Source organism: Iodidimonas sp. SYSU 1G8 (assembly GCF_039655775.1).
Taxonomy (GTDB): Bacteria; Pseudomonadota; Alphaproteobacteria; order SMXS01; family SMXS01; genus RI-34.
On the sequence record NZ_JBBYXJ010000001.1, the window covers coordinates 392854 to 448739 of the forward strand.

56 protein-coding genes (2 of these 56 only partly in view) are annotated in these 55886 nt (G+C 63.5%); 27 read left to right on the plus strand and 29 right to left on the minus strand.

The genetic code is table 11. From position 1 onward, the window contains the following. From WJU17_RS01885 to WJU17_RS01910, 6 genes are all read right to left on the minus strand, one after another. Positions 1-121, minus strand: partial view of a nucleotide sugar dehydrogenase gene (locus tag WJU17_RS01885; RefSeq protein ID WP_346325652.1) — the beginning only. 1187 nt of this gene lie to the left of the window's left edge; the window shows 121 of its 1308 coding nt (coding positions 1-121); it begins with the start codon at positions 119-121; its stop codon lies beyond the left edge, outside the window. Positions 122-131: 10 nt separating this feature from the next. Then, positions 132-887: a glycosyltransferase family A protein gene (locus WJU17_RS01890; RefSeq protein ID WP_346325653.1), complete on the minus strand. Its 756-nt coding sequence runs from the start codon at positions 885-887 to the stop codon at positions 132-134. Positions 888-922: 35 nt separating this feature from the next. Then, positions 923-2026, minus strand: a complete 1104-nt coding sequence (locus WJU17_RS01895; RefSeq protein ID WP_346325654.1) for a hypothetical protein — start codon at positions 2024-2026, stop codon at positions 923-925. A 99-nt stretch (positions 2027-2125) separates the two neighbouring features. Then, the gene (locus WJU17_RS01900; RefSeq protein WP_346325655.1) at positions 2126-3214 is read right to left on the minus strand and encodes an AI-2E family transporter; all 1089 of its coding nucleotides are present in this window, start codon (positions 3212-3214) and stop codon (positions 2126-2128) included. A 126-nt stretch (positions 3215-3340) separates the two neighbouring features. Beyond that, positions 3341-4987, minus strand: a complete 1647-nt coding sequence (locus WJU17_RS01905) for an AMP-binding protein (RefSeq protein WP_346325656.1) — start codon at positions 4985-4987, stop codon at positions 3341-3343. Between the two features lie 87 nt (positions 4988-5074). Further along, on the minus strand, positions 5075-6448 hold the full coding sequence (locus WJU17_RS01910) for an aromatic ring-hydroxylating dioxygenase subunit alpha (RefSeq protein ID WP_346325657.1): 1374 nt from the start codon (positions 6446-6448) through the stop codon (positions 5075-5077). Between the two features lie 487 nt (positions 6449-6935). On the opposite strand from WJU17_RS01910, the gene WJU17_RS01915 reads away from it, so the two are divergent. From WJU17_RS01915 to WJU17_RS01945, 7 genes are all read left to right on the plus strand, one after another. After that, complete coding sequence (locus WJU17_RS01915) at positions 6936-7685, plus strand: SDR family oxidoreductase (protein ID WP_346325658.1); 750 nt, start codon at positions 6936-6938, stop codon at positions 7683-7685. Between the two features lie 11 nt (positions 7686-7696). Next, positions 7697-8467, plus strand: a complete 771-nt coding sequence (locus WJU17_RS01920; protein WP_346325659.1) for an SDR family oxidoreductase — start codon at positions 7697-7699, stop codon at positions 8465-8467. Positions 8468-8834: 367 nt separating this feature from the next. Beyond that, positions 8835-9095 carry a hypothetical protein gene (locus WJU17_RS01925; RefSeq protein WP_346325660.1) on the plus strand — a complete coding sequence of 87 codons (261 nt, stop codon included), beginning with the start codon at positions 8835-8837 and terminating at the stop codon, positions 9093-9095. A gap of 58 nt (positions 9096-9153) precedes the next feature. Further along, positions 9154-9885 (plus strand): transferrin-binding protein-like solute binding protein, encoded by a 732-nt coding sequence (locus tag WJU17_RS01930; RefSeq protein WP_346325661.1) that lies wholly within the window; start codon positions 9154-9156, stop codon positions 9883-9885. A gap of 8 nt (positions 9886-9893) precedes the next feature. Beyond that, a complete protein-coding gene (locus WJU17_RS01935) occupies positions 9894-12014 on the plus strand; it encodes a hypothetical protein (RefSeq protein ID WP_346325662.1) in 2121 nt (706 codons plus the stop codon). A gap of 34 nt (positions 12015-12048) precedes the next feature. Next, a complete protein-coding gene (locus WJU17_RS01940; RefSeq protein ID WP_346325663.1) occupies positions 12049-13410 on the plus strand; it encodes a surface lipoprotein assembly modifier in 1362 nt (453 codons plus the stop codon). Positions 13411-13748: 338 nt separating this feature from the next. Beyond that, complete coding sequence (locus tag WJU17_RS01945; RefSeq protein ID WP_346325664.1) at positions 13749-14468, plus strand: transferrin-binding protein-like solute binding protein; 720 nt, start codon at positions 13749-13751, stop codon at positions 14466-14468. Between the two features lie 62 nt (positions 14469-14530). Here the strand turns inward: WJU17_RS01945 and WJU17_RS01950 are convergent, their stop codons facing one another. The 3 genes from WJU17_RS01950 to WJU17_RS01960 are packed head-to-tail and all read right to left on the minus strand — an operon-like array spanning position 14531 to position 18135. Further along, positions 14531-15427, minus strand: a complete 897-nt coding sequence (locus tag WJU17_RS01950; protein ID WP_346325665.1) for an SDR family oxidoreductase — start codon at positions 15425-15427, stop codon at positions 14531-14533. Between the two features lie 11 nt (positions 15428-15438). Next, positions 15439-16638 (minus strand): acetyl-CoA acetyltransferase, encoded by a 1200-nt coding sequence (locus WJU17_RS01955; protein WP_346325666.1) that lies wholly within the window; start codon positions 16636-16638, stop codon positions 15439-15441. A gap of 57 nt (positions 16639-16695) precedes the next feature. Then, positions 16696-18135 (minus strand): 3-oxoacyl-[acyl-carrier-protein] synthase III C-terminal domain-containing protein, encoded by a 1440-nt coding sequence (locus WJU17_RS01960; protein WP_346325667.1) that lies wholly within the window; start codon positions 18133-18135, stop codon positions 16696-16698. Positions 18136-18333: 198 nt separating this feature from the next. On the opposite strand from WJU17_RS01960, the gene vsr reads away from it, so the two are divergent. Further along, the gene (vsr, locus tag WJU17_RS01965) at positions 18334-18747 is read left to right on the plus strand and encodes a DNA mismatch endonuclease Vsr (protein WP_346325668.1); all 414 of its coding nucleotides are present in this window, start codon (positions 18334-18336) and stop codon (positions 18745-18747) included. A gap of 82 nt (positions 18748-18829) precedes the next feature. Beyond that, entirely contained in the window at positions 18830-19804 is a 975-nt protein-coding gene (locus tag WJU17_RS01970) for a DNA cytosine methyltransferase (RefSeq protein ID WP_346325669.1), read from the plus strand. Positions 19805-19853: 49 nt separating this feature from the next. Here WJU17_RS01970 and WJU17_RS01975 read toward each other — a convergent pair whose 3' ends face one another. The 3 genes from WJU17_RS01975 to WJU17_RS01985 all read right to left on the minus strand — a co-directional run bounded on the left by WJU17_RS01975 (position 19854) and on the right by WJU17_RS01985 (position 23908). Then, positions 19854-21191: a hypothetical protein gene (locus tag WJU17_RS01975; protein WP_346325670.1), complete on the minus strand. Its 1338-nt coding sequence runs from the start codon at positions 21189-21191 to the stop codon at positions 19854-19856. Beyond that, on the minus strand, positions 21188-23335 hold the full coding sequence (locus WJU17_RS01980) for an ATP-binding protein (RefSeq protein WP_346327371.1): 2148 nt from the start codon (positions 23333-23335) through the stop codon (positions 21188-21190). Before WJU17_RS01980 ends, WJU17_RS01975 begins: the two co-directional genes overlap by 4 nt. Before the next feature lie 108 nt (positions 23336-23443). After that, complete coding sequence (locus WJU17_RS01985; protein WP_346325671.1) at positions 23444-23908, minus strand: nuclear transport factor 2 family protein; 465 nt, start codon at positions 23906-23908, stop codon at positions 23444-23446. 160 nt (positions 23909-24068) lie between these two features. Here WJU17_RS01985 and WJU17_RS01990 point away from each other — a divergent pair, with 160 nt between their 5' ends. Both WJU17_RS01990 and WJU17_RS01995 read left to right on the plus strand, forming a co-directional pair. After that, the gene (locus WJU17_RS01990) at positions 24069-24497 is read left to right on the plus strand and encodes a nuclear transport factor 2 family protein (protein ID WP_346325672.1); all 429 of its coding nucleotides are present in this window, start codon (positions 24069-24071) and stop codon (positions 24495-24497) included. A gap of 117 nt (positions 24498-24614) precedes the next feature. Then, positions 24615-25829, plus strand: a complete 1215-nt coding sequence (locus WJU17_RS01995; protein ID WP_346325673.1) for an amidohydrolase family protein — start codon at positions 24615-24617, stop codon at positions 25827-25829. A gap of 2 nt (positions 25830-25831) precedes the next feature. Here WJU17_RS01995 and WJU17_RS02000 read toward each other — a convergent pair whose 3' ends face one another. From WJU17_RS02000 to WJU17_RS02010, 3 genes are all read right to left on the minus strand, one after another. After that, positions 25832-27094 (minus strand): aromatic ring-hydroxylating dioxygenase subunit alpha, encoded by a 1263-nt coding sequence (locus tag WJU17_RS02000; protein ID WP_346325674.1) that lies wholly within the window; start codon positions 27092-27094, stop codon positions 25832-25834. 99 nt (positions 27095-27193) lie between these two features. After that, positions 27194-27562 (minus strand): VOC family protein, encoded by a 369-nt coding sequence (locus WJU17_RS02005; RefSeq protein ID WP_346325675.1) that lies wholly within the window; start codon positions 27560-27562, stop codon positions 27194-27196. Between the two features lie 62 nt (positions 27563-27624). Next, on the minus strand, positions 27625-28827 hold the full coding sequence (locus WJU17_RS02010; RefSeq protein ID WP_346325676.1) for a CoA transferase: 1203 nt from the start codon (positions 28825-28827) through the stop codon (positions 27625-27627). Positions 28828-28872: 45 nt separating this feature from the next. Here WJU17_RS02010 and WJU17_RS02015 point away from each other — a divergent pair, with 45 nt between their 5' ends. The 3 genes from WJU17_RS02015 to WJU17_RS02025 all read left to right on the plus strand — a co-directional run bounded on the left by WJU17_RS02015 (position 28873) and on the right by WJU17_RS02025 (position 31728). Continuing rightward, positions 28873-29988, plus strand: a complete 1116-nt coding sequence (locus tag WJU17_RS02015) for a dienelactone hydrolase family protein (RefSeq protein WP_346325677.1) — start codon at positions 28873-28875, stop codon at positions 29986-29988. Positions 29989-30064: 76 nt separating this feature from the next. Further along, complete coding sequence (locus tag WJU17_RS02020) at positions 30065-31123, plus strand: hypothetical protein (RefSeq protein ID WP_346325678.1); 1059 nt, start codon at positions 30065-30067, stop codon at positions 31121-31123. Between the two features lie 77 nt (positions 31124-31200). Next, positions 31201-31728 (plus strand): gamma carbonic anhydrase family protein, encoded by a 528-nt coding sequence (locus tag WJU17_RS02025; protein ID WP_346325679.1) that lies wholly within the window; start codon positions 31201-31203, stop codon positions 31726-31728. A gap of 2 nt (positions 31729-31730) precedes the next feature. On the opposite strand, the gene WJU17_RS02030 is transcribed toward WJU17_RS02025, so the two are convergent. The 3 genes from WJU17_RS02030 to WJU17_RS02040 are packed head-to-tail and all read right to left on the minus strand — an operon-like array spanning position 31731 to position 34950. Then, positions 31731-32912, minus strand: coding sequence for an epoxide hydrolase family protein (locus tag WJU17_RS02030; protein WP_346325680.1), 1182 nt, complete (start codon positions 32910-32912; stop codon positions 31731-31733). A gap of 28 nt (positions 32913-32940) precedes the next feature. Beyond that, positions 32941-34146, minus strand: coding sequence for an epoxide hydrolase family protein (locus tag WJU17_RS02035; protein WP_346325681.1), 1206 nt, complete (start codon positions 34144-34146; stop codon positions 32941-32943). Positions 34147-34200: 54 nt separating this feature from the next. Then, positions 34201-34950 (minus strand): glucose 1-dehydrogenase, encoded by a 750-nt coding sequence (locus tag WJU17_RS02040; protein WP_346325682.1) that lies wholly within the window; start codon positions 34948-34950, stop codon positions 34201-34203. 230 nt (positions 34951-35180) lie between these two features. Between WJU17_RS02040 and WJU17_RS02045 the strand changes: the two genes are divergently transcribed. Next, on the plus strand, positions 35181-36386 hold the full coding sequence (locus tag WJU17_RS02045) for a multidrug effflux MFS transporter (protein WP_346325683.1): 1206 nt from the start codon (positions 35181-35183) through the stop codon (positions 36384-36386). Positions 36387-36464: 78 nt separating this feature from the next. Continuing rightward, the gene (locus tag WJU17_RS02050; RefSeq protein WP_346325684.1) at positions 36465-36827 is read left to right on the plus strand and encodes a Rieske (2Fe-2S) protein; all 363 of its coding nucleotides are present in this window, start codon (positions 36465-36467) and stop codon (positions 36825-36827) included. Between the two features lie 9 nt (positions 36828-36836). Here the strand turns inward: WJU17_RS02050 and WJU17_RS02055 are convergent, their stop codons facing one another. Beyond that, positions 36837-37556 (minus strand): SDR family oxidoreductase, encoded by a 720-nt coding sequence (locus tag WJU17_RS02055; RefSeq protein ID WP_346325685.1) that lies wholly within the window; start codon positions 37554-37556, stop codon positions 36837-36839. Positions 37557-37732: 176 nt separating this feature from the next. On the opposite strand from WJU17_RS02055, the gene WJU17_RS02060 reads away from it, so the two are divergent. From WJU17_RS02060 to WJU17_RS02070, 3 genes are read left to right on the plus strand one after another with little or no spacing between them, the layout of a single operon-like run. After that, entirely contained in the window at positions 37733-38935 is a 1203-nt protein-coding gene (locus WJU17_RS02060) for an acyl-CoA dehydrogenase family protein (protein WP_346325686.1), read from the plus strand. A 39-nt stretch (positions 38936-38974) separates the two neighbouring features. Further along, the gene (locus tag WJU17_RS02065) at positions 38975-39397 is read left to right on the plus strand and encodes a nuclear transport factor 2 family protein (RefSeq protein ID WP_346325687.1); all 423 of its coding nucleotides are present in this window, start codon (positions 38975-38977) and stop codon (positions 39395-39397) included. Continuing rightward, complete coding sequence (locus WJU17_RS02070; RefSeq protein WP_346325688.1) at positions 39394-40095, plus strand: class I SAM-dependent methyltransferase; 702 nt, start codon at positions 39394-39396, stop codon at positions 40093-40095. The genes WJU17_RS02065 and WJU17_RS02070 overlap by 4 nt, the downstream gene beginning before the upstream one ends. Before the next feature lie 6 nt (positions 40096-40101). On the opposite strand, the gene WJU17_RS02075 is transcribed toward WJU17_RS02070, so the two are convergent. Then, positions 40102-41487 (minus strand): aromatic ring-hydroxylating dioxygenase subunit alpha, encoded by a 1386-nt coding sequence (locus WJU17_RS02075; RefSeq protein WP_346325689.1) that lies wholly within the window; start codon positions 41485-41487, stop codon positions 40102-40104. 113 nt (positions 41488-41600) lie between these two features. Here WJU17_RS02075 and WJU17_RS02080 point away from each other — a divergent pair, with 113 nt between their 5' ends. Then, the gene (locus WJU17_RS02080) at positions 41601-43127 is read left to right on the plus strand and encodes a carboxyl transferase domain-containing protein (RefSeq protein ID WP_346325690.1); all 1527 of its coding nucleotides are present in this window, start codon (positions 41601-41603) and stop codon (positions 43125-43127) included. A 100-nt stretch (positions 43128-43227) separates the two neighbouring features. On the opposite strand, the gene WJU17_RS02085 is transcribed toward WJU17_RS02080, so the two are convergent. After that, the gene (locus WJU17_RS02085; RefSeq protein WP_346325691.1) at positions 43228-43626 is read right to left on the minus strand and encodes a GFA family protein; all 399 of its coding nucleotides are present in this window, start codon (positions 43624-43626) and stop codon (positions 43228-43230) included. Positions 43627-43666: 40 nt separating this feature from the next. On the opposite strand from WJU17_RS02085, the gene WJU17_RS02090 reads away from it, so the two are divergent. The 4 genes from WJU17_RS02090 (at position 43667) to WJU17_RS02105 (ending at position 48860) form a co-directional block, all read left to right on the plus strand. Next, positions 43667-45151 carry an FAD-linked oxidase C-terminal domain-containing protein gene (locus tag WJU17_RS02090; protein ID WP_346325692.1) on the plus strand — a complete coding sequence of 495 codons (1485 nt, stop codon included), beginning with the start codon at positions 43667-43669 and terminating at the stop codon, positions 45149-45151. Between the two features lie 143 nt (positions 45152-45294). Continuing rightward, positions 45295-46533, plus strand: a complete 1239-nt coding sequence (locus tag WJU17_RS02095) for an FAD-binding protein (protein WP_346325693.1) — start codon at positions 45295-45297, stop codon at positions 46531-46533. Beyond that, a complete protein-coding gene (gene glcF / locus WJU17_RS02100) occupies positions 46534-47814 on the plus strand; it encodes a glycolate oxidase subunit GlcF (protein ID WP_346325694.1) in 1281 nt (426 codons plus the stop codon). A gap of 17 nt (positions 47815-47831) precedes the next feature. Continuing rightward, positions 47832-48860 carry a glutathione S-transferase gene (locus WJU17_RS02105; RefSeq protein WP_346325695.1) on the plus strand — a complete coding sequence of 343 codons (1029 nt, stop codon included), beginning with the start codon at positions 47832-47834 and terminating at the stop codon, positions 48858-48860. 10 nt (positions 48861-48870) lie between these two features. Here WJU17_RS02105 and WJU17_RS02110 read toward each other — a convergent pair whose 3' ends face one another. The 4 genes from WJU17_RS02110 to WJU17_RS02125 are packed head-to-tail and all read right to left on the minus strand — an operon-like array spanning position 48871 to position 51805. Continuing rightward, positions 48871-49290, minus strand: a complete 420-nt coding sequence (locus tag WJU17_RS02110) for a YeeE/YedE family protein (RefSeq protein WP_346325696.1) — start codon at positions 49288-49290, stop codon at positions 48871-48873. 2 nt (positions 49291-49292) lie between these two features. Continuing rightward, positions 49293-49715: a YeeE/YedE family protein gene (locus WJU17_RS02115; RefSeq protein WP_346327372.1), complete on the minus strand. Its 423-nt coding sequence runs from the start codon at positions 49713-49715 to the stop codon at positions 49293-49295. Positions 49716-49733: 18 nt separating this feature from the next. Continuing rightward, a complete protein-coding gene (gene sulP, locus WJU17_RS02120) occupies positions 49734-51482 on the minus strand; it encodes a sulfate permease (RefSeq protein ID WP_346325697.1) in 1749 nt (582 codons plus the stop codon). Beyond that, a complete protein-coding gene (locus tag WJU17_RS02125) occupies positions 51479-51805 on the minus strand; it encodes a metalloregulator ArsR/SmtB family transcription factor (protein WP_346325698.1) in 327 nt (108 codons plus the stop codon). The genes sulP and WJU17_RS02125 overlap by 4 nt, the downstream gene beginning before the upstream one ends. Before the next feature lie 119 nt (positions 51806-51924). Here WJU17_RS02125 and dapA point away from each other — a divergent pair, with 119 nt between their 5' ends. Continuing rightward, positions 51925-52797 (plus strand): 4-hydroxy-tetrahydrodipicolinate synthase, encoded by an 873-nt coding sequence (dapA, locus tag WJU17_RS02130; protein WP_346325699.1) that lies wholly within the window; start codon positions 51925-51927, stop codon positions 52795-52797. Then, positions 52797-53276: an SsrA-binding protein SmpB gene (smpB, locus tag WJU17_RS02135; RefSeq protein WP_346325700.1), complete on the plus strand. Its 480-nt coding sequence runs from the start codon at positions 52797-52799 to the stop codon at positions 53274-53276. Before dapA ends, smpB begins: the two co-directional genes overlap by 1 nt. 58 nt (positions 53277-53334) lie before the next feature. Here smpB and WJU17_RS02140 read toward each other — a convergent pair whose 3' ends face one another. After that, positions 53335-53748 (minus strand): glycine zipper 2TM domain-containing protein, encoded by a 414-nt coding sequence (locus tag WJU17_RS02140; protein WP_346325701.1) that lies wholly within the window; start codon positions 53746-53748, stop codon positions 53335-53337. Between the two features lie 83 nt (positions 53749-53831). Next, positions 53832-54332, minus strand: a complete 501-nt coding sequence (locus WJU17_RS02145; RefSeq protein ID WP_346325702.1) for a GNAT family N-acetyltransferase — start codon at positions 54330-54332, stop codon at positions 53832-53834. A 127-nt stretch (positions 54333-54459) separates the two neighbouring features. Between WJU17_RS02145 and WJU17_RS02150 the strand changes: the two genes are divergently transcribed. After that, positions 54460-55134, plus strand: coding sequence for a sulfite oxidase-like oxidoreductase (locus tag WJU17_RS02150; RefSeq protein WP_346325703.1), 675 nt, complete (start codon positions 54460-54462; stop codon positions 55132-55134). A gap of 6 nt (positions 55135-55140) precedes the next feature. On the opposite strand, the gene WJU17_RS02155 is transcribed toward WJU17_RS02150, so the two are convergent. Next, entirely contained in the window at positions 55141-55803 is a 663-nt protein-coding gene (locus WJU17_RS02155; RefSeq protein WP_346325704.1) for a uracil-DNA glycosylase, read from the minus strand. A gap of 3 nt (positions 55804-55806) precedes the next feature. Further along, positions 55807-55886: the 3' portion of an NYN domain-containing protein gene (locus tag WJU17_RS02160; protein ID WP_346325705.1), read on the minus strand. It continues 535 nt past the right edge of the window; 80 of the gene's 615 nt are visible here — the last part of the coding sequence; its start codon lies off the right edge, out of view — the gene reads right to left on this strand; its stop codon occupies positions 55807-55809.

Sequence of the window (55886 nt, forward strand, 5' to 3'; positions counted from 1 at the left end):
TCGGAAACTGATCGGCGAAAGCCACCGCGACCGGCAGCCCCACATAGCCCAGGCCAACGACGCCGATGCGCACGTCGTCGAGTTTGAGCGGCAACGGATGGATCACGGAGGGGCGGTTCATGCGCGCTGCCTTATCGCTGCGTGGTCTGGGTCGGCCAATAGCCGGACAGGATGCGGTGGCCGCGCTGTCCGTTCTCGACCTCGGCGATCACGCGCTTGCCGATGCCCGACAGGTTCTTGTCGTGCATCCGATAGTAGAAAAGCGGCTCGGCGAGATGCTGGCCGTTCCAGCCATTGGCGACCATGCGGCGCCATTTGTGGTGCTTGGTGCCCTTGCGGATCGCCTCATCGAAAGGCCCGGCCTCGACGACGGCGCGCGCCAGGCACAGCGCCGGTTCGGGGACGAAGCTGAATTCCTCGAGCAGCTTGGCATCGAACGCGGTCGACTTACCCCGGTCGAGCAGTTCGCCGGCCTGCGACACCAGAGTGCAATCCGTGTAGATGAAGCCGATGCTGGGGTCGGCCTTGCGCGCTTCGGTCAGTTCGGCGATGCAGCGGGCGGCATATTCCGGCGTCAGCAGGTCATCGGAATCCAGGATGATGAAATACTCGCCGCGGACTTTCGGCAGGGCCCGGTTCAGCGCGCCCAGCTTGCCCACGTTCTGCTCCAGCGCCAGCAGTTCGGTACTGAACAGATTGGTCATCTTGGGCAGTGTATCGCGTACCACCGCCACGGAGTCGTCGGTGCTGGCGTCATCGACGACGATCAGCTCGATCGGGCTGTGGGTCTGCGCCGCGACGCTGCCGATCGCCTCGGCGATGAACCGCCCATAATTGAAATTGGGCATGACGACGGTCAGCAGGTTCGCCGGGATTTCGGATGTCATCAACGTCTCCAGGGGCGAGGCCAGATAGGGTAGGCCTAGCCGGCAATCTGTGCAAAGAGGTTATCGGGCGAACGGTCGAGCTTTTCCATCAGCGCGGCGCATTCCTGTTCGATCACGCGGCGGTCGCTCTCGGGCATGGCGGCGCGCTTTTCCGCGCTGTCCGACTGGAATTCCACCTTGTCGGAGTCGTCCTTGGAATGAAAGCGGAACTGCTCGACCATCAACTCGAACTCGCCATCGCCGGGCTCGAAGCGTAGGCCCTGGCGCAGGATCACCGGGAAGGTCTCGGGATTGATGTTCGTGTAGTTGATATGGGTGACGCGGCCATTGGCGTTCAGGGCCAGGCGGAAATATTCCGCGAAGCAGATCGCCAGATAGCGCACATCGTCCATCTCGATGGTCTCGCGCCAGTCCATCCCGGTCAGGAAACCGGCTTGCGGCCGGCCTTTCGCCCACAGGATCGCCGTCGTCTCGCGCAGGACCGAGGCGATGACCTCGACGGCCTCGCGATAAAGGAACACAGCCGGCACATCGGGAAACGCCCTGGAGACGAAATCCAGATAGAGCGTGTTCCAGCTGATGAACTTGACGAAGGAATAGCGCTGTTCAGGCCGGCGCCGGCGCGCCATGGCCAGAACCAGATTGCGGAAGGCCTTGAGATTATCCGGTGTCGGTTCCGCCTCGTGCGCCCAGTCCTGGGTGATGGTCGCCCAGAAACCACGCTGCAGCGGTCCGCCCTGGTTGATGACCACATGGCGCGGCGACCGGGCCAGCGCCTTGGCGGTCAGCGTCGATCCGCAGCGCGAGACGTGGAAGATGAAGCCGCTCGGACTGATCGGGTCCGCCAGGATACGGTCGTCCAGCAGGATGGAGAAGTTTGTGGTGAACGCCTCGCCGATGTCGCCTTTCTGCGCCAGCGACTGCACCGTGTACATGAACTGCCATTCCTGGAAGGGATGGTCGCCGATGTCGGCCCACAGCACCTTGCCGCCATCCGCCGGATCGATCGCGACCGGCACGAGGCCATTGGTTGCCCTGATCCGCGCCACGGCGTCGTCGGCCGAAAGATGGGTGTCCACGATCCCTGGGATCAGTTCCATGACCACTTCGTGGTCAGGCAATGCGTAGAGTGCTTTCATCCGACTCCGTCACGGCATGCCGCTTCGCCCACTGGCGAAGGATGCGGGTGTATAGCCCCGCTAGGGGGCGGGCGTCAATAAAAGGGCGCGCTGCGCGCGTCAGAGCCCGTCGGCGGGCGGCAGGCCCGTCTCGTCCGGCTCCGTCGGGCGGTGGCGCAGTTCGGTCAGGATATGCCAGACGGCGATGAACATGGCGGCGATCATGGGGCCGACGATGATCCCGTTCATGCCAAACAGATGCAGACCGCCCAAGGTCGAGATCAGAACGATGTAGTCCGGCATCTTCGTGTCCTTGCCGACCAGGATCGGGCGCAGGACGTTATCGACCAGGCCGATCACGAAGATGCCCACCAGGACCAGCACGATGCCCTGCCAGATGGCGCCGGTCGCCAGCAGATAGATCGCCACGGGCACCCACACGAACCCGGTGCCGATGGCGGGCAACAGCGACAGGAAGGCCATCAGGACAGCCCAGAGCAGGGGGGCGTGAATGCCGAGGATCCAGAAGGTGATGCCGCCCAGCGCGCCCTGCACGACCGCGACGACGACGCTGCCTTTCAGGGTGGCGCGGATGACCGTCGTGAATTTCTCGAAAAGCATGGCGCGCATGTCGGGCGGCAGCGGCACGGATTCGCCGATCTTGCGGGTCAGGGCGTAGCCATCGCGCAGCAGGAAGAACGTCATGTACAGCATCACGCCCAGCGAGATGAGAAAGCCGAAGGCGCTCTGGCCGATATTCAGTGCCTTGCCGGCGATCATTTGCATGCTGTTGGCGAGGCCGGTGGTGATCTCGCGGGTGATGGCGTCCACATCGCCCAGGCCAAATCGGTCCAGCAAGCCCATCGCCCAGGGCGGAAGCGCGGCATGGGCCTGTCGCAGCATGGCGCCCGGGTTGATCTCGCCCGACTGGAACTTGGCGTAGCTGCTCGATGCTTCCTGGATCAGCGAAATTCCGATCAAGGTCGCGGGCATGATCACCATGACGAGGATGATCAGAAGGGTAATGCCGGCGGCGAGGTTCCTGCGCCCCGGGGTGCTTCTCAGCAAACGGTGATAGACCGGGTTGAAAACGACCGAGACGGCCACCGCCCAGAGGATCGCGCCAAAATATGGCCACAGCACCAGCGCGAAGGCCAGCGACGTGCCGATCAGAAGAAACAGGAAGGTGGATTTTTCCAGACCCCGCACGGCAACCCCTTGAATAATCTTGTGAACGGCGTCCCCACAGGCAGGCGGGCTCGCTCCGGCCCTTCCGCTCGGTTGAATTTAGGCGCAGTTCGCCGTGGCTCCAAGGGAAGTTAGCGGCCGGTACCGCTATTCCGCCGCGCCGCGCCTGGCATCCAGTTCGGCTTCCAGTTTCTGGCGCATCTTGAACTTCTGGATCTTGCTGGTCGACATGGGCCAGGCCGTCACGAAGCGCACATGCCGGGGCACCTTGAAGCTCGCGACCTTGCCCTTGCAGAAAGCGATCAGATCGGCCTCGCTGAGTTGCTCGCCCGGCTTCAGTTCGACAAAGGCGGCGGGCACCTCGACCAGGCGGGCGTCGGGCAGGCCGACGACCTGCGCCAGCTTCACCGCCGGATGCTCCTGCAGCAGGCTCTCGATCTCGGCGGCGGCCACGTTTTCGCCGCCCACCTTCAGCATGTCCTTGAACCGGCCGTGGAACATGATCGTCCCATGCTCGTCCAGCGAGCCGATATCGCCGGTGTGCAGCCAGCCGCCGCGCAGGGTCTGCGCGGTCTTCTCCGGATCCTTGTAGTATCCCTGCAGGATGTTGACGCCGCGCACGCAGATCTCGCCGCGCTGGCCCACCGGCACGGGCGCGCCGGTATCGGGATCGCGGATTTCCACCTCCTGGCCCGGCATGGGCGAACCCAGGCGCGTGTGACGCAGATGCTCCGGGCTGTCGAGCGGCGAGGTGCAGACCGTGCCCGAGGCTTCGCTGAGGCCATAGGTGCCGACCTGGATGCACTGCGGCATCGCCTCGCGCAGCCGTTGGGCGAAGCCGGGCGGCTGGACCGCCAGGCTGCTGTTCATCAGCCGGACCGCGCTGAGATCGGTGCTCGCGAAATCCGGGTGATTGATGAGGTCCGAGATGATGGTGACGAAGCAGGCGTAGTTGATGGTGGCGCGCGAGCTTTCCAGCAGCTTCAGCGCCACGCCGGCGTCGAAATAGCCCATGGTCACATAGGCGCTGCCCATGTCGAAGCAGGCGCAGATCGGGAAGGTGGCGGCGATGTGGAACATGGGCAGGGGCGACCAGAAGCTGTCCGCCTCGGTCATGCCGTAGGCCTTGGCCATGGCGCGTCCGTTGCCGATGATCGAGCGGCCGGTGATCATGCAGCCCTTGGGATTGGAGGTCGTGCCCGAGGTGTAGAGGATCATCGCCAGATCGTCGTCGCCGACGGCGGCGACCCGGGCGTCGATGTCGCCGTCCGGCACGGCGGCGGCCTGGTCGTGCAGCTCGGCTTCGGCGACGAATCCCGCCGCGCGCTCGCCGCCCAGCAGCAGGATGTTGCGCAGCATGGGAGCCGAGGGCAGCGACAGCGCGCCCGCGTCGGCCGCGCCCGACAGGCCGGGCAGCCCTTCGCCGAGCCGCTCGATGAAATCGACGCCGTCGGCGACCTTGCCGGTGGTGACGATGGTCACCAGATCCGCGTTCTCCGTCACATAGGCGATCTCGCTGCCCCGGTATCGCGCGTTGATCGGCACCATCACCGCGCCGGCCAGGGCGATGCCGAACATCACCTCGAGGAACTCGAAACTCGTCGGCAGGAGCAGTCCCACATGCTCGCCGGGCCGGACGCCGAGCGCGACGAGCTGCTTTGCCCGCAGGACCGAACGGCGATGCAGTTCGGCGAAGCTCTGCTTGCGTTCGGGAAAGATGACCGCGTCGCGGTCGGGCCAGGTCGCGGCGGCGCGAACGAGAAGGCGCCCGAAGGCGTTGATCGGCTGTGTCATCGTGATCCCCGTTTTTCGTGCCGATGAGTTTAGAACATCGGTTGGCGCGGCCCTAGAAATGATGGCGGCGTCTCCGCCTTTTCCCTGCTATTTCTCGCCCTCGATATATCGGTCGAGCTCGTTGTGAAAATGGCGAAGGCGCTGTTCCTGCTCCGACCACAGCGGTCCCTTGAACGCCTTGCTGCGCAGGCCCTTCTGGACCACCGGCAGCAGTTCGGAATCCTGGTCCAGCACGAGGCCGAGCTCCGGCGGCTCGCCGGTCGCCTTGCGCTCGATATCCGGGCGTTCGCGCCCCGAACAATCGGTGCCTTCCGGCAGGCCCATCCAGTCCGGTACCTTGAACAGCGGATTGTCCACATGGCGCACCAGGGTCATGGTGTCGTACCAGAAGCGCTGCGGATCGTCCGGATGCGGCATGAAGCGCATCAGGAACGCGCCTTCCGGATGCATGCCGAACTGGACGTTCGGGAAGATGCCGGTCGCGAAGCTGTCGGTCAGCTGGACGTCCGAAAGCCCCTCCCATTCCAGCCCGAACTGGCGGGACCAGTCCCGCTTGACCGAGGCGAGGGCAGGGCGCACGTCACGCGGACCCCCTTTGAAGGCCTCGGGCTCCAGTCCGACCGAGTTCAGCATGTATTGCAGGCCCTCGTTCACCGTCTCCTGATCGGGGAAGTGCGGACTGGGCTGGCCGATCGGCACGATCATGCGGCTCATGCCATTGGGATAACAGTCGAACTGGCAGTTGATGTCGCCCATGATCGGCTGCGTCTGCGGATGGACGGACCCGAGATGATAGGTCTCGTAGAACGCGTCGATCCCGGTCTTCCAGTTGGCCGCCCACTCGCTGCGCACATGGCGCACCACGTTCATCTTGTCCACATGGAAGGACTCCATGTGATCCGCGACCGGCCCCAGGAAATCGCGCAGCGGCCGTGGATTCTCATCCATGGTGATGAAGATCACCCCGGCCACGATGCCGAGGGACACCGGCACCAGATCCGGCGCCTGCGCCAGCACCTCGGGGCGGAAGGTCTCGGCGTCGGTCACATGGGCGAGGGCGCCGTCGATGGTCCACTGCCAGGAATGAAACGGACAGGTGAAGGCGCCGCTGACTCGGCCGAAATCGGCCTGCACGAGGCGGTTTCCCCGGTGGCCGCAGACATTGTAGTAGGCGGCGATGTCGGCCGCGCCCGGTCCGGTGCGGACGATGATGAAGGATTCGTGCAGCAGGTCGTAGGTCAGGAAATCGCCGGTTTCGGGAATGTCCGAGGCCACGCCCGCGATGGTCCAGACCCGGCTCCAGAGGCGCTCCCATTCCCGCGCCTTGTAGGCGGCGCTGTAATAGCGCGACGGGTCCTTGGTATCGGTCCCGTTGTCCACGTAAGCGGCCTTGTGATCGGCTGCGCTGTCCGGTGCCTCCGGATTGAGGGCCGGTCCGCCCTGGTCGAGATTGTAATCCATGAACGCGTCTCCCCGGTCGCCTGAGATCGGACCCTATCATAGGCCGCCAGACGCCTGAAGGGACGAAAAGAAACAATACTTCCTGCATCGTGCGTCGACAGGTGCAGGCGGCACTTTAGTTGCGATGAAAAAATCGATTTTAGATCATATGGTTATAGACCATACCTTCAGTGGCTGGGAAACCATGGATTTGAATTCTTAAAAACAGACGACATTGATTTTTATTTTGTCCAACGGTAGTATTCCCGGCACAGGTAACCGGCAATGGTCGGAGAGACCTCATTGATTTGCCCGTCGTTGCGACCGGCCTTGGGCCAAACCGCGGCGATGCGGCGTTAGCATTATCCGAGCCCCTTCGGATATCCTTGGGGTCCGGTGCTTCGGTGCCGGACCCCTTTTTTTATCCCGGAAGTCTGGTGAGTACCGACAGTTGACGCGCACGGTACCGCACGCCACTCTGACGGCCTGCATCGGTTGGGGAGGCGTGATGACGGGACTTCTGGAAGGCAAGGCCGCGATCGTGACCGGCGCGGCCAGCGGCATCGGCGAGGCGAGCGCCAGGCTCATGGCGTCCGAAGGCGCGCGCGTGCTCGCGGTCGACCTTCCGGGCAAGCCGCTGGCGCAGGTTCACGCCGGCAGCCCGTCCATCATCTGCATGGATATGGATGTGACGGCGCTCGGCGCCGCCGATGCCATCGTGGCGGCGGCCATCGACGCGTTCGGCAGGCTCGACATCCTGTTCAACAATGCGGGCACCGTCGGCAAGGGCGGCGTTGTCGAAACCCATGACGAGGCCGACTGGAACTTCGTCATCGGCCTGAACCTGACCTCCGTCTACCGCCTGTCCAAGGCGGCCATCCCGTTCCTGAAACAGAGCGGCGCGGCCCGGATCATCAATGTGGGATCGGTGCGCTCCGATTTCGCCGATTCCGGCGCGGTCGCCTATACCTCGACCAAGCATGCCGTCGCCGGCCTGACCAAGGTCCTGGCCTGCGAACTGGGCCCTTACGGGACCGCCAATTACATCCAGCCCGGCGCCATCCTCACCGGCATCACCTCGCCCGCGTTCGAGCGCATGCCCGACTATGCAAAGTACTGGAAGGAGCGGGCGCCGGTCGGCCGTTTCGGCGAGTCCGAGGACATCGCCAACGCCGTGCTCTATCTGGCGTCGGACGAGGCGGATTTCGTCAGCGGCATCGGCCTCTGGGTCGATGGCGGCGCGGTTTCGCATTACTGAGGGGAACGGACATGCCACGGGAAAACAGGCTTCTCGGACGGGTCGCTCTCGTCACCGGCGCGGCCAGCGGCATCGGGCTGGCGACCGCCACCCTGTTCGCCGAACAGGGCGCGAAGGTTCTCGCCAGTGACGTACCGGGATCGCCTCTGGCCGAACGCTTCGCCGGCAATCCCAACGTCGCGTGCGTCTACAAGGACGTCAGCGACGAGGACGCGCCCGAGGTACTGGTCGGCGCCGCGATCGAGGCGTTCGGCCGGCTGGACATCCTGTTCAACAATGCGGGCATCTGTCCCACCGAGCCGTATCTGGAGCAGTCGCAGGCGACCTGGAACCGGACATTGGCCATCAACGTGACGGCGGTGAACCGCCTGACCATCGCCGCCGCGCCCCATCTCAAGCAGAGCGGCAGCGGCCGTATCATCAATACAGGCTCGGTCCAGTCGCAGGTTGCCGGGCCGACCCTGACCGCCTACACCGTCTCCAAGCACGCGCTCGCCGGCCTCACCAAGCAGCAGGCGCTTGAGCTGGGGCCGTTCGGGATCACAGCCAACTACATCCAGCCCGGCTTCATCCTCACCGGCATCACCGAAACCTTCCTGGCGACGGCGCCCAAGGCCGAGGCGGACGCGTTCGCCCAGTACTGGAAGACCAAGGCGCCGGTCGGCCGCCTGGGCCAGCCCATCGACATCGCCCGCGGCGCCCTGTTTCTGGCGCTGGAAAGCTCCAGTTTCATCAGCGGCATCGGGCTGCGCATCGACGGCGGGGCCATGGCCCGGCTGTGAAGGTGAGGTGAGGCCGCCACCGGCGCCGCGGCCGCCCGCGATCAGTCCGCCGTGGCGGGCCGAGCGGTGGCCGACGAGCGTCTAAAGGGAATACTGCCCGAAGCCGGAGGAGGGGTGACTTTCGTCGTCTCCGCGCTAGAACCACCGGGGCTCACGATTCGTGATTGCTGCAACGCAACGACTGGGGCTGTCCTACCTAAGTACCGTGCCGTGAAGCAGCTTGCTATCTCGCGTGAAAAATAATCCTGCGAGACTGCCGGGAATCCGGGCTCTCGCTGTCCGGTTCCGCATTCGGCGCTGTCCCTCGCCATAATGGCGGTTGACGCTAAAGGAAACAGTCTCCAAGAATTTTATATCGCTGTCGGATATGTCGGCTTCGGCCAAAATCCATTTGGGGGAAATTCATGCTGAAGCACGTAGTGAACGGCGTCATTTTTGCGTCCTTGTTGGCTCTGCCAGCCTGCGGCGGCGGATCAGGCGTCTCGCCGACACCGACGCCTACGCCTGTACCGATGCCTACGCCTACGCCTACGCCTGTACCGACGCCTACGCCCGTACCGACGCCAACCCCCACTCCGACACCAACACCGACGCCCACTCCGACGCCTACGCCCACGCCGACAAATGACTCCTTATCTAACCTGACAATAGATCAGAAATTCTCGGTCCTTTCGGTTGAATTGAACATGGGCATTACAGCCCAGGGGAGAGCGTTTTCACCGGTTAGAAACATCGAAGGCTTCAACGAAAATAATTCAGTTACCTACGACGTCGAAACGGACAGTTTCAGGCTTCGTATTGCGAATGCCTTGACCAGCTTAGACGAAACCTTCCTGCCCACGGATATCGATCCGCGAAGCGACGCAAGCTTGACCGTTTATGAAGGCGCCGGCGGGGATCGAATGTATGTGATGCTCAACGCTCAAGAGGCGATCCTGAACCTAAACTATGTGACCTTCGGGAACTGGATCGACACAACCGGCGATAACAACGATCTCGCCACAGGCTACGTGGTGTTCGGTGTGCGGACGCCGGTGTCCGCGATGCCTGGCAGCGGGACGGCGAGTTACGCGGGACAGACGGCCGGAACCATGGTCGATGCCAAGGGCAACGTCTACACGGTAAGCGGCTTTGGCACTTTAACAGCGAATTTCACCGCCGGCACAGTGAATGGCGATTTCAACAGAATGGGGGCATTGGCAGTTCAGACAGCTACCGTTGTTCCTTGGCGCGATTTCACTACCACCGCGGACATTAGCGGAAGCAGCTTCACCGGTTCGGCGGCTACGAAGGACGGCAAACTGACGGGAACCACGCGAGGCGGCTTCTTCGGGCCGGTCGCGGAGGAGATTGGCGCCGTCTGGACTCTCAGCGGGCCAGGCGAGAACGCAACTGGCGCATTCGTAGGCAAGAAGTGAGGCCGAAAATGAAATTGATCATCACTAAGGCTGTTGGCTTTTCCTTAGTCGCATTGACTGCGGCTCTCACCACGATTTCAGCGAATGCGGCTTGCACGCCCGATCCGGCAGCCTCCGGCGGGACGGTTACTTGCTCCACTTCCGACACAGACGGTTTTCATGCGACGAGCGATGGCATTCGCATCGACGTCTTGGACGGCGCGAGCGTATCGAATGGCGCCAATAATGCGATCGATTTGCTGGACGACAATGGCCTGCTGAACAAAGGCACGATCACGGCTTTGTCCGGCACGGGCATTGCCGGGGGCAACAGCAACCAGATGTATCTCGATTTCGACACGGGCTATTCTGGCATCACTAACATCGGTGAAATAAATGCTTCCGTGGGCATTTCTGTCGGGATTAATAACTCGGTCGAAAACGTTGGCGAGATTAATGCATCCCAAGTTGGTATCATTGCTGGGGAACTCAATTCTGTTACCAATGCCGGAGCCATTACTGTTGGCGAGGGGGGGGAAGGCATCCTCGTGACGGGAGTCGGCACCAGCATACGAAACAGCGGCGTAATAGACTCCGAGGGTGATGGTGTCGTGCTGGCAGCAGGCAGCAGCCTTAATAATTCGGGACGTATCAATGCCATAGATAGCGCTGTTCGAGTATCTGAAGGTTTGGAGCAGTTTGGACGTCAGGTCAGCATATCCAATAGCGGCGTCATTGTGGGTAATATCCTGGGCAGTGACACATCGGACTCGGTGACGAATGTTGGATTGATCGAGGGTGATATTTTCCTCGGCGCCGGAAACGACGATATCACACTCGCTCAACCATCGGTCACGAAGGGGCATATCGACGGTGGCGCAGACGGGGACGCGATCACGAGTTCTCAGTCAGTAGCCTTTGAGGGGCGCATTACTAATATAGAGGTTCTTCTGGTCTCTCCGGATAGCAACCTCATCATGAACCTCACTGAAGCGTCCGTGATCGATAGATCGACGGTTTCGGGTACTCTTCTCCTGGATGGCACGCTGACCGGCGACATGATCGTAAACGATATTGGTGCCCTAAGCGGTGCAGCAACGCTCAACGGCAACTTGACGAATGACGGGCTGGTTGCAATGGGTAATTCGATAGGCATCCTCTCCGTTTCAGGCACATATACTCAAAGTGAAACAGGCAGCTTGTTCGTGAAGCTGGGAAGTAACTCTGCCGACACGCTGGCTGTGGGCGCGGCAGCGAACCTCAATGGTAATTTGCGGACAGGTCTGCAGGGCGATGATTTTGCTGGTGTCGTAGGCAAGAGCTATACGGTTCTTACGGCGTCCAGCGTCAACGGTACGCTGGCGACTACGGGACAACAGCAGCACGGCTTCTGGACTGTCAATGTCGAGCAGACCGGCAACGCCGTCAACGTTACCGTCACCGACGTTACCGTGCCACTTGGCGCCATGAACACATCGAGGGATGTCCTTGCTGCCGCGTTGGCCGCCGCGACGCCTTTCCCGCCGGGTGGAGGCATTGTCGTCGAAGGCGGCAGCAGCACCCTTCCGATTTTCGGGGGTATTCACGCCACTAACGAAACGCTCCCGGTCGATCCTGGCAGCATCAGCGGTCTAGGAGACGACGAAGGGCAGGAGGCCATGTCGTTGCGTTACGACAGCATGGGCGACTGGGAGAGTGCGGCGGCGGCTCATGTGGGTAGCCTGAATACGCTTGGTCCGCGCACCCCTGCCGGCGCCATGCCGAAGACCGGCTCCGGCACTTTCGAGGGCACGACCCGGGGCGAGCTGACCGAGACGGCGTCGCCCGAGGCGTTCGTGGTCGAGGGCGACGTGCTGCTCACCGCCGACTTCGCCAGCGGCCTGGTCAATGCCGACTTCACCGGCATGGAGAAGATCGACTCCCGGGGCGTCACCTCGGCCTGGGTCGATTTCCGCGCCCGCATGTCCATCGCCGATGGCACCAGCGAATTCGCCGGCACGGCGGGCAGCGAGGACGGCGTCTGGAACGGCGAGGCGAAGGGCGGCTTCTTCGGCGACGAAGGCGGCATGCCCGGCCATGCGGCCGGCCTGTGGTCCATGTCCAGCGCGCTCGGCCGGGCGCTTGGCGGCTTCACGGCGAAGCGGCAGTGAGGCCGCGCGCGGCCGCACGGGCGCGCGTGCGCGCATGAGGGCTGGCTGGCTCAAGCGGGCCGCCGCGCCGGCGGCCCTTGTCCTTGCCCTGTGCGCGTCCGCCGCGGCGGAGGAGGCGGCGCCGCCGGCTGCGGGCGTCTCCGTGCCGCTCGAGAAGCTGCCCGAGGTGATGACGCCGCCCGAGGTGATCGAGGTCGCCAAGCGCCTGATCCTGGCCGGGCAGACCGATCCGGCGCGCCGTCTGCTGGAGCGCATCGCGCCGCAGGCGCCCGATCCGGTGGAGGTGCGGTTCCTGCTCGGCACCATCGCCGCCGCCGAGAAGCGCTATGGCGACGCGGTGAAGATCTACCGCGACATCCTCACCGACAAGCCGGGCATCACCCGCGTGCGGCTCGAGCTGGCGCGCGCCCTGTTCCTCAACGAGGAGGACGAGGCGGCCGAGCATCATTTCCATCTGGCGCTGTCCGACCAGCCGCCCGGACCGGTGGCCGACAACATCAAGATGTTCCTCGACGCCATTCGGGCGCGCAAGGATTTCCGCTGGACCGTCGGCTTCTCGGTCGCGCCCGACACCAACATCAACGTCGCGCCCGAAGACGAGCGCGTCGACCTGTTCGGCCTGCCGTTCATCCTGGACGAGAACGCGCGCCAGCGCTCCGGCGTCGGCGTGGTCGTCTCCGGCGGCGCGGAATACTCGCCCGATCTCAGCCAGCGGACCAAGCTGGAGAGCAATGTCTATGTCCGCCATTCCGAGTACAAGGGCGGCGCGTTCGACGACACGCTGGTCTCGGCCGGCATCGGCCCGTCCTTCCGCTGGTCGCGCACCACGATTTCGGCGCAGGCAACCGGCTATTACCGCTGGTATGGCGGCGACGCCTACAACCGCGCCCTGGGCGGCCAGGTCACCTGGGAACAGGACATCGCCCGCCGCTGGCGCGCCTCGGCCACCATCGGCTACCAGCAGGTCGACTATCTGCTCAACGACCAGCTCGACGGGCCGCTCTATTCCTTCACGGCCACGGTCACCTACGGGCTCAGCAGCCGCTCCTATCTGCGCGGCATCTTCGCGGTGAACTACGAGCGCGCCGACGCACTGGCGCTGCGCAACACGGAATGGCGCTACGGGCTGGGACTCTACCGGGAACTGGGCTGGGGCATCATCGCCTACCTGCAGCCCGAGATCACCTTCAACCCCTACAAGGGCATCCAGCCCGCCTTCAACCGGCGGCGCAACGACACGGAATTGCGCGTCGGCCTGTCGCTGATCAAGCGCGACATCAATCTGTGGGGCTTCTCGCCGGAGCTCCGCTACACCTTCGTCAAGAACCACTCCAGCATCGACTTCTACGACTATGACCGCCACCGGGTGGAAATCGGCGTGTCGCGGAAATTCTGATATCGAGGACCAGCATGCTCAAGACCGTTGTGAATGGAATGATTTTCGCGTCCCTGCTGGCGCTGCCCGCCTGCGGCGGCGGCACCAGCGTGACACCGACGCCCACCCCGGTGCCGACGCCCACGCCGACACCGGCTCCCACGCCTACGCCGGCTCCGACACCAACTCCGACGCCCACGCCGACGCCCACGCCCACGCCTACGCCTACGCCGACTCCTACGCCTACGCCGACACCGACACCGACACCGACACCGACACCGACACCGACACCGACACCGACGAATGCGTCACTGACAGGCCTCGTCGTGTCTCAGACGTTTCAGGCGGCGACCGGCCAGATGACCTTCATCAGCAGTGTGGGGACGAACGTCGACTTCCCCGAGGTGTCGCAGGAGAGCTTCGCCGCCGGAAACACCATTATCTACGATGCCGACAACGACAGCTTTCGGCTGAACATCACCACGGGGCTGGCCCAGGTCGATGCGACGTTTACACCGGACGACATCCAGGAGACACCCGAAACCCGGATCATCTATTACAGAAACGGTTCAGCCACCTTGGTGCTTGCGAAGGCTGGCGACGAGGGAACAGGTCTCAGCTATGTGACAACCGGAAACTGGAGCGTTTCGCCCTCCCTGGGCTCGGAAAGGGGATATCTGGTCTTCGGCATACCCACCTCGGATGACAGCATGCCCATTACCGGTTCCGCGACCTACGCGGGGTTAGCCGGCGGCTATCTGGTGTCTTCAGGCCAGCAGTTCGGACTGCGGGGAACGTCGAGCCTGACGGCGGACTTCGCGTCCGGCGTGGTGAATGGCGAGCTTGTCCTGACGAAACAGGCCCCCCTGACCCAGGAGGAGACACCCTGGAACGCCTTGAGCGTTACGGGGACCATTGCCGGAAGCGGTTTTGAAGGCACTGTCCAAAGCGGGGATGGTAAACTGACGGGGCCCGTCTCAGGCGGCTTCTTCGGGCCAGGCGCGGCTGAAACCGGCGGAAGCTGGTCGGCGGAAAGCACGATCGAGCATGCGACCGGGACCTTCACCGGAAAACGTTAGTAACTGTGGCGCGGACACCCTGCCGATCCCGCGGGATCGGCGGGGAACGCCGGCTCGATCGTTCAACCCACGATATCCTTGAAGTAGTCCGGCCGTCCCGCGGGCCACATCCAGCCCATCTGGGACATGCCGCCGTCGACCGTCAGCACTTCGCCGGTGATGAAGTTGCCGCTGGGGCCGGCCAGGTAGATCATGGCCTCGGCCACGTCCCAGGCGGTGCCCATGCGCTTCATCGGGTTGCAGTTGGCGAAGGTGACCAGCGCCTCGTCGGAATAGACGTTGAAGCCCGTCGTCTCCACCGAGCCGGGCGCGACGCAGTTGACGCGGATGCCGAACGGCGCCCATTCGGTGGACACGGTCTTCGACATGGCGATGATGCCGGCGCGCGCCGCGCAGGTGTGGCCCGATTGCGGCATGCCGCGCGCCACCGTCGCCACGTTGTTGATGATGTTGCCGCCGCGCTGGCCGGTGTCGCGCCAGCGGATGGCGGCTTCCTGCATCATGTACCAGGTGCCGTTCAGGTTGAGATCGATGACCGAGCGCCAGCCCTTCTTGGTGAAGTCGATGGCGTTCTGCACGAACTGGCCGCCGGCATTGTTCACCAGGCAGTCCACCTTGCCGAAGCGTTCCCAGGCGGCGTCCATCAGGGCGCTCACCTGGTCCTCGTCGCGGATGCTCATGGCGTGCGTGACGATGGTCTTGCCGAGGCGCCGCTCGATGCCCTCGGCCGTTTCGTCCAGCATTTCCTGGCGGCGGCCGCAGATCATCACCTGCGCCCCGAGCCGCGCCGCCAGATAGGCGAGCGTCCTACCCATGCCCGTGCCGCCGCCGGAGATCAGGAACACCTGTCCGTCGAGCAGATCGCTCCGATACACCGTGGGATGGACGGCGAGCGCGTCGTCGTCCAGGCCCCACTGCTTCAGGGCGATCTTCTCCTCGAGGGTCAGCTCCTTGTCCACCGGCCCCGTCCTTACTGGTTCAGGCGTCCCAGGATGGACACGCTGCAGATGTTGCGGTTGGGAATGCCGCCCAGATTGTGCGTCAGACCCATGACCGGATCCTTCAGCTGCCGCGCGCCCGCCCGGCCGTTGATCTGGTTGTAGACCTCGTACGCCATGCGCAGGCCCGAGGCGCCGATCGGGTGGCCGAAGCACTTCAGGCCGCCGTCGATCTGGCACGGAATCTCGCCATCCGCGTCGAACTTGCCGTTCAGGATGTCCTTGTACGCCTCGCCTTCCTTCGACAGGCCAAGGTCCTCCATCACCACCAGCTCGGTGATCGAGAAGCAGTCATGCACCTCGGTCAGCGAGATTTCCTTCAGCGGGTCCTTGATGCCGGCTTCGGCATAGGCGCGCTGCGCGGCCATGCGCGTGGTCATGGTGTACGAGCCGTCCCACGAATTGTGGCCCATCTCGACGCCGTTGGACGCGGCGAGCTGCAGCGCCTTCACCACCACGGGATTGTCGAAGCCCATCTCGCGCGCCTTCTCCGGCGTCGTCACGATGGCGCAGGCCGCGCCGTCCGACACGCCGCAGCAGTCGAACAGGCCGAGCGGGAACGATACCATCGGCGCGTTCAGGATCTTGTCCATGTCCACGGCCGACTGCAAATGCGCCTTCGGGTTCTTGGCGCCGTTCTGGTGGCTCTTCCACGACACATGCGCCATGGCGCGCTTCAGATCGGCCATCTCGACGCCGTGCTTGGACGCATAGGCGCTGGCCAGCTGGGCGAACGAGCCCGGCGCGGTGGAATTGGGCTGCCACAGATCCTCGAACGTGCCCTTGGTGCGCTCGGGCAGGCCGCCGTAACCGGTGTCCTTCAGCTTCTCGACGCCCAGCGCCATGGCCACGTCGCACGCGCCGGCGGCGACGGCATAGACCGCGCCGCGCAGCGCCTCGGTGCCCGTCGCGCAGAGGTTTTCCACCCGCGTCACCGGAATGTTCGGCAGCCGCAGCGCCTGCGACAGCGGAATGGCCGACTTGCCCACGTTCTGCTCGTCGAAGAACACGCCCAGCCACGCCATCTGGATGTCTTCCTTGGAAATGCCGGAATCGGCCAGCGCCTCGGTATAGGCCTCCAGCATCAGATCGTCCGGGCTCGCGTCCCAGCGCTCGCCGAACTTCGAACAGCCCATGCCGATGATCGCTACCTTGTCACGAATGCCAGCCATCTCTCGTGTCCTTTCGTTTGTCTCGCTGCGAGTCTGCCAGAGTGATCGGCGCTCGGATCATGCCGCCGGTGCGGCTTTCCAGAAATAGCGGCGGAAGCCACGGTTGTTGTCGAAGTCCTTGATGCGGAACACCATCTTGACCTTGCTGCCGACCGAGATGCTGCCCTGGTCGAAATCCGTCAGGTCCATATAGATGTTCCCGCCCTCGTTGAAACCGATATTACCATATTGCAGGGGCGGGTTCGGCGAATAGGCCAGATTGTCCTCGGTGAACGTCTTCACCGACGCTTCCAGATCGGCGAAGGCGTGATCCTCCTGGGTGCCGATGGCCTGGCAGTTCGGGTTCACGCACACATTGCTCTTGGGGAACTGCACCGTGCCGCACTGGGTGCACTTGCCGCCCAGGAACGAGGTGATGCTGTCGCGCTTGCGATAGAACGCGCTCTGCGCCGTGCGGTTGTCGCGCTCGGCGCGGATGCCCCATTCATAATTGATCTGGCCGTTGAACGACAGGAAGCGGGTGTAGTTGGTGTCTTCCGTGCCGCGCGCCAGCTGGCCGGTCACGCCGCTGCGCTTGGGCAGCGTCTTCAGCGAGTCGGTGGTCTCGAAGATCAGCACGTCGGCGCCCTGGCCAAAGCCGATCACCATGATCTTCTGGCCCGGCTCGGCCTGCTCCAGCGCGTGCACCAGCATCAGCAGCGCATGGGCCACGCCGGTCTCGCCGATCTCGGCGTTCAGATTGCCGCGCACCGCCTCGGCCTTCACGCCGATGCGCTTGGCCTGCCGGGCATCGAGGCCCTTCTGGCTGGACGGCATGATGAAATGATCGATCTCGGCGGCGCTCACGCCCGCCTTCTCCAGCGCCTTCTTCGCCGCCTCGGGCACGATCAAATCGTACCCCATGTCGCGGATCCAGCGCTCTTCCAGATTGTAGTCGTATTCCGCGTTGGCCGACCGGTAATGATCGACCAGGTCGCGCGCCAGCGAGTGCGAGCCCAGGAAGCGGGCGATGATGCCCTCGGTGCCCAGCAGCAGCGCGGCCGCGCCGTCGCCCAACTGCATCTCCTGCGCGCTGCCCGGCTTGGCCACCCGGTGGTCGGCGGCCAGCACCAGCGTGGCCGCGCCCGCGCGCAGCGCCTGGATCAGCGCCGTGGTGCCGGCGCGCTGGGTGGCGGTAACGTCGATGGATTCGCTGTTCTCGTCCAGGGTCAGCGCCGCCAGCACGATGCCCGCATTGTGCCGGTCGGCGAAGGGCAGGGTGGTCGACGCCAGCGCCACGCCGTCAACGCGCGCCCGGTCAAAGCCGGTCAGGCAGTCGCGCCCCGCCTCGACCGCCATGGTGACGGTGTCCTCGTCCCAGTTGCACATGGCCTTGCTGCCCTTGCCCATGCCCTTCAGGGCCGGGTTCATCCAGGCATTGGCGGCGGCGATGGCCGCGCGGTTCAGGCGGCGCTTGGGCAGATACGCGCCATAGGCGGTGATGCCGACAGAGGTCATGCTGTGCGTTCCTTGTGAGGGAGCCGGAAGGTGGCGGTAGTCTTAGCGGGGGAGGGCGCGGGGGGCAAGCGGTAGAGCGGTTGTGCTGTAATGGAAGAAATTGGCCGTTGTATGAATGGCCCTAGTATCGTTGAGTGGTTGGTATACTCAAATCATCAACGGAGGAGAGATTAACATCGCGTAAGAGGGTTTTTTACGATGGACAGGGTTAGCTCCGACCGGCGTAGCGAGAACATGCGTCGGATCAAGAACAAGGCTACGGTACCGGAAATCGCTGTTCGTCAGGCGGCTTATGCGCTAGGTCTGCGCTTCCGTCTCAATCGTAAAGATCTTCCCGGTAAACCTGATCTGGTTATGCCGGGGCGAAGGATCGCTATATTTGTGCATGGCTGCTTCTGGCACCGTCACACCAACTGCCCTAATTGTACGACGCCGCAAACCAGGATGGAGTTCTGGAACTCCAAATTTGCGGCGAATGTCGCACGAGATGCAAGGTGTGAGCAGGCGCTACGCGATCTGGGTTGGCAGGTAGAGGTCATTTGGGAGTGCGAAACTAAGGATCGGTCGCGTTTGACCGACAGGCTGCGGTCGATAGTCGGCGTCACTATGTAATATTTCTGGCTAGCGTTGATGGGGCTAGCCTTTTCTGTCGCGACCTGGCAGCGTGGTATGAGGGCATGAATCGGGCGTATATGTGATTAAAGGACTCGACATATTTTGTGGTGCCGGCGGCAGCAGCGCTGGGGCCCGGGCAGCTGGTATAGAGATGCGGGCGGCCATCGACATGGACGCCGTCGCCACTCGGACCTACCAAGACAATTTTGAAGGTGCGCATGTCGTCACTTCGCGTCTCGAGGAGATCAGTTTATCAGGATTGAAGCAGCACATAGGTCAAATTGATCTGCTTCTGGCTTCTCCCGAATGTACTAACCACACCTGTGCAAAAGGGTCTGCACCGCGCAGTGAAGCGAGCAGGGCCACAGCTATGACAGTCGTCGAGTATGCTCGCACCTTTCGCCCTCGCTGGTTAGTGCTTGAGAACGTCGTGCATATGCGACCTTGGTCGCGATACGGGGAGCTCAAGCGAGAGCTTGAGCTACTCGGGTACAATATTGGGGAACAGATTCTCAACTCTAAGGACTATGGTGTAGCGCAGAGTAGACGACGACTGTTCATCGTTGGCGATCTTGCGCAGGAGCCAAAAATGGTGAGCCATCGGCGCCGAGGCCGAAAGCGCAGTGCCGCTTCCATCCTCGACCCCGATGGATGCTGGCCGACAACTCCACTGAGAAAGCCGGGAAGAGCTACTGATACTCTTGCAAGAGCCGACCGCGCTGTCGCCGCTCTCGGAGAGAACACGCCCTATTTAATCGTCTATTACGGTACCGACGGTAGCGGAGGATGGCAGCCGCTCGCGCGGCCTCTGCGCACAGTAACGACTGTAGATCGGTTTGCATTGGTAACCCCGACTGACGAAGGGCCCCGAATGCGAATGTTACAAGTGTCGGAGCTTCGGCGCGCAATGGGCTTTGCGCCAAGCTATCTTTTTCAGAACGGTACCCGCCGGGATCGCATCCGCCTTCTTGGAAACGGTGTATGCCCTCCAGTAATGGAAACGGTAATCCGAACACTGATCGATGGGCAGGGACAGGCCAGTAGCGCCAGTTGAAGATCAATGTGGGCGATGGACGGCGTTACTAATTCATTCGATTTACAACCTATCGAAATTCGATAATTCCCGGCCGCGTAGAGAAGTTTGCGGAGTGGGTCGCAATTTCCGAAGCAAGCGCTTCGCGAAGACGGCCAACACGCTTCAGCTTTAATGTCTGCGAAAGTGGTAGGCCGATGCGGAAGCGCAAATTAACTAAGAGTACGTATCTACGCGAGGCCGCTAACAGAGGTGGTGTTTGAAATAGCCACTCCGATTTAGCCGGGGTGTCTCTGAATTGACCACCATTCTTGAGGTCCGTATCGTCAAATGCTGACTCGGATATCGCGACGGCGAGAAGGCCATCTAGAACTCGTAGCTTACCGTTGGAGTGATCACACGGAGCACCTAGTTGTATGAACCGGAACTTGCATGCCTTTGAAAAGGCCTGTTTAGCTTGGTTGGTCTCTAGGCGGTTTTGCTTTAGAGGTACAAACTCCTTGCTCAGCAGGGCTGCCTGCTTGGTCTTCATAGCAGGACCAAGGTAGTTCTTCACCAGAGCGAACGGTGCATCGAAGATCGCGCCGAGCGCGCTTCCCGCATTATCGGGAGAATTTTCTATGTGGAAGAACGTGTTGAGCGCAGCCCGTTGCTGGTCATCCGGGGCAGGTGGAGGGGAAGCTTGGAGCGCGGCCTTCCATGCAGTTTCGGTATTCGGGACAGGTGCGCTACTATCCATCTGATCGGTGAGGACGGCGGACATGCCCCGAGTAAAAGCGCGAAAAGGATTGCGATCAGCTTCAGCCGCGCCGGCTGAAGCTCGACTGATCGCTTGGACGGCTTGTGCGACCGCGTCTCCCCGCTGCCGGCCATAGCGGCCAGATAACTTCGCGATCTGGAGAACACTGCGATCTGCAGCGTTTGTGACGGCGCGTTCCCAGTCAAGGAGCATTGCTAGCCCTGGGATGTCGCCATGAAGATCACGAAGTTTCTCCATCAGTCTTGGCGGGTCGTCGAGATGTCCGTCCTTCGAAAGACAGTACGTTGCACAAGGTCTTAAATCCTCTGCAAGATGCTCTTCCAGATAGTTGGTCAGCGCTTCGTGGGCGGCGCCATTTGCTGTCCATGTCACCAAGGCGTACGGACCATTGTTGGGGCTGATGAGCTTCCGGACGATAGTGACAATCGGAGAAAAGGTACGAGGTCCCAGGTTCGCAGCCGCGCCAGGCAAGAGGTTAATATCCATGAAGAGTATGCGGACGCCGGTCGCGAAAGGAACAGTTCGGTTATTGGCCCTTTCGAATTCAATGCATTCACAAAGCCCACCGAGGCCATCAAACGCTTGTTCGAGAGCCCGCAGATGTTCGATATTGTCGTCAACAGCAATAATCCGAGGCGCGATGATCACCGAATCCACTCCCCTTTGGAAAAGACTAGAGCCGTGACCGCTCCGTCATAGGCTCGTGGAAGGCCTACATCTTCGGCTTCCGGAAACGCAACGAAGCCCCCGCAGGCTTCCATTACAAGCCGCGCATAGTACATACCGATCCCCATCCCATCAGGCTTCAAGGTGATGAAAGGCTGCAGTATGTCGTCTGGCGCGAGCCGATAACCGGGGCCGTTGTCAGCGACGATCAAAGCGGGACCTTCATCGAAATAATTGCTGGTCGTGATGATAATAGCGCGACGACTTTTCCTCGCGTCTGTAGACCATCTCTGATCCAACCAATAGATTGAATTGTCTAAAATGTTTGAGATCGCACCCATCACTATGTTTCGAGGAACAAGGATTTCAAAGTCTTTTGTCTCCTTGGAGATGACGGGTGTCGACAGGATGATTTTATGTCGATCAAAGCGATCCGCGTTGAGTTGACATACCGTGCGGACCAGTTCCGACGCAGGGACGCGCGTCTCGGGAGTTTTACGAAAAAAGTTAGCGAAGCTGTCTAGCAACTCAATCAATGAGCCTGAGCGCTGCTGTAGCTTTTCCATCGGTTCACCTCGACGGATCGCAGCGTTTAGTGCTCGTACCCCATGCTCGACCTCGTGAAAAAGAGTAGCGACATGCATCTGCGTTGCGCCGGGGCGTAGGAGCGTATCCTGCATTTCCTGTACGCGTGTGCCAACTTTGTCGACAAGTTTCAAAATTTCTGGCCCGAGTGACCGCTTCTCGACTTCCTTGCGCAGTTCGGCGATAGCCGAATTTGGGCTGATGCGCGACTCCTGCCCATTTTTGGACAGGACCCTCCTCATTCGTCCCTTATCGATGGTGCGCTGACCTTCAAGGTGGGTGAGGCCGGATATCACAATCGCTCTCAGTCTCTGATACGCCAAGTTGTCGTCGAACCCATCTCGGCTTGTTTTCTCCCGCAATTCCGCGCTTAGATTCATGTCTAGACTGATCAGGCCCACAATGTTGTTATTGCTGATTGCACGGGTCGGTTGATTAACTCGCCGAAGGTCCAGTCCGAGCCAGTCGTCTCCCGGCTCGCCATAACTGTAGACCCTGATGTCGTCACGATAGACGCGGACGCCGCCATTTCCTTCCAGGAAGGTTGCAATCTGAGACTGCTCAGGGATAAATGCTGCAACCTCACGATCCTGATCGAAAACATAGAAGCTACCTTTCACCGGTCCTATACCCTCGGTGAATGCGGTGGGAACGATGTTGGGAACAGGCTTTTCCTCAAAAAACTCTTGGGCCAGCCGCTTGGGAAAAAGCAACGTCTCATGTGCGCCTCTTTGTTGGCGACCTTCCAGTCCCATTCCAGGCGGAGGTTTAAACGAATACTTCCAGCGGAAACCGTCGGCGTCGAAACAAAAATCGTATTCCCATAGAGCAATGTTCAGTATATCGCCGACGTCGAGCAATTCGTTTAGCCAAGATTCATTGCCTGGTACCACCAGCGAAACATCGAAATCGTCGGCTGTCGCAAATGGGGCGGATATCGATGTAACATTCCGCCAAAGACGTCGGACGTCTCCTCTAGTCCATGCTGATTTAAGGTCTGTAATCTCAATGCGGGTCCCGGTCTTACCCTTCTTGAAATACACCGAATCAGTCTCGCTGATCGAGATTTCAGTCTCGTCCATGTAGCGGCGGCCGATCTGTTCGGCCCAGTTAACGTCTACATGAAGTTCTGGACCACCCTTTGCCCGGGTCCACAACCGAATTCGATTACCCAGTTTGTGTGCTGCAAATCTACCGACGCCTTTTTCGCCAAGTGGAAGTCGCTTGAACTTAGGAGTTCGCATACCGCCAATACGCTGTATTTCGCGAACGTCTGCACCAGGTTCCAGCCAAACTTCAGTCAGCGTTTCGAGAGTCATGCCTGAACCGTCGTCGACGACCGAAATTGAGCCGGATTGTTGTTCGGGTGCGGTCAGAGTTACGATTACGGTATTTGCATCGGCATCATAGGCATTCTTGACCATCTCAAAGACAGCAAGGCGGGCATTGTCGATCAGCTGTTCACCGAGGAGGGCAAGGAGCCGCGCTCGAGGTCGAAATGCCTTCCGTACCTTTATCTTGGAAATAGGTTTCCTCCTAATTCGCCTGCGCCGTCGCTACTATTAGACTGTGAATGCGGCATCATGAGATTGACGGCGTGGTTACCAAAGTCAATGGCCTAAACTTATCAGCGTCGCCGGAAACAACCCCTACGTCGTCTGCACCACTCCGCTCGTGTCCAGCCTGAGCGTCATATCATAAATCTTCCACCCATCCCCCTCGCGCCGCACCTTCGAGAGATAGGTGCCGAGGAAATAGTACACCGACCCGTCCGGGTTCTTGTGCCAGGCGTTCAGATAGCTCTCCAGCGTGCCCTGGTCGCCATGCACCTCGGCCAGCTGGGTGCCGATCAGGTGCTGGGTGCCGGTGTAGTTCTTCAGGGCGTTCTCGGCCACCGCCGCCCAGCCGTCGGGGCCGTCGGCGGTCAGGTCGCCGGGCGTGTTGGCGGTGCGAATCTTGGCGTCGGCGGCGAAGATGCGGTGATAGATCTGGCGGCCTTCCGCGCGCAGCTGGGGCGTCTTCTGGCCCAGCTTGTCGGTGGCCTTGGCGTACAGCCGCTGCAAGGTTTCGATCTCGTGCTTGTCGGCGATGGTCGCCGCGCGGTTGTCGGTCATGCTCTCTCCCCTTTTTCCCCGTGACCCGGTTCCCCGGAACACACTCTATGCACGATGAAGCCGCGGCGGAAGCATTCCCGTGCGGGGAAGGGTGGCGCGCATCGATCCGCTAGGCTACCTTCTCCGCCGAAAACATTCATCCTTGAAGGGGAGAGCACCGATGAGCGTTGCCCAGGACATTCTCGAAATCCAGATGCTGCCGCAGCGTTATGCCGATGCGGTCATGCGCCACAATGGCGACGACTGGTCGGCCTGCTGGGCGAAGGACGGCGAATGGTACCTGCGCGAGGAGCCGGTGAAGGGGCGCGAGAGCATCCGCAAGATCTGGGAACAGGCCATGGCCGGGTTTCCCTTCGCGGTGTTCCTGGTTCAGCCGGCCATCGTCGAGGTCAATGGCGACACGGGCACCAGCCGCTCCTACGTCACCGAAATCCTGGGCACGCCCGACGGCAACTCGTTCCGCGTCTATGGCTGCTACAATGACGAAGTGGTGCGCGAGGACGGCAAGTGGGTGTTCAAGTCGCGCCGCTATGCCCGCTTGTACCAGGGCCCGGTGGATCTGAGCGGCGAGAAGTTCCCCTACAGCTGAGGCCAGGGGCGGGGCCGGCCACCGCGCCGGCCGCCGGCCCTGTTGAACCCGCGTCCGAACGGGCCTAGCATCGGACACCGCATTGCGCTCGGATCAAACGGGGAGAAGAGGCGCGTCATGAGCCGTATCGTATTCCGCAACGCCAATCTGCTGGACGGGGACACCCCGGCGCGGGCGGGCACCACTATCGTCGTCGAGGGCGATCGCATCGCCCAGGTCACGCAGGCGGCCGTGCCGCGCGCGGCCGGCGACACCGACGTCGACCTGCAGGGCATGACCTTGATGCCCGGCATGGTCAGCGGCCATTACCACGCGGCCTACAGCATCGGCGGCGACGGCATTCCCATGGGCGCGCCGCCGACCCAGCTCGCGCTCTACGCGCTGGCCAACACCCAGAAGGCGCTGCGGGCCGGCTATACCAGCCTAGTCGGCGCGGGCACCTTCCACGATGTGGACGGGCGCCTCGCCGAGGCCATCGATTCCGGCGCGGTGGTGGGGCCGCGGCTGATCCCGTCCAGCCGGGCGCTGTCGCCCAAGGTCACCGAGGACGAGCCGGCCGAGGGCGTGCCGTGGCTGAAATGCTGGGGGCCGGACGATTTCCGCGCCGCCGCCATCCAGGAAATCGACCGCGGCGCCAGGATCGTCAAGCTGTTCGCGGCGCAGGGCCATGCCATGCGCAGCTGCCGCGAGATGACCTATGAGGAGCTGAAGGCCGCCTCGGACGCGGCGCACGAGCGCGGTGCGCGCACAAGGGCGCATGTCTGCGGCGCCGCCCAGGTGATGAAGTGCATCGAGGCCGGGGTCGACATCATCGACCATGCGGACTGGATGACCGACGAGGTGATCGAGGCGCTGATCGCCCACAACAAGTTCGTGCTGCCCAGCATGTACACGCCCTGGCTGGCGTCGAACGACCCGTCGCTGGAAGGCGCCGAGTACTACGACAAGGAAGATTTCGAATACATGCGGGCCAAGGTTCCCGTCGCCAACGCGCGCGGCGTGAAGTTCGTGCCGGGCGACGATTACGGCTTCTTCGACATGGCGCCCCACGGCGCCTATTCGGGCGAGCTGGCCTGCTATGTGGAGCAGGTGGGCATCAGCCCGCTCGACGTGATCCGCTGGGCGACCAAGTTCGGCGGCGAGATGACCGGCATCGCCGATCTGGGCACCATCGAGCCGGGCAAGCTGGCCGACATGGTGATCGTCGACGGCGATCCGTCCGCCGACATCCGCGTGCTGCTGCAGCCCGAGCGCATCGTCGCCGTGCTGAAGGGCGGCGCGCTGGTCAGCGGCCATCTGCCCGCCGCCCAGCCGGCCATGGCGGCCGAGTAGGCTTACTCCGCCGCCGCCTTTTCCGCGCCGCTCCAGGCGTCCATCACCGGCTCGATCATCAGCTCGGGCGCGGCGGCGGCGCCGGCCGCGCGGATGCGCCGGTCCAGCTCCTCGTGCCAGTGATAGATGCGCCGTTCCTGATAGCTCAGGGTGATGCCTCTGAAGCCCGGCGATTCCACCGATTCCTGGATGAAGGGCGCGAACTGGGTGTCCTCGAACAGGATGCGGTCGAAATTGGCGATGCGCGTGTGCCACACCTCGGGCAGCTTCCCGTCGCCCCAGTCGGGCGCGAACCAGTGGCATTCCACCCGCATGGTGTTCGGCCCGGTCGGCCAGAAGGTCAGGATCGGCACGCCGGAGGCGTGCGGCGGCGTCACCAGGTTGGGGAAGATGTTGAACGACAGATTGTGGATGCGCGGCACGTCGGTGACCGTGTCCATGTGACGCACGCCGATGGTGCCCGGGTCGCGCCACCCGTCGCGCCGGTTCGGCGTGCACATGATGGAATGGCCGTTCTCCCACAGCTCGATGGCGGTGCCGCGCGAGTCGATGAAGCGGTCCACCGTGTGCTGGTGGATCGACTTGACGTGATAGGTCTCGAGGAAGGCGTCCATCATCACCTTGACGTTGCAGGCGATGTCGAAGCCGTGCTTCTCGACGAAGCGCATGCGCTCCGGCTGGAACTGGGCGAGCTGCACGCCGACCGGCCCCAGATACTCGAGCAGCGGCATGGCGTCCGGGTCCTCGCTGACGAACACCCATTTGCCGAAGCGCTCGCAGCGCACCGGCACCAGCGACATGCAGGCCATGTCCAGCCCGGTGAAGTCGCGCTTGTCGCGCAGATTGATCAGGTTGCCTTCAAGGTCATAGGTCCAGCCATGATAGGAACAGACCAGCCCGCGCGCCGTGCCCTGCATGTCCTTGACCAGCGGCGCGCCGCGGTGGCGGCAGGTGTTGTAGAAGGCGCGGATCACGCCGTCGTCGCCGCGCACGATCAGGATCGGCGAGCCGGTGTTCTTCCACAGCATGTAGGAACCGGCCTCGGGCAGCTCGTCGGCGTGGCAGGCGTAAAGCCAGCTCCGCTTCCACAGCGCCTGCCATTCGGCCTCCTGAAAGCCGGGGTCGAGATAGCGGCCGCCGGGAATCTCCGGCAGGGCAGGGAAGCCCTCGGGCGGCGCGGCGCGGCCCTTCTCGAACGCCATGCCGTTGAGCAGGCGCCGGTTGAGGGCTTCGATGGCGTCCAGATCCAGTTCCATGTGCGACATGACCAAGCCTCTTCACCGTCAGGCGGCGAGACCTAGCACAGCGCCCGGCGCGGGCCAACGAAAACAAACATTTTTGCTGGTTTGCGCGGCGCGGGGCAGCTATTCGCCGATGAAGTTCAGCTCGATCTTCACGCCGTCCGGGTCGCGCACGAACAGTTGCTTGATCTTGAAGTCGGGCACCACGTTCTGCTCGAACTTCAGGCCGCTCTCGGTCAGGCGGTCGCGGATCGCCTCGAAGCCGGTGCAGCGGAACGCGACGTGATCGAGCGGCCCGGTGGTGCCGCCCGGCGCGCTGTCCATGGCCATGATGTGGATGACCGGCTGGCTGCCGCAATACATCCAGGCGCCGGGAAAGCCGAAGTCCGGGCGGGGGCCGTTCTCGAAGCCCAGAACCTCGCCATAGAACCGGATGCACGCATCCAGGTTCCGCGTGTTGATGTTCACGTGGTCGAGCAACTCGATGCCCATCTTCGGTCTCCCCGTTCCGTTGCCCTCATTCTAGCGGCTGGGGCAGGGGGCGCCAGCGCTGATTAGATGATGCGCTTGGCCCGGAAGTCGGCGATCTCGGCGTCGCCATAACCCAGCTCGCGCATCACCTCGTCGGTGTGCTCGCCCAGCATGGGCGGCCGGACGCGCATGGTGCCGGGCGTCTTGGACAGGCGGAAGGGCGGACCGGCGATCGGCACCTTCTTGTCCACGCCGGGAATGTCCATGGGATAAAGATCGCCCATGGCCTGCACCTGCGGGTCCTCCAGCGCCTGGCGCGGCGTCAGCACCGGGCCGGCGGGCACGCCGAACTTCTCGCACAGATCGATCACCTCGGCGGTGGTGTGCTCGGCGCACCATTCGGCCATGCGCTCGCCGATCACGGTGCCGTTGTCGCCGCGCGACTGGTCCGAGCGGAAGCGGGGATCGTTCACCCATTTGTCCTTGTCGCCGACCATCTCGGCCCAGCGGCCGAAAAGCGCGTCGCCGACCGTGTGGGTCAGCACGTGGCCGTCCTTGGTCTTGTAGATGTCGGACGGGGCCGAGGTTTGCACCCGGTTGGCGCTGGGCACGCGGTCCAGCTCCAGCACGGCCTGTTCCATCAGCAGGCCGTTCATGTAGGTCAGGCCGGTGCGCAGCAGCGCGCCTTCCACTTCCTGGCCTTCGCCCGTGGCGCGGTGATGCATGATCGCCGCCAGCGTGGCATAGGCCGAGATGATCGCCGTGCCGAAATCGACCCAGGGTGCGTTCGACTTCACCGGATTGCCGACCGTGCCCGAGAAATACGCCGCGCCGGACATGACCTGGCCGATGCCGTCGAAGCCGCCGCGATGGGCATAGGGGCCGCTCGGCCCGAAGGTCGAGATGCTGGTCATGATGATGTCCGGCTTGATCGCCTTCAGGCTGTCATAGTCGAGGCCGAGGGTCTTGAGCGCCTGGATCGGCATGTTGGCGACCACCACGTCGGCGCTCTGCACCAGGCGGCGGATGATGTCCTTGGCCTCGGGCTTGGCCGGATTCAGGGTCACCGACTTCTTGTTGGCGCCCACCTGCAGGAACAGGCTGCCTTCGCCCTCGCTGCCGTCTTCCTTGTGGTGCAGCGGATAGACATAGCGGTCCTCGCCGCCCTTCAGCTTCTCGACCCGGATCACGTCGGCGCCCAGATAGCCCAGCATGGTGGTGCAGTACGGCCCGGCGATATAGCGGCCGAAATCCAGCACCCGAACGCCGTCAAGAACTCCCGCCATCTGATCCTCCCAAGGCCGAGAAAAATTGTCGCGGCACTATGCAAGATGCCCGTAGGCTTGTTCCAGCACGAATCGACCGACGGGGTCCGGGCAGGCCGCATCGTGGGGGTGTTGTTGAAAGATTATCTGCAGCTCGGCCAGGGCGGCCTTCATTCGCTGACGCCGAAGCGCATCGTCGCCAGGCTGAACCGGGGCCGCGCGGCTGCCGCCCGGTGGCGCAAGAGCCGGGCCAGTCCCGGCCCGCGCCCGGTCGATCCCTACATGCCAGCACGGCCGTTTCAGGAGGTTCATACCGAGCGCCAACGGATCGTCGATCCCTCCCGCGGCGTCGCCATGGACTGCACCCTCCGCCGCCCCGCGACGGCGGCGGGACCGCTTCCCGTGGTGATCTATTCGGTCCCCATGGACTGGGCGCCGAACGATCCCACCCCCGACGGCGCCTACATCGCCGAACACCTCGCGGCGGCCGGCTATCTGGCGATCACGGTGCGCCACCCGGACACCGACCGGATCGTGTTCCCCGAATATCCATCCACCCGCCCGGACAAGGCCGCCTACGGCCTGGCCTGCGCGGAAAAGCCAGAGTCCCAGATCGAGCGGATCAAGGACCTGCTGTTCCTGCTCGACACGCTCGAAAGCTGGGCTGACGTCGACCGCGCCCGCATCGGCGTCTCGGGCCACTCCTTCGGCGGTATGGCCGCCATGTCCGTCGCCGGCCAGCGCGTGGCGGGGACTCTCGCCAGCTTCAAGGACAAGCGCGTCACCGCCGTGGCCTCCTACGGCATCATGGCCTCGCCGCCCGGCGTGCCGAAAAAAATGTACGCCGACATCGACGTGCCCCTCCTGATGATCGTCGGCGCCGGCGATTTCACCTATGGCCGCTGGTACACCCCCGCCGACAAATTCGCCGCCTTCCACAACGGCGACTCTCCCCACCGTTACGCCGTCATGCTCGACCTCGCCGACCATCACACCTACCCGGGCGGCCGGATGGCGGTCGGCAAGGCCACCAAAGGCGAACATCTGTGCTTCCAGTGGACCCGTTCCATCGCTTTGGCCTTCTGGGACGCCTGGCTGCGCGGCGATCCTGCGGCGCGGCGGTGGCTCGACGAGGACCTGTACGCGGCATTGAGAGGGGATGGCAAATTGCTGCGGAAATGAGTCCGACGCCGCTTTGTTGATGAGGTAGCCTGTACCCTCGATCGGCGACCACACATTGTCATCAAGGGGCTTGGGGATGGCGGGAAGTCCGGGGCATCTGGAACGTTCTGTCCGGCTGCGTCTACGCTATACGCCTGCCTTGCGTCCGCTCTCGCGGGCGGTGCGGCTCTGGCGCCGCTGGGTCTGCGCCGGGCCGCGTGCGCGCGAGCCTTATATGGGTGATCGCGCCGCCGTGCCGATCACCACGGACGAAATTGTCCTGCGCGATAACTCCCGCGACATCGGCATGACCTGCATCGTCGTCCGGCCGGCCGTGATCACCGCCCCCATGCCCGTCGTGATCTACTCCGTCCCCATGGACTGGGACCCCAAGCGCCCGACGCCCTGGGGCCGGCACATCGCCGAGCATCTCGCCGCCCATGGCTATCTGGCGCTGCATCTGCGCCACACGGACGCCGACCGCTTCATCTTTCCTGAAACGGTGATCAGCCAGCCGAACAAGGCGGCCTATGCCCGGGCGCAGGTGCACAAGCCGGAAACCCATGGCGAGCGCTTCACCGATATCGGCTTCCTGCTCGACACGCTGACGGCATGGAACGAGGAGGGCGAGCTGCGCGGCTGGATCGATCTGGAGCGGATCGGCATCTCCGGCCATTCCTTCGGCTCGGTCACGGCCCAGGCGCTGGCCGGGCTGCGCTTCCCGCCCCTCGGCCGCTCCTACAAGGACAGCCGAATCAAGGCGATGCTGACCTATAGCGGGATCACCCTGAAGCCGGACATCAACCCCGGCGCTTTCGCCGACATCGACGTGCCCGCCCTCTACATGACGGGCACCGAGGACTTTCCGCAGTCGGTGCAGTCGCTACCGGAAGACAAGCTCTGGCCGTTCTATCTCGGCCGTCAGCCGGATCGTTATGCCGTGATCCTCAAGGGCGCCGATCACCATGCGTATCATGCCGGCCGGGCCGAGCTGCGGCAGGTCGATCCGCGCGAGCGGCTTTGCTACCAGTGGGTCAGGAGCATTTCGCTCGCCTTCTGGAACGCCTATCTGCGCGGCGACGGCGGAGCACGCGACTGGCTCGACCACGATCTGCCGCGCGTCATCCGGGGCGAGGGCAGGGCCTGGCGCGCCTGACGTGATCTGGCGGGCTGGCGCGGCGAGGGCGCCGCGGCTTAGGCTTGGGCCCTGACGAATCGATCAAGGGGAAGACCATGCCGCTCTATGCCATCGGCGATCATCATCCGGTTCTGGAAAGCGACGATGTCTGGATCGCGCCCAGCGCCGACATCATGGGACAGGTCGTCATCCGCAAGGGCGCCAACATCTGGTTCAACACTACCCTGCGCGGCGACGACAACCTGATCACGGTGGGCGAGGACGCCAATATCCAGGACGGCGCCGTCATCCATGTGGATCGCCGCTTCCCGTGCACCATCGGCCGCAACGTCACCATCGGCCATCAGGCCATGGTGCATGGCTGCACCATCGGCGAGAACTCGCTGATCGGCATCGGCGCGGTCATCCTCGACGGGGCGAAGATCGGCAAGAACACGCTGATCGGCGCCAACACGCTGATCGGCAACAACAAGGAAATCCCCGATGGCGTGCTTGTGCTCGGCGCTCCCGGCAAGATCGTCCGCGAGCTGAACGAGGAGGACATCCGCATGCTCGAGATGTCCGGCAGATCCTATGCCGAGAAGGGCCGCATGTTCCGCAAGAGCCTGAAAGTGGTCGGTTAGCCTTAGACGGCGACTTTCAGAAAGTCCTGCAAGTCATTGACGAATAATTCTGGTTGCTCCAGCGCGGCGAAATGCCCGCCGCGCGCGGGCGCCGACCTGTACACGACCCGCGCATAGGCTTTTTCCAGATAGGACAGCGGTGGCACCGGGGCGAGTTCGCCGGGATAGTCGGCGAAACCAGCGGGCACCATGATCCTCTCGCCGCCCGGCAGCACCGAATGGCCGGTCTCCCGGACGGCCCAGTACTGCCACGCGGCGGTATTGAAGGTCCGGCTGGTCAGGTAGATCATCACATTGGTCAGGATCTGGTCCATGCTGAACACAGGCATGTCGCCATCGGTTCGCTGGCCCCACGCCTGCATCTTCTCGGTGATCCAGGCCGCCGTGCCGACCGGACTGTCCATCATGGCGTAGGACAGGGACTGCGGCTTGGTCGATTGCAGCACCATGTAGCCGAAGCGCCCTTCGCCGCGCCGGGCAGCCTCGCGCGCCCAGGCCTTTTCCTCGGCGGTGTCCAACTGGGCGACGCCGACTCCAAAGATGTTGCGGAAGGTGCCGCCGGGCCGCAGGCCGAACATGTTCATGTGGATGGCGCCGCAGGCGCCGCCCCTGTCGGTGCCGTGATCGAATCCCAACCAGGCGGTGATCGAACTGCCCCAGTCGCCGCCCTGCGCCACGTAGGTGTCGTAGCCGAGGACATTGGTCATCAGGCCGTTCATGAAACCGGCCTGCGCGCGCGGATCGATGGGGCGGGGCGGCTTGCCCGACCAGCCATAGCCCACAAGGGAGGGCACGATCACGTCGCACCCCTCCTCGGCGTCGCCGCCGAAGCGCTCTGGATGAGCAAGCCGCTCGATACAGTTCAGGAACTCGAAATAGGATCCGGGCCATCCATGAAGCAAAATCAATGCTTTGGGATTCGACCCTGATCCTTTTTCGTGGATGAAGTGAAGCGGTATGCCCTTCACCTCGGCCTTGAACTGGGGAAAGCGGTTGAGCGAGGTTTCCGCCCGGCGCCAGTCATACTGATCCAGCCAATACGCGCAGAGGCGGCGCATGAAGCTGCCATTGGCGCCATACTGCCAGCCGGCATCGACCGGCTCCTCGAACCAGTCATAGGCGCGTACGCGCCTCGTGATCCGGTCTATGTCGTGCTGCGGAATATCGACCGTGAATGGGTGCACGCTAATACTCCTCATCTACAACAGGACCTTAGCCCCAGTCTCTCAGAAACTTCCGCAAGTCCTCCAGGAAGACTTCAGGCTGCTCGAAGGCGGCGAAATGACCGCCCTTGGGCTGCTCTTTCCAATGGACGACATTGTAGGCCTTCTCGGCATAGGACCGGGGCGGCACGGGCGCAATCTCGCGCGGATAACCGGCGACGCCCGTGGGGACCTCGACCCGCTCACCTGGCGGAAAGGAGAAGCCCTTTTCGGTGCCCACGCCGTAATATTGCCAGGCCGCGGTGTTGAAACGGCGGGTGACCACATACAGCATGATGTTGGTCAGCAGCTTGTCCTTGGAGAAGACATTCTCCAGCGCGCCGCCTTCCTTGCCCTCGTTGGAGAGGTCGGACCAGGTATGGAATTTCTCGGTCAGCCAGGCCGCGACCCCGACCGGGCTGTCCATCATGGCATAGGACAGGGATTGCGGCCTGGTCGCCTGGACCATGAAATAGCCTGACTCCGTCGCCATGCGCGCGGCGGCGCGGGCGGCCCAGGCCTTTTCCTCCTCGGTCTCCGGTGCCAGCGCCATGCCCGCGATGCCGGCAGGCGTGGTGCCTCCGGGGCGGACGCCGACGAGGTTCATGTGGATCGACTTCACGGCGCCGCCCTTGTCCGCGCCATGGTCGAAGCCCAGCCAGCCGGCGATCAGCGCGCCCCAGTCGCCGCCCTGGACGACATAGGACGCATAGCCGAGAACCTGGGTCATCAGGCCGTTCATGTAACGGGCCTGGGCGCGCGGGCCGATGGGTTTGGGCGGCGGGCCGGAAAAGCCGTATCCGACCAGTGACGGGATGATCACGTCCCGCCCGTCCTCGGCCTTGCCACCGAACTGTTCCGGATGGGCGAGGGGGCCGGTCAGGTGCAGCAGCTCGAAATAGGACCCTGGCCAGCCATGCAGCAGGATGATGGGTGTGTTGGCCGGGTTGGAGCCCTTCTCGTGGACGAAATGAATGTCGATCCCGTCCACCTTCGCCTTGAACTGGGGAAAAGCGTTGAGCTTTGCCTCGGCGGCGCGCCAGTCGTAATCGTTCAGCCAGTAGTCGCAAAGCTCGCGCAGATAGGCGCCATTGCACCCATACTGCCAGCCGGCATCCACCGGCTCCTCGAACCATTCATATTCACGGATGCGGCGCTTGATGCGGTCGAGTTCGTAGTCCGGTATGGCTACGTCGAAAGGCCTTACGTCAGTCACGGTTCATTGTCCTCCCCAGGATAACCGAAATCGTCGCGGCGCCGCCGCTGTCCGTTACGCGGCGATCATGCCGCCATCCACGTTCAGCGCGCCGCCATTCATGTAGCTGGACTTGTCCGACAGCAGGAACACCACGCCATCGGCGATCTCTTCCGAGCGCGCCAGACGCTTCATGGGGACGATGCCGGTCAGCAGCTCGTCATTGCCGCCCGTCGCGGCATCCAGCGGCGGCGTCTTGGTGTTGCCGGGGCAGATCACGTTCACGCGGATGTTCTTTTCGGCATATTCCAGCGCCGCGCACTTGGTCAGCCCCATGATCCCGTGCTTGGCGGCCGTGTACCAGTTCAATCCAGCCATCCCTTTCACGCCATAGATCGACGCATTGTTGCAGATCACGCCGCCCCCGGCGCGCAGCATGGCAGCCAGTTCATACTTCATGGAATAGAAGATGCCCTTCAGGTTGAGGTCGATGCCGCGGTCGAACTCGCTCAGGCTCATTTCGTGGATGGGGACGAGCGTCTCGTGAAACATCCCGGCGTTGTTGAACGCCAGATCGAGCCGGCCATATTCCTTTTCCGCCCGGGCCACCAGCGCTTCACAGTCGGCGGCGACCGAGCAATCGGTCCGGTGAAAGAGGGCCGTGCCGCCCGCCTGGGCAATCTCATGGCACACGGCCTCGCCCTTGTCGGCCGAGCGGTTGCCGATGACGACAACGGCACCCTCGGCGGCCATGGCCAACGCCGCGGCGCGTCCGATGCCGCTACCCCCGCCGGTGACGATGGCAATCTTGTTATCGAGCAGCATGGCCGTCTCCCCTTGTTCCTGTTGCTCAGGCTTTCCGGAACCTTATCAGAAAAAAATCGGGTGCCAGAGAAATCGCGGTGCCGGCAGAAAAATCGCGCGTGCGGTTTTTGATTCTGGTGACCTCCTGGCGTTCCATGCTAAGGCAGCCGACGCTTCATCCCTGCCTCCATTCCATCGAGACAGACGGTGCATTTTCCAGCCGGTGGCAGACCGGCGGCAAGAGGCTGATCGTGGATCAATCGGTAACCAAGCCGGGTAAGGAACTGACGGGGCAGTTGATCGCTTTCTCGGCGATCGCGCCGTTCGGGATGCATCTGGTCATTCCCGCGATCACCCCGATCAAAGACGAATTCGGTATCACCGCCAGCGAGGCCGCGCTGCTGATCAGCGCCACGCTTTGGGGTATCGCCGCGTCCACGCTGTTTTTTGGCGTGCTGGCCGACCGCTATGGCCGCAGGCCCATGCTGATCATCGGTCTGGTGCTGTTCGTGATCGGCAGCCTCATGGGCATGTTCGGCCAGAGCGCGGGCGTCGTCATCGCCGGCCGCGTGGTTCAGGGCATCGGCGGATCGACGGGCATCGTCATTTCGCGCGCCGTCATTCGCGACCTCTACAGCCGCGAGAAGGCGACCAGCATCCTGGCCTATCTCACCATGGTGGTGATGGTGGCGCCGATCATGGCGCCGGCCTTCGCGGGCTACATCGTCCAGACCCATGGCTGGCGGGCCATCTTCGCCATTTCCGGCGTCCTGGGCTTCCTCATTCTGGGCTGGCTGGTGACCCGTTTCCGCGAGACGCTGCGCGACCCGATCCCCATGCCTAACCTTTTCGCCATGCTCGCGGCCTATTTCGGCGTGCTGCGCTCGCCGGTGTTCCTGCTCTACACGCTCGGCGGCACCTTCATCATGGTCTCGTTCTTCGGCATGATGAGCGGCGTGCCGCATGTGGCGGAAGAGTCCTGGAAGATCGGCAAGGACGAGCTTGGCTATTATCTTGGCGCCGGCGGACTGGGGATGATGGGCAGCGCGTTCATCACCGCCCGTGTCGCCGAACGTGTCGATCTGGACATGCTTCTGATGCGCGGCTTCATGATCGTCGGCGTCGGCGTCACCATCATGCTGTCGCTGTTCGCGGCCGGCATCAACCACCCGCTGTCATTGTTCGGTCCGGCGGTCATCAATGGCTTCGGCGCGGGCTTCATCCTGCCGACGGCGACGGCGCGGGCGCTCAGTGCCGTGCCGCGCATGGCGGGCACCGCCTCGGGCATGATGACCTTCCTGCAGTTCCTCGCGGGAGGCGTGGCGGCGCAGGCCATCGGCTATTTCGATCACCATACGCCATGGCCCGTCGTCGGCTTCATCGTGTTCGGAAATCTGGTCGCGGCGATCTTCGCCATGTACGCCATCGCGGCGGCAAAACGTCGCGGTGCGATCTGATCGGGCTTGAAGCCCGGCTTGCCTTGGGACACAACAGCGGTTATGTGAACCGCCTGACCGTTACCCCGGAGAAAGACGATGTCCGAAGAAGGGACCTATTTTCCCGTCACCAAGACGACCGACATCGAGCAGGGCAAGTGCAAGGCCTTCATGGTTGAAGGTCATGACGTCCTGATCGCCCGCACCAAGTCCGACGACTTCTATGCCGTCGAGAATCTCTGCTCGCATGCCGATGCGACCCTTGAGAGCGGCAGGATTCGTGGCAATCACATCATGTGCCCGCTGCATGGCGCCCGGTTCAGCCTGATCGACGGCAGCTTCGGCCCGCCGGCCTGGGCGCCGATCAAGACCTACAAGCTCCGCGTCGAGGGCGACCAGGTCGAGGTGCTGATTACCGGCGCGCCCGAGAAGAAGGTGCGCGGCGCCATGGGCATGTTCTGAGGGCATTCCCTACCAGGGAACGCGGTTTCCATCCCAGCCGATGAAGTGGCCGGACGTCGCCAGCGACGCGCCGGCCATGACTTTTTTGAGCCCGGCGATGCTCGCCTGCGGCGAGACCGGGGCCATGCTGCCGCCCATGTCGGTCTGCACCCAGCCGGGATGCAGCGACATCACCGTGATGCCGCGGCCGCGCAGATCCATGGCCAGCGTACTCATGACGAAATTCACCGCCGCCTTGGTAGAGCCATAGGCGAGGTGGCCGCCCGGCGGCGCGGCGATGGAGCCCATCGAACTGCTGATGGTGAAGATTTTCTTCTGCTCCGACGCGGCCACGTTGCCGATCAGCGCTTCGATCAGACGCAGCGGCGCCATGGTGTTGATGGCGAAGGCATGCTCCCATCCCTCATAATCCATGCCGCCGAACGCCTGCGCCTCCATGCCGCCCTCGGCGAACCCCTTGAGTCCGTAGGTCCCCGCGTTGTTCAGCAGGATATCGATGGGCGCGCCGTTCAGTTCGCGGGCGAGGCGGGCGATGGAGCCAGCCTCGCCAATCGATAGGGCGTGCAGGGTAACCCGCCCATCCGACCCGGCGGCGATCTCACTCAGATCCGTGCTGGCTTCGGGATCCCGGCAGCAGGCGTGAACCTGCCATCCGTCGGCCGCATATTGGCGAACGAACTCCAGGCCCAATCCACGATTGGCGCCGGTGACGAGAATGCTTGGCATCATGTCCTCCCCGTTTTTTGTCGCCTGATGATAGGCATGGCGGGTGCACGGCAGGAAGCCGGATTCTCCCGCGCCCGTCGCCGTCGGCACCTGGCCGGACCGTCAAGATTATTTGCATCTGTGCGGCGCGTGCCTATAGTGCGCGCCAAATCCGGTTGACCATTGAAGAGCATGCCGACATGGACCTGAACTACACGGGCGAAGATCTGGCGTTCCAGAACGAGGTGCGGGCTTTCCTGAAGGAGAACCTCACCCCCGATCTCAAACGCGCCACCGACATGACGACCACCGTCTTCGTCGAAAAGGACATCGCCGAGAAATGGCAGCGGAAGCTCTATGAAAAGGGCTGGTTGGCGTATTTCTGGCCGAAGGAATATGGCGGCACCGGCTGGAACGCGACCCAGCGCTACATCTTCCAGCAGGAATGCGCCGCGGCGGGCGCGCCGGGCATCATCCCGATGGGCATCCGCTACGTCGGTCCGGTGATCTTCACCTTCGGCACCCAGCAGCAGAAGGATTTCTTCCTGCCGAAGATCCTCAACGGCGAGCATTACTGGTGCCAGGGCTATTCCGAGCCGGGCGCCGGTTCGGATCTGGCCGGCCTGAAGATGCGCGCGGTGCGCGAGGGTGACGAGTACGTGCTGAATGGCAGCAAGATCTGGACCACACATGCCCACCACGCCGACTGGATCTTCTGCCTCGTGCGCACCGACAACACGGGCAAGAAGCAGGAAGGCATCAGCTTCCTGCTCATCGACCTGAAGACTCCGGGCATCAAGATCGACCCCATCATCACCATGGGCCTCGACCACGAGGTCAATCAGGTGTTCTTCGACGACGTGCGCGTGCCGGTCGAGAACCGGGTCGGCGAGGAAAACCAAGGCTGGGAATACGCCAAGTTCCTGCTCGAGTTCGAGCGCGGCGGCGGATCGTCCGGTTACCTCAAGGCAGCCTTCAGCAAGCTGAAGACCGTGGTCTCGTCGCAGGTCAGTGGTCAGCTTCCGCTGATCCACGACTCGTACTTCGCCGCCGAGTTGGCCAAGGTCGAGATCGGCGTGATGGCTCAGGAAATCACCGAGCTGCGCATGATGTCGCGGTTGGCGGCCGGTCAGCCGCCGGGCGCCGAGTCCTCCATCATGAAATCGACGTCGGTCGATCTGGGCCAGCGCATGAGCGAGCTGATGATCGAGGCGCTCGATTATTACGCCACGCCCATGCCGGCTGGCGGACGTCCGCTTTACGAGATCAACGATTGGCTGCCGGGACCCGATTATGCCCCGCCCGCCATCGGCACCTATCTCAACAAGCGCGCTCAGTCCATCTTCGGCGGCTCCAACGAGGTGCAGCGCGACATCATCGCCAAACTGGTGCTGCGCCTGTAGACTACCCGGCATTATTCATGCCGGGAGGGGAGCCTGTTCATGGGCGGAGCGCAGACGCATGTCGAACTGCTCAGGTTTCTTTATGCCCGGCGCGCGACCGGCGATCTGCAGCCCCTGCTGAATGTGCTGTCCGATGATGTGGACTGGTGTTCCGTCGGGGCACCGGGCAGCCTTCCATGGTCGGGCCGCTGGACCGGCAAACGCGGCGTTCTGGCATTCTTCGACATGGTGGCGAAAGAAGTCGACGTGCTCGATTGCCAGCTCATGGATCACATGGAAGATGACGACCAGATCGCCTGGTTCTGCCGCATGACCTACAAGGCCCATGGCTCCGACCGGATCGAGACCGTCGACAAGGTCGATCTGATCACCTTCCGGGACGACCGCATCGTCAAGTTCTGGGAAATGTTCCGGCTCGAGCCCGTGATGTCTTATCTGGCGGAGGCCAGAAAGCCGCAATGACCCTAACCAACGACTATGCCGAAACGGCCGACCAGTATGGCCGGGCCGAATTCACCGGCACCATGTATCTGGCGTTCCGGGATGTTCCCGATCTGATCGCCCGGCATGTGAGCGGTTCGGCCGCGCTGGATTACGGCTGCGGCGCGGGACGTTCTTCCCGCCTGCTGAAGCGTCAGGGACTGACGGTGACCGGCGTCGATATTTCCGACGCCATGCTCGAGACGGCGGGCAAACTGGATCCCGACGGCACTTACGTGAAGATCGAGGCGGGCGTGTTGCCCTTCGCCGATGCCAGCTTCGACATGGCCTTTTCCTCGCTGGTGTTCTTCGAAATCCCGACCATCGCCGAGATGACCGCGACGGCGGCGGAAATCGCCCGCGTTCTCCGGCCCGGCGGCGTCTTCATTCTGCTGATCGGCGCCGAGGAGCTCTATGCCCATGAATGGGCGACCGTAAAGGTCGATTACCCCGAGAACCGCGACTGCCGCTCGGGCGATGCCGTTCGGGTCTTTCTCAGCGAAGTCGGCCTTGAACTGACCGACTATTACTGGACCGACGCCGATTACCGGCAGGTGTTCGCGGGCGCCGGGCTGTCGGTCGTGCAACTGCACCAGCCGCTCGGCACTGCCGGGGACGGCCAGCCCTGGATCAATGAGGACAAGGTGCCGCCATTCTCGATCTATGTGGCGCGCAAATAGCCCCGATCATTTTTCGCCGCTGAGGTAGCGGTCCAGCTCGGCATGGAAATGGCGCAGGCGCTGTTCCTGTTCGCTGAAGCGCATCCCTTTGAACGCCCGCGAACGCAGGCCCTGCTGCACCACCGGCACCAGCATGGAATCCTGTTCCAGCACGAAGCCGAGTCCGGGCTCGCCGTGGCGGATATGGCGCCGCTCGGGCCGCGTCTTGCCCGAGCAGTCCGTGCCGTCCTCCACGCCCATGTAGACCGGCGGCCGCGCGGTCTCGACCGGCCGTAGGATCACCTGGATGTCGTAGATGAAGCCTTCCGGGTCCTTCGGGTCGGGCCTGAACCGCTGGAACAGGAAACCTTCTGGATGGATGTTCAGGGTCACGTTCGGGAAGATGAAATAGGCCCAGTCATCGGTTGCCTGGTTTTCGACCAGTCCGTCGTCCCACTTGCCCTGCGCCTGATAGGCGGGAACCTTGTGCCGCTGGATCGCCTTGCGCACGTCGCGCGCCGATCCCTCGAAGCTCGCGGGATCCATCCCCGCGTCCTCCAGCATCATTTTCAGCCCGTCATTGAGGCTGTCCTGATCCTCGAGGCGCGGACTGACGGCGGCGAATTCCATCAGCATCCGGCTCATGCCGTTCTCCAGCAGGTCCCATTGCTGATAGTAGTCGTCGTAGAAGGGCAGGATCTCCGAATGGATCGAATGGACGTGATAGCTCTCGAGGAACGCGTCCAGCGCCACTTTCCAGTTGGCGGGCCACCAGGTTTCCACGTCCTTGACCACCACCATGTCCTCGAAATGGAACGGCGCCAATTGCGCGGGGAGCGAGCCGAGAAAGTCGGTCAGCGTCTGCGCCGGTGCCGGATCCAGATTGATGAACACGAAGCCGCCCCACTGGTCGCACTGGACCGGCGTCAGGGCGGGATTGTCCTGAACCAGCGGTTCGCGGAACGTGTCCCGGTCGGTGATCCGGTTCAGGCTGCCGTCCAGGTTCCACTGCCAGGAATGAAACGCGCAAGTGAAGTGATCGCCGTGCCCGAAATCGGCCATGACCAGCCGATTCCCGCGGTGATGGCACACATTGTAGAACGCCGCGATATCCCCGGGCCCGTCCCCCGTGCGGACGACGATCACGCTCTCCTTGCCGATGTCGAAGCGGAACCAGTCGCCTTTGCCGGGGATGTCGGCGGCGCGCCCGGCGATCAGCCAGACCCGCGTCCAGAGCCTGTCCCACTCGCGCGCGGCGACGGAAGCGTCGTAATAGCGTGCGGCGTCGATCCTGCCGGTGCCATTGTCCACATAGGGCAGTTTGCGCTCGGGCGCGTTCTCACCGGCATCGGGATTGATGTGCCAGCCGACCTGATGGTCATAGGAACGTTCGGCGAAATTGGCGAATTTCATGGTCTCCGCGTCCTCCCCAGGCCCGTTTACCGGCCGGTATCCTAGCGCGGTTGGCGCGTGCGCCCAAGCGCGGCGTTCTGCTAGGCTCGGGTCGGAAACCAAGGGGAGAAATCATGAATTTCGACGACAAGCGCGACGAGCTGCGGCGGCGTCAGGACAAGGCTCGGGCAATGGGCTCGCCCAGGATCCTCGACAACATGGCGGCCGCCGGCCTGCTCAACGCGCGTCAGCGGATCGACGGCCTGCTGGATCCGGGCAGTTTCTCCGAAGTGGGCTTGCTCGCCGTGGCCGACAGGCCGGAGATCCGCGCCAAGTCGCCCGCCGATGGCGTGGTCAGCGGATTCGGGACCATCGACGGACGAAGGGTCGGCGTCAGCGCGTCGGATTTCTCCGTGCTCGGCGCGTCCTCGGCCAACATCGCGGGCAAGAAGCACAATTACGTCAAGAAGGCAGCGCAGCGCGGCGGCTTTCCGCTGGTCGAGCTGGGGGAATGCTCGGGCTCGCGCATTCCCGACGCCATGGGCGCGCGCGGCATGGCCGACACCATCGTCAGCTTCGCCAATGGCGGCTATCAGAAGGACAGGCACGTTCCCTGGGTCTCGGCCATTCTGGGCCAGAGCTTTGGCGGCTCCACCTGGCAGGCGATGGTGTCCGACTTCGTGGTGCTGCGCAAAGGCGCGATCATGGGCGTGGCCTCGCCGCGCGTCACCGAACTGGCGATCAGCGAGCCGGTGGATGCCGAGGAACTGGGCGGCTGGCGCGTCCATGCCACGGAAACGGGCATGGCCGATGCCATCGCGGCAAGCGATGCCGAGGCCCTGTCGCTGGTACGCCGCTTCCTGTCCTATCTGCCGTCCAACGCGGACGAGTTGCCGCCGCGCGCACCGGTTCCGGACGGCGCCGGTCTGGATCAGGAACGGCTGCTCGGGATCGTTCCAGAACAGCGCAACCGCGTCTACGACATGCGCAAGGCCATCGACATCATCGTCGACCCCGGTTCCTGGTTTCCGCTCAAGGACGGCTTCGCCAAGGTCGCCGTGACCGGCTTCGCGCGGCTGGACGGGCAGAGCGTGGGCATCGTCGCCTCCAACCCCATGTTCAAGGGCGGCGCGTTCGATGCCCAGGCCTGCGACAAGATCCTGCCCTTCATCGTGCTGTGCGACAGCTTCAACATTCCGCTGGTCTTCCTGGCCGACACGCCGGGCTTTTTCATCGGGCGCGCCGGCGAGAGGGAGCGGCTGGGCGGCAAGATCATGAACTGGATCCTGGCGCTGGATCAGGTCACCGTGCCGACCGTGACCGTCGTGCTTCGCAAGGCGTTCGGCATGGCGCTGCACAACATGAATGTCGGCCGCTCCAGCGAAACCGCCATCTGGCCGGGCGGCGAGATCAGCTTCATGGATCCGGCGACGGCGGTGAACGTGGTCCACGGCGTCAAGCACGACGACGATCCGGAAAAATTCGCGGCCCTGCTGGGCGCCGTTTCCGGCGAAACCTCGGCCTTCGATTTCGCCGAAGCCTTCGCCGCCCAGGCGGTCATCGATCCGATCGAAACCCGCGATTTCATCATCCGGGCCCTGAGGACGCACGCCCGCAGCGTTGGCAAGCACAGGCTGGCGAATTGGCCAGTCAAGTTCTGAAGGGGATGGCGGCACGTATCAAAGGCCGTCATCCCGCCGAAGGGCGGGATCCAGACAATGCCGGTCTTCCAACATCCGGATAGTGACTGTTTGGCGCTCGCTACGGGTCCAGGCTCAGGTGCCGCAATGAGTCGCCATGGACTTCCCAGTTCGCACCGTCGAAGGGTTCGATCACGATACTCTCAAAGGTGGAACGGTTTACGCAGCGTAGATTCACTGAGAATCCATCGGGATTCGACCGGGGCACATAGAATGACTTGATGCCGCAACGCTTGCAGAACAGGTGCCTGGCCGTGCCGGTGTTGAACGTATAAGTGAGCAGGGCGTCTTCTCCGCGCACCAGCCGGAAGCGCGATGCTGGCACGATCAGGTGGAGATACCCGGTCATCCGGCAAAGCGAGCAGGTGCAGTCCTGGACGACGACGTCGGCCGGAGCATCCACCTCGAACGCCACCGCGCCGCAGTGGCAGCCACCATTATGCGAGATTGTATCCGTCATCCGCGTTCCTTCCATGCGAGGCGGGCAGTATAGTGGCGGCATGAACATCGCCACGCCAGAGTTGCACACGCCCGATCTCGGCGCCCTCGCGGAACGCTTCCGTCAGGTGCTGCGTCCCGAATGCGTCGTGACGGACGAGATCTCCCGCAAGCCGTTCGAAACGGACGCCCAGACCATGCACCGGCAGATGCCCGGCATCGTCGTGCTGCCCGAGAACACGATCCAGGTGGCCGAAGTGCTCAAGCTCTGCAGGGAGTTCGGCGTTCCCGTCGTGCCGCGCGGGGCGGGGACGGGCCTGTCGGGCGGCGCGACGCCGGTGGCCGGCGGCGTACTCCTTGCGATGACCAAGTTCAGCCGCATCCTCGACATCGACTATGGCAACCGTGCCGTGGTCGCCCAGCCGGGCGTGACCAATCTGGGGATCACCCGGGCCATCGAGGATGACGGGTTCTATTACGCGCCCGACCCCTCGAGCCAGATCGCCTGCACCATCGGCGGCAACGTGGCGCAGAACTCCGGCGGCGTGCATTGCCTGAAATATGGCCTGACCGTGAACAACATCCTGGGCGTCGAGCTGGTCACCATGGAGGGCGAGATCCTGCGGATCGGCGGCAAGTTCCTTGATCCCGTCGGCTACGACCTGCTCAGCATCATCACCGGATCGGAAGGATTGCTCGGCGTCATCACCGAGGTCACGGTTCGTATCCTGCCAAAACCGGAAACGGTCCGCGCCCTGCTGGTATCCTTCGACAGCATCGAGGCGGGCGGCGCCTGTGTCGCCGACATCATCGCGTCGGGCATCATTCCGGCCGGCATGGAAATGATGGACCGCATCACCATCGACGCGGTCGAGGAATATTGCGCGCCGGGATATCCCGCCGATGCGGCGGCCATCCTGATCTGCGAACTGGACGGCCCGGCAGCAGAGGTCGATCACCTGATCGAGCAGGTCAGCCTGATCGCCGCCCGCAATGGCGCGATCGGCGTCCGGGCATCCGAATCGGAAGAGGAACGTCTGCTGTTCTGGCTGGGCCGCAAGTCAGCGTTCCCTGCGGCGGCCAAGATGAAGCCGGACTATTACGTGCTCGATGGCACCATTCCGCGTAACCGTTTGGCCGAGGTGCTCGCGCGGATCGGCGAGCTGTCCCGCGAATCGGGGCTGACCATCGCCAATGTCTTCCATGTCGGCGATGGCAATCTGCACCCGCTGATTCTCTACGATGCCAATATTCCCGGCGAAATGGAGGCGGCCGAGCATCTCGGTCACGATATCCTGCGGCTCTGCGTGGCGGTGGGAGGCGTCCTCACCGGCGAACATGGGGTCGGGACCGAAAAACGCGACCTGATGCCCGAAATGTTCACCGATATCGACATGCAACAGCAGCAGCGGCTGAAATGCGCGTTCGACCCGGGGCAGCACCTGAATCCAGGCAAGGTGTTTCCGACCCTGCACCGGTGCGCCGAATTGGGTGCAATGCACGTTCATCGGGGGCAAACCGCCTTTCCGGATTTGCCTCGATTCTGATGTGGCTTGATAGGTATCGTCTGTAACCCAATGAACTAGAATAATTAAATTATACTTACAATTCGAAATATAAAAATGCATTTGTGACGTTCTTGCGCATGCAAACACTTGTGCAGTGCGGCAAAACGCAGTCTTATCTGTGCATGGCGAGCGCATACAAACCATCGGACGAGAAAGAACTGGCCGAGCTCATCTCCTGGGCGTCGGGCGAATCCCTGGCCCTGGAACTGGTCGGCGGCGGCACCAAACGGGGCCTCGGCTGCCCGGTGTCCTGCAACGGACAGGGTGCGCCCGCACGCGTCGATCTCTCGGGCATCGCCGGCGTGGTCTTCTACGAACCGGAAGAGCTGGTGATCTCTGTCCGGCCGGGAACGCCTCTGGCGGAAGTGAACCGGCTATTGGCGGAACGTCATCAGATGCTGGCCTTCGAGCCGCTCGACTGGGGCTGGTTGCTCACCGGCCAGAGCGCGCCGGGCACCATTGGCGGCGCGATCTCGGTCGGCAGTTCGGGGCCGAGGCGGGTGAAGGCCGGCGCGGCGCGTGATTTCGTCCTGGGCGCCCATGCGGTCAACGGCCGCGGCGAGTGCTTCAAGTCCGGTGGCCGGGTCGTCAAGAACGTCACCGGCTATGATCTGCACAAGCTGATGACCGGCGCGTTCGGCACCCTCGGCGCCTTCACCGAGATTACCTTGAAGGTGCTGCCGGCGCCGGAAAAGACCCATACCCTGCTGATCCATGGCCTCAGGCCGGAACGGGCGGTGGAGGCGATGGGCATCGCGGCGAACAGTCCCTACGAGGTCTCCGGCCTGGCCCACGTGCCGTTCGGCGAGGCGTCCCGGTCGCAGGTGGCCTATGTGGGCCGGGCCGGGCGCGCGATCACCGCGCTGCGCGTCGAAGGCCCGGCGGTCTCCGTCGCCCACCGCATGGAGGAATTGAAGAAGCTGCTGGCGCCTTTCGGGCCGCTGGACGAGCTTCACAGCACCAACTCCAGCCGCTTCTGGGCGGAACTGCGCGATGCATGGCTGTTGCCGCCCGATCATCAGGTTGTCTGGCGAGTGTCGGTGCCGCCCACCGATGGCGCCGCGATCGTCGAGGCGTCCGGAGCGGATTCCTACCTGATGGACTGGGCCGGTGGCCTCGTCTGGCTGGGCTATGAAACGGCGACCGCAGGGCAGGGCGCGCGGATTCGCGCGGCGATGACCCAGGGCGGCCATGCCATGCTGGTGCGCGCCCCGGAATTCCTGCGCCGCGAGGAGGCGGTGTTCCAGCCGCAGGCGGAAGGGCTTGCCAAACTGTCGGCGCGTGTTAAGGCTGGGTTCGATCCCAGCGGCATCTTCAACCCCGGCCGGATGGGAGCTGTTCCACTGTCCGGCGCCGCCTGAATGCGTACACTTTTTTCTGAAGACCAGCTTGCCGATCCGCACGTGCGGGAGGCGGAAAAGGCGCTGCGCACCTGTGTCCATTGCGGCTTCTGCCTGCCCCAGTGTCCGACCTACACGGTGTTGGGCGATGAACTCGACAGCCCTCGCGGCCGAATCTACCTGATGAAGGAGATGCTGGAAGGCGGCAAACCGGCCGACGCCAGCACCGTCCAGCATATCGACCGATGCCTGTCCTGCCTGGGATGTCAGGCCGGCTGCCCGTCCGGCGTGAACTACATGCATCTGGTCGACCACGCCCGGGTCCATATCGAGGAGACCTATGAACGGCCTTTGCCGGACCGGTTGCAGCGTCGCCTGCTCGGCTGGCTGCTGCCCCGTCCGGCCATGTTCGGCTGGGCGCTGCGGCTGGCCAAGATCGCCAAGCCCATGGCCGATCTGCTGCCGCGGAAACTGCGCGACATGGTCGACATGGCGCCGGATGGACCCATCGCCGCGCCGCTCGAGCGGAACCGCACGGTGGCCGCGCAGGGCGACCGGCGCGCCAGGGTCGGCTTGCTCATGGGCTGCGTGCAGCAGGCGATCGGTCCGGAGATCAACGACGCGACGATCCGCGTCCTGACGCGGCACGGCTGCGAGGTGGTCATTCTGCACGAGGCCTATTGCTGCGGCGCGGTGACCCACCATCTGGGACAGGAAAGCGCGACCCTCGAACGGGTCAAGGCCAATATCGCCATCTGGGAAGGCGAGATCGGCCGCGGCGGGCTGGATGCCATCATCATCAACGCCTCTGGCTGCGGCACCATGGTGAAGGATTATGGCTTCGTCCTGAGCGGCGAGGCGGACTGGACGCAGCGGGGCGCCCGCATCGCCGGCCTCGCGCGGGACATATCCGAATATCTCGCCGAACTGGGCGTCATGCCGCCGGAGCAGCCGTCGGGCTTGCGGGTGACCTATCAGTCGCCCTGCTCGCTGCAGCATGGCCAGAAGATCGCGCGTCAGCCGGTCAACCTGTTGCGGGCGGCCGGATTCCAGGTCAACGAGCCGAAGGAAGCCCATCTCTGCTGCGGATCGGCGGGGACCTACAACATCCTGCAGCCCGAGATCGCCGGCAAGTTGCGCGATCGCAAGCTCGAGCGTCTGGCGGCCACGTCGCCGCAGGTCATCGCCAGCGGCAATATCGGGTGCATGACACAGCTGCGGGCTGGCGCCGGCGTGCCGGTCGTCCATACTGTGGAGTTGCTGGACTGGGCCACGGGAGGGCCCAGGCCGCGAGGCCTTTAGTTTCCTGGGGAGGAAAGATGAGCGCGACCGGCCGCTATCAGGTCATCGGATCCTTGTCGTCGCCGTTTTCGGTGAAGATGCGCGCGATCATGCGCTACCGGCGCCTGCCGCATGACTGGATACTGAACACCAAGGCGGTGCAGGAGCGAACCCGCCACATCAAGCCGCCAATCATCCCGAAGATTCACTTTCCGGGCGAGCCGGACGATGTCTGGCACGTGGATTCCAGTCCGATGGCCTATCTGCTCGAGGAACGGCACAAGGAGCGCTCGATCCTGCCGCCCGATCCGGCCCATGCGTTCCTGGCGCACCTGCTCGAGGATTTCGGTGACGAGTGGGGCACGAAGATGATGTTCCATTACCGCTGGGTCGGCGAGGACAAGGGCGGCGACACCGATTACGTCGCTCATCTGATGCTCTATCCGGGCACCGGACCCGCCAGCGACGACGCGCTGCGCGAGACGGCGCACAAGTTCCGCGACTGGCAGGTGCCGCTATGGCCCGTCGCCGGCATCGAGCCCCAGAACGTGGCGCTGATCGAGCACATGTTCGGCCGCATCGTCTCCGCCTGGGATCTGGTGCTCAGGGATCAGGAATATCTCTTCGGCTCGCGCCCATCGCTCGGGGATTTCGGCTTCTACGGTCAGCTCTATCAGTGTTTCTGGAACCCTGCCTCGTTCAGAACCATGGTCCAGCTCTCGAAGCGCCTGGTGCCCTGGCTGACGATCATCGACGATGCCTCTGGCGTCGAGGGCGACTGGATCGACGCCGACGCCCCGCTCTGCGACGGAGTCAGGGAGTTGCTCTGGCTGGCGGGCGAAGTCTATCTACCCTATCTCGACGCGACGCTGAAGGCCATTGAATCCGGAGCCGATCGCCTCGAGATCACGGTTCTGGACGGCATGGTTCATTCGCAGAAACCCATGAAGTACCATGCCCGCTGTTTGCAGGTGATGCGCGAGAAGCTTGCCGGCATGGCCGAGGCCGACAGGGCCAGGGTGAAGCACCTGCTGGCCGGCACCGACGCGTACCGGTATCTCGCCTGATCGGCGCGGCTCAGGCGCCGCGCCTGAGCCAGATGCCGTAGGTGAGGCTGCCGGCGATCATCGCCGCGACGAAGAAGTAGATTTTCGCCAGGCCGAAGGCCAGCCCGGTCAGGGCCGGGCCGGGACACAGCCCGGCAAGACCCCAGCCGATGCCGAACAGCACCGCCCCGCCGACGAGCCTGGGGTCGATATCGCGGCGTGTCGGCACTTGGAACGCGTCGGCGAAGAACGGCCTGGCGCGGCGCTGGGTCAGCGGAAAGCCGATGGCGAAGACGGCAAGGCCGCCGCCCATGACCAGGGCCAGACTCGGGTCCCATTGCCCCGTGACATCGAGGAAGCCGAGGACCTTGGCGGGGTTGACCATGCCGGAGACGGCCAGGCCCACGCCGAAGATCAGGCCGCAGATCAGCGCGGAAAGGATGCGGGTCATGGTCAGGCTCCGATCAGATGACGGGTGACGAAAACCGTTACCATGGCGACGGCCATGAAGATGACGGTCGCGACGATGCCGCGCGGCGACAATCGACCGATGCCGCAGATACCATGCCCGCTGGTGCAGCCCGATCCCATGCGCGTTCCCACGCCCACCAGCAGTCCCGCGACGATCAGCAGGGGCACTTCCGCCTCGATGACGATGGTCGAGACGCCGCCGAACGCGGCGAACCCGAGTCCGCCGAGGACCAGTCCGGCGATGAAGGCGAGCCGCCACGGGATGTCGCCTTTCGTAGGCGGCAACAGGCCGCCAAGGATGCCGCTGATGCCGGCGATGCGGCCGTTGAGGGCCATGAGCAGCACGGCCGCGAGGCCGATCAGCATGCCGCCGATCAGAGCGGGCAGGGGCGTGAAATTGACGATCTCCATGACGGATCTCCCTCAGATGTCGGCGGCATAGGAATCGGCGTAGAGTCGCTCGCGCAGGGTCCGGACGGCGTCGTGGGTCGACAGGAAAATCCGGCCCGGCGCCAGATCCCGCGTGAAGTCGGTGGCCTGCAGCCGGTCCATGACCGGGCCCTTGACCTCGGCCAGATGCAGCGTGACGTCGGCGGCGCGCAACGTGTCGCGCAGCTCGGTCAGCGTCTCCAGCGCGCTGGCGTCGATCAGGCTGACCGAACTGCAGATGAGGACCACGTGCCGGACCTCCGGATTGGCCGCCACCTCCGCGCGGAGGTGTTCCTCCAGATAGCCGGCATTGGGGAAGTAGAGGTTCTCGTCGATCCGGAACAGCAGGATGGCCGGATCGGTGCGGACATGATGGCGCTTGACGTTGCGATAGTGTTCGCTGTTATCGACCTGGCCCACGATGGCGAAGTGGGGCCGGCTGCTGCGCCACAGATACAGCGTGAGCGACAGCACGATGCCCGTCATGATTCCGGCTTCCACGCCGATGCCCAGCACCACCATGAAGGTCCCCGCCTGCGCGGCGAAGTCCGCCTTATTGTAGTGCCAGGTGCGTACGAAGCTGGCACCGTCGATCAGCGCCACGACCGCGACGACGATGGTCGCCGCGAGCACCGCCTGCGGCAGGTAATGGAAGAACGGGGTGAAGAACATCACCGATATGGCGAGCAGCAAGGCCGTCAGGATCGAGGCGAGCGGCGTATTGGCGCCGGCGGCGAAGTTCACCATCGAACGGGCGAAGCCGCCGGCGACCGGACTGGCCCCGGTGAAGGCCGCCGCCAGATTCGCCGCGCCCAGACCGATCAGCTCCTGGTCGGCATCGACCTTCTGCCGTTTCCTGGCCGCCAGCGCCTTGGCGACCGACACGCTTTCCAGATAGCTCACGAAGGCGATCAGCGCCGCCGATGGCAGCAGCGCCTGCCAGATGCCGAGATCGAGACTGGGGACTGTGAAGGATGGCAGGCCGCTGGGAATGGCCCCCACGATGGCGACGCCCGCGCTTTCGTCGAGGCGCCAGGCCGAAGTGACGACGACGGACAGGATGACCACCAGCAGGGGGCTCGACCGGGTCAGCAACTGCACCGTGAACGGACTGAGACGAAGCCGCTGCAGCAGCGCGGTCAGGGGCGCCCGCATGGCGAGGAGAATGACGAGGGAACACGCGCTGATCGCCAGCGTGACTCCATTGGCCCCGCTGAGACCGCGGGCGAGATTGACCAGGGTCGCCACCGACTCGCCGCGCGGGATGTCGATGCCGAGAAGATGCTTGAGCTGGCTGATGACGATCAGGATCGAGGCGGCGCTGGTGAACCCGGCGATGACCGGATGGCTGAGAAAATTCACGAGGAAGCCCGCGCGGGCGATGCCCAGGCCCAGCAGCATCAGCCCGATCAGCAGCGAGAGGACGAGCGCGTTGGCGATATAGTCAGGGCTGCCGGCCGGCGACAGGGCCGACAGCGCGGTCGCGGTCATCAGCGAGGCAATCGCCACGGGACCAACGGCGAGGGCTCGGCTCGATCCGAAAATACCGTATAGAATGGGCGGCGCGATGCTCGCGTAAAGGCCGACTTCCGGCGGCAGGCCGGCGAGCATGGCGTAGGCCATGGCCTGCGGCACCAGCATGATCGCGGTGATGCTGCCGGCCATGAGGTCGCCGGGCAGGTCGCGGCGGGAATAGGCGCGTCCCCAGTCCAGGATAGGAACGAAACGCGTCAGCCGGCTCATGAGGGATCCGATGTCCCGCAGAAAACGGCGTATAGCGCCTCGATGACCGGCACGACTTCACGACGCTCCAGCGAGTAGAACACCATCGTGCCCTCGCGCCGCGCCGCCAGCAGGCCTTCCGCCTTGAGGCGGGCGAGATGTTGCGAGAGGGTGGATTGTCGCATGTCGAGCAGTTCAGCGAGCTCGCCCACGGATCGTTCGCCCTGGGACAGCTGACACAGCACGAGCAGACGCTGCGGATGGGCGATGGACCTGAGGAAATCCGACGCCCGGCCGGCGCTCGCTTTCATCTGGTCGATGGGTATGGCATGAGATATATTCATGAATTTGAATATACGACTTTAAGAATATAATAAGCAAGCGCCTTATTGCGTGCCGCTTGCCGTGTGACCCTTCGGTGACTATGTTCCCGCGACGGCACATCATCACCCGGTAGCACAGCATGTTCAGAGGTTCGATCACGGCGCTGATCACCCCGTTCAAGGACGGTCAGGTCGATCAGGCGGCGTTTCAGGCTTTCGTCGATTGGCAGATCGTCGAGGGCACTCATGGGCTGGTGCCCACCGGCACGACGGGCGAGTCGCCGACGCTGAGCCACGCCGAGCACAAGCGTGTCGTCGAGCTTTGCATCGAGGCCGCCGCGGGCCGGGTGCCGGTCATGGCCGGAACGGGCTCCAACAGCACGGACGAGGCGATCGCACTGACGCGCCACGCGAGGGAAGCCGGTGCCGATGCGGCGCTGGTCGTGACGCCGTACTACAACAAGCCGACCCAGGAAGGCCTGTACGCCCATTTCAAGGCCGTCGCCGAAGCGGTCGAGATCCCGATCTACATCTACAATATTCCCGGCCGCTCGGTGGTGAACATGAGCGTCGAGACCATGGCCCGGCTCGCCGAGCTGCCCAACATCGTCGGTGTCAAGGACGCGACGGGCGACCTGACGCGCCCCAGCCTGCAGCGCTGGAAGTGCGGCAAGGATTTCATCCAGCTGTCCGGCGAGGATGGCACGGCGCTCGCCTTCAACGCCCATGGCGGTGTCGGCTGTATTTCGGTCGCCGCCAACGTGGCGCCGCGCCTGTTGTCCCGGTTCCAGAATGCCACGCTGCAGGGCGACTACGCCATGGCGCTGCAATTGCAGGATCAGTTGATGCCGCTGCATCACGCGCTGTTCGTCGAGACCAACCCCGGGCCGATCAAGTACGCCGCCAGCCTGCTGGGCAAGTGCACGCCCGATCTTCGCCTTCCGCTCGTTTCGGTGAGCGACGCAACCCGTCAAACCGTTCGCGCGGCGATGGACCATGCCGGGCTGCTCTGATGGCGGGCAAGAAAAAAGCCGAGCCGGTCCGCAAGCTCGTCGCCGAGAACCGTAAGGCCCGGCACAATTACTTCATCGAGGAGACGCTGGAGGCCGGTATCATGCTGCACGGCTCCGAAGTGAAGTCGCTGCGGCTCGGCCAGTCCAACATCGCGGAATCCTATGCCGAGGTGAAGGATCGGGAGATGTTCCTGGTGAACGCCTATATCCCCGAATACAACCAGGCCAGCTACATGAATCACGAGACCCGCCGGCCGCGCAAGTTGTTGCTGAAGCGGCGCGAGATCGACAAGTTCGGAATCGCCATCAAGCGGGGCGGCATGACCATCGTGCCGCTGAAGCTCTATTTCAACGACCGCGGCATGGCCAAGCTCGAGCTGGGACTGGCCAAGGGCAAGAACGTCGTCGACAAGCGAGAGACGGAAAAGGCCCGCGACTGGCAGAAGCAGAAAGCGCGCCTGCTGCGCGCGCGGGGTTAGACATTAAAAAGCCGGCATGGCCTCGCGACCATGCCGGCTCTTCGGAAAAACCGAGGGGTTAACGGCAGCGAACGTTGCCGCGATCGACCTCGTTGCCGATGACCGCGCCGGCGCCCGCGCCGATGATGGCGCCCAGCGCCTTGGAATCACCCGGCGCGATGATGGCGCCCAGCGCGCCTCCCGTCACACCGCCAACGATCAGGCCGGTGGTGCCATCCGAGCGGCGGCAGTAATAGCGCCCGTCACGGCCGCGATAGAGGCGGTCGTTGCGGCTCATGCGATACTCCTTGTAGCGCCGATTGTCGTCCCGGTAGTAGCGGCCGGCATCATAATAGCCATACCGCGGATCTGGACGATTGTAGTCGTACTGTTGATATTCGTAGTAGCCCCCGGCGCGGCGGTCATAGCCGTCACTGGCGCAACCGGCGAGCAGGGTGGCTGTCGCGGCGGCGGCGAGAAGAATGGTGCGCATGGCGTCCTCCTTGTATTCAGCCCCTCGTTGCTGAGAACGCCGGCTTCGGACGGTGGTTCCATACCGCGACGCTGACAAAGCTGTCAGCTTGTCCGACGCACCATCATGCGGGCTTCGCCGCCATAGCCTTCCAGTTTGCCGGCAAGGGCAGGATCGTCATGCGCATTGAAACCAAGCCGCGTCCAGAACGGCGCCGCGTCATAGACGGCGATCAGGGACAGGCTCGGCAGGCCACGCTGCGCGGCATGGGCGGCAAGGCAGCCGGCGATGGCCGATCCCGCGCCGGTCCGCCGGGCCTCCGGCAACAGGGCCAGGTCGTGAATGTAATAGGTGTCCGCATCGCCGGGGATTCGACCGAGCAGGCTGTTCAGCGCGGGCGGCTGGCCGAAATGCCATGGATGGCTCAGGATGTATCCGACGGTCACGTCATCGATCGCCAGCACGCAGCATCCGTCGGGGTAGAGGCGTAGCCGTTCGGCGAAGATGTCCACATGCTCGGGCAGGGCGGCATGAATCTGGCCGGCGATACGATCGACGGCGGGCAGATCGGTTTCGGTCATGGGCCGCCAGATGGCGTTCTGCATGGCATTCCCCGAAAGCGGCGAGTGTCGGCTCAGGGTACGCCAGCGGCGACCGGCTGTCATTCCTTACCCCGTGTGACGAACGGCGATTTCGCGCTAGGATATGCGCGACAACAAGGTGGGAGCTCTCATGGCGGACGATGACGGCATCGAGATGCGCGGCGAGATCAAGGAAAAGCTGATCCGGCGCAAGCAGGAATGGGCGCGCGATGGCCGTCTGTTGACCGGCAACCAGAAAATGGAGGACAGGACGGAACGGCTGCCGCCCGGACAGCGGCTCACGCGCGACTGGCCGGTGCTCGACCTGGGGATACAGCCCGACGTTCCGCTCGACAGCTGGAAACTGGTGGTGGACGGACTGGTCGAGAAACCGCTGGAGTGGCGTTGGCGGGACTTCATCGAACAGCCTGTGTTCGAGGACATCTCCGACATTCACTGCGTCACTACCTGGTCGCGCTACGACAATCATTGGGAAGGCGTCAGCACGGCGCATGTGCTGGAACTGGTGCGGCCCAAGGCCGACGCCAGGCATGTGATCATGCACTCCTATGACGGCTACACCACCAATGTGACCCTGGAGGCCTTCGCCGCGCCTGATGCGCTGCTGGCCCATCGCTGGGAAGGGCAGCCCATCTCGCGCCAGCATGGCGGACCGGTGCGGCTCGTGATCCCGCAGTATTATTTCTGGAAGTCGCCGAAATGGATCAAGCGGATCGAGATCAGCGCCCGGGACAAACCCGGATTCTGGGAGGTCCGCGGTTACAACAACGAGGGCGATCCCTGGAAGGAAGAGCGGTATTCGTAGCCGCCGCTAGCGCCGGGCCCAGTCCCGCGCCTCGGTCATCACCGAGATGAACATCGCCTCGGTCAGGCGGCGGGTATTGGTGTTGTAGCGGCTGCAGTGATAGCTGTCGAACAGACGAATGCCGCCCGGTAGGTCATGAACGGCGCCGTGGGCGAAGGGAAAATCCTTCAGGCGTCCGCCATGGGCGCGTACGACGCTTTCGTGGGCGACCCGGCCGAGCGCCAGGATCGCCCGTACGGCCGGCAAGGCCTCGATCTGTCCCGAGAGGAAGGGGCGACAGGTGTTGATTTCCTCAGGCGTCGGCTTGTTGGCCGGGGGCAGGCAACGGACCGCATTGGTGATAAGGCATCCGTTCAGGACCAGCCCGTCATCGGGCCGCGCTTCGTATTCGCCGGACGCCAGGCCCAGGTCGATCAATGTCCGATACAGCAGGTCGCCGGCGTAGTCGCCGGTGAAGGGCCGACCGGTCCGGTTCGCGCCATTGAGGCCGGGTGCCAGACCGACAATGGCAAGCCGCGCGTGCGGATCGCCGAATGACGGGACGGGTGCATTGAACCAGTCGGGATGCTTGCCGCGAAGCGACAGGCGCAGCGCGACCAGCCGGGGACAATAGGGACAGTCCTTCGGTGGGCCGCTATCTGCGCCTGTCTGTATCTGCTCGTCCGCCACGTGTCAGGCGCGAACGGTCTCTTCTTCATCGGCGGCGGTGGCGGCCTGTTCACGCGCGGCGCGGTTGGCCTGCGACGCGGCGC

What these genes read in the sequence shown, in the direction of transcription:
- WJU17_RS02050 (WP_346325684.1), top strand. Translation starts at nt 36,465, where the DNA reads ATGTCCGAAGAAGGGACCTATTTTCCCGTCACCAAGACGACCGACATC.
- glcF (WP_346325694.1), top strand. Translation starts at nt 46,534, where the DNA reads ATGCGTACACTTTTTTCTGAAGACCAGCTTGCCGATCCGCACGTGCGG.
- WJU17_RS02055 (WP_346325685.1), bottom strand. Translation starts at nt 37,556, where the DNA reads ATGATGCCAAGCATTCTCGTCACCGGCGCCAATCGTGGATTGGGCCTG.
- WJU17_RS01985 (WP_346325671.1), bottom strand. Translation starts at nt 23,908, where the DNA reads ATGACCGACAACCGCGCGGCGACCATCGCCGACAAGCACGAGATCGAA.
- WJU17_RS02070 (WP_346325688.1), top strand. Translation starts at nt 39,394, where the DNA reads ATGACCCTAACCAACGACTATGCCGAAACGGCCGACCAGTATGGCCGG.
- WJU17_RS02110 (WP_346325696.1), bottom strand. Translation starts at nt 49,290, where the DNA reads ATGACCCGCATCCTTTCCGCGCTGATCTGCGGCCTGATCTTCGGCGTG.
- WJU17_RS02015 (WP_346325677.1), top strand. Translation starts at nt 28,873, where the DNA reads ATGCCCGTAGGCTTGTTCCAGCACGAATCGACCGACGGGGTCCGGGCA.
- WJU17_RS01930 (WP_346325661.1), top strand. Translation starts at nt 9,154, where the DNA reads ATGGGCATTACAGCCCAGGGGAGAGCGTTTTCACCGGTTAGAAACATC.
- WJU17_RS01905 (WP_346325656.1), bottom strand. Translation starts at nt 4,987, where the DNA reads ATGACACAGCCGATCAACGCCTTCGGGCGCCTTCTCGTTCGCGCCGCC.
- sulP (WP_346325697.1), bottom strand. Translation starts at nt 51,482, where the DNA reads ATGAGCCGGCTGACGCGTTTCGTTCCTATCCTGGACTGGGGACGCGCC.
- WJU17_RS01920 (WP_346325659.1), top strand. Translation starts at nt 7,697, where the DNA reads ATGCCACGGGAAAACAGGCTTCTCGGACGGGTCGCTCTCGTCACCGGC.
- WJU17_RS02150 (WP_346325703.1), top strand. Translation starts at nt 54,460, where the DNA reads ATGGCGGACGATGACGGCATCGAGATGCGCGGCGAGATCAAGGAAAAG.
- WJU17_RS02105 (WP_346325695.1), top strand. Translation starts at nt 47,832, where the DNA reads ATGAGCGCGACCGGCCGCTATCAGGTCATCGGATCCTTGTCGTCGCCG.
- smpB (WP_346325700.1), top strand. Translation starts at nt 52,797, where the DNA reads ATGGCGGGCAAGAAAAAAGCCGAGCCGGTCCGCAAGCTCGTCGCCGAG.
- WJU17_RS02010 (WP_346325676.1), bottom strand. Translation starts at nt 28,827, where the DNA reads ATGGCGGGAGTTCTTGACGGCGTTCGGGTGCTGGATTTCGGCCGCTAT.
- WJU17_RS01960 (WP_346325667.1), bottom strand. Translation starts at nt 18,135, where the DNA reads ATGACCTCTGTCGGCATCACCGCCTATGGCGCGTATCTGCCCAAGCGC.
- WJU17_RS02000 (WP_346325674.1), bottom strand. Translation starts at nt 27,094, where the DNA reads ATGTCGCACATGGAACTGGATCTGGACGCCATCGAAGCCCTCAACCGG.
- WJU17_RS02005 (WP_346325675.1), bottom strand. Translation starts at nt 27,562, where the DNA reads ATGGGCATCGAGTTGCTCGACCACGTGAACATCAACACGCGGAACCTG.
- WJU17_RS02040 (WP_346325682.1), bottom strand. Translation starts at nt 34,950, where the DNA reads ATGCTGCTCGATAACAAGATTGCCATCGTCACCGGCGGGGGTAGCGGC.
- WJU17_RS01910 (WP_346325657.1), bottom strand. Translation starts at nt 6,448, where the DNA reads ATGGATTACAATCTCGACCAGGGCGGACCGGCCCTCAATCCGGAGGCA.
- WJU17_RS02025 (WP_346325679.1), top strand. Translation starts at nt 31,201, where the DNA reads ATGCCGCTCTATGCCATCGGCGATCATCATCCGGTTCTGGAAAGCGAC.
- WJU17_RS02140 (WP_346325701.1), bottom strand. Translation starts at nt 53,748, where the DNA reads ATGCGCACCATTCTTCTCGCCGCCGCCGCGACAGCCACCCTGCTCGCC.
- WJU17_RS02060 (WP_346325686.1), top strand. Translation starts at nt 37,733, where the DNA reads ATGGACCTGAACTACACGGGCGAAGATCTGGCGTTCCAGAACGAGGTG.
- WJU17_RS01995 (WP_346325673.1), top strand. Translation starts at nt 24,615, where the DNA reads ATGAGCCGTATCGTATTCCGCAACGCCAATCTGCTGGACGGGGACACC.
- WJU17_RS01925 (WP_346325660.1), top strand. Translation starts at nt 8,835, where the DNA reads ATGTCGGCTTCGGCCAAAATCCATTTGGGGGAAATTCATGCTGAAGCA.
- WJU17_RS02080 (WP_346325690.1), top strand. Translation starts at nt 41,601, where the DNA reads ATGAATTTCGACGACAAGCGCGACGAGCTGCGGCGGCGTCAGGACAAG.
- WJU17_RS01935 (WP_346325662.1), top strand. Translation starts at nt 9,894, where the DNA reads ATGAAATTGATCATCACTAAGGCTGTTGGCTTTTCCTTAGTCGCATTG.
- WJU17_RS02095 (WP_346325693.1), top strand. Translation starts at nt 45,295, where the DNA reads ATGGCGAGCGCATACAAACCATCGGACGAGAAAGAACTGGCCGAGCTC.
- dapA (WP_346325699.1), top strand. Translation starts at nt 51,925, where the DNA reads ATGTTCAGAGGTTCGATCACGGCGCTGATCACCCCGTTCAAGGACGGT.
- WJU17_RS01890 (WP_346325653.1), bottom strand. Translation starts at nt 887, where the DNA reads ATGACATCCGAAATCCCGGCGAACCTGCTGACCGTCGTCATGCCCAAT.
- WJU17_RS02090 (WP_346325692.1), top strand. Translation starts at nt 43,667, where the DNA reads ATGAACATCGCCACGCCAGAGTTGCACACGCCCGATCTCGGCGCCCTC.
- WJU17_RS01940 (WP_346325663.1), top strand. Translation starts at nt 12,049, where the DNA reads ATGAGGGCTGGCTGGCTCAAGCGGGCCGCCGCGCCGGCGGCCCTTGTC.
- WJU17_RS01895 (WP_346325654.1), bottom strand. Translation starts at nt 2,026, where the DNA reads ATGAAAGCACTCTACGCATTGCCTGACCACGAAGTGGTCATGGAACTG.
- WJU17_RS01945 (WP_346325664.1), top strand. Translation starts at nt 13,749, where the DNA reads ATGACCTTCATCAGCAGTGTGGGGACGAACGTCGACTTCCCCGAGGTG.
- WJU17_RS02125 (WP_346325698.1), bottom strand. Translation starts at nt 51,805, where the DNA reads ATGAATATATCTCATGCCATACCCATCGACCAGATGAAAGCGAGCGCC.
- WJU17_RS01955 (WP_346325666.1), bottom strand. Translation starts at nt 16,638, where the DNA reads ATGGCTGGCATTCGTGACAAGGTAGCGATCATCGGCATGGGCTGTTCG.
- WJU17_RS02020 (WP_346325678.1), top strand. Translation starts at nt 30,065, where the DNA reads ATGGCGGGAAGTCCGGGGCATCTGGAACGTTCTGTCCGGCTGCGTCTA.
- WJU17_RS02075 (WP_346325689.1), bottom strand. Translation starts at nt 41,487, where the DNA reads ATGAAATTCGCCAATTTCGCCGAACGTTCCTATGACCATCAGGTCGGC.
- WJU17_RS01990 (WP_346325672.1), top strand. Translation starts at nt 24,069, where the DNA reads ATGAGCGTTGCCCAGGACATTCTCGAAATCCAGATGCTGCCGCAGCGT.
- WJU17_RS02085 (WP_346325691.1), bottom strand. Translation starts at nt 43,626, where the DNA reads ATGACGGATACAATCTCGCATAATGGTGGCTGCCACTGCGGCGCGGTG.
- WJU17_RS01915 (WP_346325658.1), top strand. Translation starts at nt 6,936, where the DNA reads ATGACGGGACTTCTGGAAGGCAAGGCCGCGATCGTGACCGGCGCGGCC.
- vsr (WP_346325668.1), top strand. Translation starts at nt 18,334, where the DNA reads ATGGACAGGGTTAGCTCCGACCGGCGTAGCGAGAACATGCGTCGGATC.
- WJU17_RS02065 (WP_346325687.1), top strand. Translation starts at nt 38,975, where the DNA reads ATGGGCGGAGCGCAGACGCATGTCGAACTGCTCAGGTTTCTTTATGCC.
- WJU17_RS02145 (WP_346325702.1), bottom strand. Translation starts at nt 54,332, where the DNA reads ATGCAGAACGCCATCTGGCGGCCCATGACCGAAACCGATCTGCCCGCC.